General features: G+C 34.5%; 45 protein-coding genes (1 of these 45 running past the window's edge). 28 read left to right on the forward strand and 17 right to left on the reverse strand.

The window, feature by feature from the left end; all coding sequences use genetic code 11:
- The first annotated feature begins 533 nt into the window (after nt 1-533).
- The 12 genes from GKZ88_RS21550 to GKZ88_RS21605 all read left to right on the forward strand — a co-directional run bounded on the left by GKZ88_RS21550 (nt 534) and on the right by GKZ88_RS21605 (nt 13,086).
- Entirely contained in the window at nt 534-1,007 is a 474-nt protein-coding gene (locus tag GKZ88_RS21550; protein ID WP_155104369.1) for a DNA starvation/stationary phase protection protein, read from the forward strand.
- A 46-nt stretch (nt 1,008-1,053) separates the two neighbouring features.
- A complete protein-coding gene (locus GKZ88_RS21555; RefSeq protein ID WP_155104370.1) occupies nt 1,054-1,749 on the forward strand; it encodes a LytTR family DNA-binding domain-containing protein in 696 nt (231 codons plus the stop codon).
- A gap of 82 nt (nt 1,750-1,831) precedes the next feature.
- Nucleotides 1,832-4,039: an ATP-binding protein gene (locus GKZ88_RS21560; protein WP_155104371.1), complete on the forward strand. Its 2,208-nt coding sequence runs from the start codon at nt 1,832-1,834 to the stop codon at nt 4,037-4,039.
- Nucleotides 4,040-4,493: 454 nt separating this feature from the next.
- On the forward strand, nt 4,494-5,051 hold the full coding sequence (locus tag GKZ88_RS21565; RefSeq protein WP_155104372.1) for a hypothetical protein: 558 nt from the start codon (nt 4,494-4,496) through the stop codon (nt 5,049-5,051).
- Nucleotides 5,052-5,087: 36 nt separating this feature from the next.
- Complete coding sequence (locus tag GKZ88_RS21570; RefSeq protein WP_155104373.1) at nt 5,088-5,639, forward strand: antibiotic biosynthesis monooxygenase; 552 nt, start codon at nt 5,088-5,090, stop codon at nt 5,637-5,639.
- Between the two features lie 254 nt (nt 5,640-5,893).
- Nucleotides 5,894-6,940 (forward strand): cupin domain-containing protein, encoded by a 1,047-nt coding sequence (locus GKZ88_RS21575; RefSeq protein WP_155104374.1) that lies wholly within the window; start codon nt 5,894-5,896, stop codon nt 6,938-6,940.
- 5 nt (nt 6,941-6,945) lie between these two features.
- On the forward strand, nt 6,946-7,665 hold the full coding sequence (locus GKZ88_RS21580; protein ID WP_155104375.1) for a YoaK family protein: 720 nt from the start codon (nt 6,946-6,948) through the stop codon (nt 7,663-7,665).
- Nucleotides 7,649-8,101 (forward strand): redoxin domain-containing protein, encoded by a 453-nt coding sequence (locus tag GKZ88_RS21585; RefSeq protein WP_155104376.1) that lies wholly within the window; start codon nt 7,649-7,651, stop codon nt 8,099-8,101. Before GKZ88_RS21580 ends, GKZ88_RS21585 begins: the two co-directional genes overlap by 17 nt.
- A 12-nt stretch (nt 8,102-8,113) precedes the next feature.
- Nucleotides 8,114-8,629, forward strand: coding sequence for a DsbA family protein (locus GKZ88_RS21590; protein WP_155104377.1), 516 nt, complete (start codon nt 8,114-8,116; stop codon nt 8,627-8,629).
- 126 nt (nt 8,630-8,755) lie between these two features.
- Complete coding sequence (gene fdhD, locus GKZ88_RS21595; RefSeq protein WP_155104378.1) at nt 8,756-9,628, forward strand: formate dehydrogenase accessory sulfurtransferase FdhD; 873 nt, start codon at nt 8,756-8,758, stop codon at nt 9,626-9,628.
- Between the two features lie 50 nt (nt 9,629-9,678).
- Nucleotides 9,679-12,045 (forward strand): FdhF/YdeP family oxidoreductase, encoded by a 2,367-nt coding sequence (locus GKZ88_RS21600; protein ID WP_155104379.1) that lies wholly within the window; start codon nt 9,679-9,681, stop codon nt 12,043-12,045.
- A gap of 222 nt (nt 12,046-12,267) precedes the next feature.
- Entirely contained in the window at nt 12,268-13,086 is an 819-nt protein-coding gene (locus GKZ88_RS21605; protein ID WP_155104380.1) for an alpha/beta hydrolase, read from the forward strand.
- Between the two features lie 76 nt (nt 13,087-13,162).
- Here GKZ88_RS21605 and GKZ88_RS21610 read toward each other — a convergent pair whose 3' ends face one another.
- Nucleotides 13,163-13,540 carry a winged helix-turn-helix transcriptional regulator gene (locus tag GKZ88_RS21610; protein ID WP_155104381.1) on the reverse strand — a complete coding sequence of 126 codons (378 nt, stop codon included), beginning with the start codon at nt 13,538-13,540 and terminating at the stop codon, nt 13,163-13,165.
- Nucleotides 13,541-13,663: 123 nt separating this feature from the next.
- Here GKZ88_RS21610 and GKZ88_RS21615 point away from each other — a divergent pair, with 123 nt between their 5' ends.
- Nucleotides 13,664-14,458, forward strand: a complete 795-nt coding sequence (locus GKZ88_RS21615; RefSeq protein ID WP_155104382.1) for an SDR family oxidoreductase — start codon at nt 13,664-13,666, stop codon at nt 14,456-14,458.
- 30 nt (nt 14,459-14,488) lie between these two features.
- Entirely contained in the window at nt 14,489-14,809 is a 321-nt protein-coding gene (locus GKZ88_RS21620) for a nuclear transport factor 2 family protein (protein WP_155104383.1), read from the forward strand.
- Between the two features lie 121 nt (nt 14,810-14,930).
- Here the strand turns inward: GKZ88_RS21620 and GKZ88_RS21625 are convergent, their stop codons facing one another.
- From GKZ88_RS21625 to GKZ88_RS22565, 9 genes are all read right to left on the reverse strand, one after another.
- Nucleotides 14,931-15,935: a VOC family protein gene (locus GKZ88_RS21625; RefSeq protein WP_155104384.1), complete on the reverse strand. Its 1,005-nt coding sequence runs from the start codon at nt 15,933-15,935 to the stop codon at nt 14,931-14,933.
- A gap of 41 nt (nt 15,936-15,976) precedes the next feature.
- On the reverse strand, nt 15,977-16,834 hold the full coding sequence (locus tag GKZ88_RS21630; protein ID WP_155104385.1) for an SDR family oxidoreductase: 858 nt from the start codon (nt 16,832-16,834) through the stop codon (nt 15,977-15,979).
- Nucleotides 16,835-16,999: 165 nt separating this feature from the next.
- Nucleotides 17,000-17,578, reverse strand: a complete 579-nt coding sequence (locus GKZ88_RS21635; protein WP_155104386.1) for a Crp/Fnr family transcriptional regulator — start codon at nt 17,576-17,578, stop codon at nt 17,000-17,002.
- Nucleotides 17,579-17,760: 182 nt separating this feature from the next.
- Nucleotides 17,761-18,771: a bestrophin family ion channel gene (locus GKZ88_RS21640; protein ID WP_155104387.1), complete on the reverse strand. Its 1,011-nt coding sequence runs from the start codon at nt 18,769-18,771 to the stop codon at nt 17,761-17,763.
- A gap of 81 nt (nt 18,772-18,852) precedes the next feature.
- Entirely contained in the window at nt 18,853-19,209 is a 357-nt protein-coding gene (locus GKZ88_RS21645) for a YciI family protein (RefSeq protein ID WP_155104388.1), read from the reverse strand.
- A 38-nt stretch (nt 19,210-19,247) separates the two neighbouring features.
- Nucleotides 19,248-19,439, reverse strand: a complete 192-nt coding sequence (locus tag GKZ88_RS21650; RefSeq protein ID WP_155104389.1) for a hypothetical protein — start codon at nt 19,437-19,439, stop codon at nt 19,248-19,250.
- Between the two features lie 25 nt (nt 19,440-19,464).
- Nucleotides 19,465-20,346: a pirin-like C-terminal cupin domain-containing protein gene (locus GKZ88_RS21655; protein WP_155104390.1), complete on the reverse strand. Its 882-nt coding sequence runs from the start codon at nt 20,344-20,346 to the stop codon at nt 19,465-19,467.
- A 201-nt stretch (nt 20,347-20,547) separates the two neighbouring features.
- Nucleotides 20,548-21,303 carry an SDR family oxidoreductase gene (locus GKZ88_RS21660; protein ID WP_155104391.1) on the reverse strand — a complete coding sequence of 252 codons (756 nt, stop codon included), beginning with the start codon at nt 21,301-21,303 and terminating at the stop codon, nt 20,548-20,550.
- A gap of 277 nt (nt 21,304-21,580) precedes the next feature.
- Complete coding sequence (locus tag GKZ88_RS22565; RefSeq protein ID WP_230392574.1) at nt 21,581-24,241, reverse strand: sigma 54-interacting transcriptional regulator; 2,661 nt, start codon at nt 24,239-24,241, stop codon at nt 21,581-21,583.
- A 278-nt stretch (nt 24,242-24,519) separates the two neighbouring features.
- On the opposite strand from GKZ88_RS22565, the gene GKZ88_RS21670 reads away from it, so the two are divergent.
- The 3 genes from GKZ88_RS21670 (at nt 24,520) to GKZ88_RS21680 (ending at nt 30,078) form a co-directional block, all read left to right on the forward strand.
- The gene (locus GKZ88_RS21670; RefSeq protein WP_155104392.1) at nt 24,520-25,212 is read left to right on the forward strand and encodes a response regulator transcription factor; all 693 of its coding nucleotides are present in this window, start codon (nt 24,520-24,522) and stop codon (nt 25,210-25,212) included.
- Nucleotides 25,202-26,578 (forward strand): ATP-binding protein, encoded by a 1,377-nt coding sequence (locus GKZ88_RS21675; RefSeq protein WP_155104393.1) that lies wholly within the window; start codon nt 25,202-25,204, stop codon nt 26,576-26,578. Before GKZ88_RS21670 ends, GKZ88_RS21675 begins: the two co-directional genes overlap by 11 nt.
- A 284-nt stretch (nt 26,579-26,862) precedes the next feature.
- Nucleotides 26,863-30,078 (forward strand): TonB-dependent receptor, encoded by a 3,216-nt coding sequence (locus tag GKZ88_RS21680; RefSeq protein ID WP_155104394.1) that lies wholly within the window; start codon nt 26,863-26,865, stop codon nt 30,076-30,078.
- A gap of 130 nt (nt 30,079-30,208) precedes the next feature.
- Here GKZ88_RS21680 and GKZ88_RS21685 read toward each other — a convergent pair whose 3' ends face one another.
- From GKZ88_RS21685 to GKZ88_RS21695, 3 genes are all read right to left on the reverse strand, one after another.
- Nucleotides 30,209-32,413: a TonB-dependent receptor plug domain-containing protein gene (locus GKZ88_RS21685; RefSeq protein ID WP_155104395.1), complete on the reverse strand. Its 2,205-nt coding sequence runs from the start codon at nt 32,411-32,413 to the stop codon at nt 30,209-30,211.
- Nucleotides 32,414-32,574: 161 nt separating this feature from the next.
- Nucleotides 32,575-33,261 carry an SIMPL domain-containing protein gene (locus GKZ88_RS21690; protein WP_155104396.1) on the reverse strand — a complete coding sequence of 229 codons (687 nt, stop codon included), beginning with the start codon at nt 33,259-33,261 and terminating at the stop codon, nt 32,575-32,577.
- 52 nt (nt 33,262-33,313) lie between these two features.
- On the reverse strand, nt 33,314-33,952 hold the full coding sequence (locus tag GKZ88_RS21695) for a rhomboid family intramembrane serine protease (RefSeq protein WP_155104397.1): 639 nt from the start codon (nt 33,950-33,952) through the stop codon (nt 33,314-33,316).
- 111 nt (nt 33,953-34,063) lie between these two features.
- On the opposite strand from GKZ88_RS21695, the gene GKZ88_RS21700 reads away from it, so the two are divergent.
- Both GKZ88_RS21700 and GKZ88_RS21705 read left to right on the forward strand, forming a co-directional pair.
- Nucleotides 34,064-34,936 carry a lysophospholipid acyltransferase family protein gene (locus GKZ88_RS21700; protein WP_155104398.1) on the forward strand — a complete coding sequence of 291 codons (873 nt, stop codon included), beginning with the start codon at nt 34,064-34,066 and terminating at the stop codon, nt 34,934-34,936.
- Nucleotides 34,937-35,162: 226 nt separating this feature from the next.
- Complete coding sequence (locus GKZ88_RS21705; RefSeq protein WP_155104399.1) at nt 35,163-36,647, forward strand: glycosyl hydrolase; 1,485 nt, start codon at nt 35,163-35,165, stop codon at nt 36,645-36,647.
- A gap of 70 nt (nt 36,648-36,717) precedes the next feature.
- On the opposite strand, the gene glmM is transcribed toward GKZ88_RS21705, so the two are convergent.
- Nucleotides 36,718-38,106 (reverse strand): phosphoglucosamine mutase, encoded by a 1,389-nt coding sequence (gene glmM / locus GKZ88_RS21710; protein ID WP_155104400.1) that lies wholly within the window; start codon nt 38,104-38,106, stop codon nt 36,718-36,720.
- Between the two features lie 195 nt (nt 38,107-38,301).
- Here glmM and GKZ88_RS21715 point away from each other — a divergent pair, with 195 nt between their 5' ends.
- From GKZ88_RS21715 to GKZ88_RS21750, 8 genes are all read left to right on the forward strand, one after another.
- The gene (locus tag GKZ88_RS21715) at nt 38,302-38,886 is read left to right on the forward strand and encodes an acyl carrier protein phosphodiesterase (protein WP_155104401.1); all 585 of its coding nucleotides are present in this window, start codon (nt 38,302-38,304) and stop codon (nt 38,884-38,886) included.
- A gap of 29 nt (nt 38,887-38,915) precedes the next feature.
- Nucleotides 38,916-40,598 (forward strand): gamma-glutamyltransferase, encoded by a 1,683-nt coding sequence (ggt, locus tag GKZ88_RS21720; RefSeq protein ID WP_155104402.1) that lies wholly within the window; start codon nt 38,916-38,918, stop codon nt 40,596-40,598.
- 81 nt (nt 40,599-40,679) lie between these two features.
- Nucleotides 40,680-42,464, forward strand: coding sequence for a chloride channel protein (locus GKZ88_RS21725; RefSeq protein ID WP_155104403.1), 1,785 nt, complete (start codon nt 40,680-40,682; stop codon nt 42,462-42,464).
- A gap of 63 nt (nt 42,465-42,527) precedes the next feature.
- On the forward strand, nt 42,528-43,481 hold the full coding sequence (locus GKZ88_RS21730; protein WP_155104404.1) for a Fic family protein: 954 nt from the start codon (nt 42,528-42,530) through the stop codon (nt 43,479-43,481).
- Between the two features lie 101 nt (nt 43,482-43,582).
- Nucleotides 43,583-46,414, forward strand: a complete 2,832-nt coding sequence (gene uvrA / locus GKZ88_RS21735; RefSeq protein ID WP_155104405.1) for an excinuclease ABC subunit UvrA — start codon at nt 43,583-43,585, stop codon at nt 46,412-46,414.
- A gap of 417 nt (nt 46,415-46,831) precedes the next feature.
- Nucleotides 46,832-47,560, forward strand: coding sequence for a TIGR00730 family Rossman fold protein (locus GKZ88_RS21740; RefSeq protein WP_155104406.1), 729 nt, complete (start codon nt 46,832-46,834; stop codon nt 47,558-47,560).
- 303 nt (nt 47,561-47,863) lie between these two features.
- The gene (locus GKZ88_RS21745) at nt 47,864-50,614 is read left to right on the forward strand and encodes an aminopeptidase (RefSeq protein ID WP_155104436.1); all 2,751 of its coding nucleotides are present in this window, start codon (nt 47,864-47,866) and stop codon (nt 50,612-50,614) included.
- Between the two features lie 188 nt (nt 50,615-50,802).
- Nucleotides 50,803-53,214 carry an alpha-ketoacid dehydrogenase subunit alpha/beta gene (locus GKZ88_RS21750; RefSeq protein ID WP_155104407.1) on the forward strand — a complete coding sequence of 804 codons (2,412 nt, stop codon included), beginning with the start codon at nt 50,803-50,805 and terminating at the stop codon, nt 53,212-53,214.
- Nucleotides 53,215-53,414: 200 nt separating this feature from the next.
- Here GKZ88_RS21750 and kdsB read toward each other — a convergent pair whose 3' ends face one another.
- Nucleotides 53,415-54,149, reverse strand: a complete 735-nt coding sequence (kdsB, locus tag GKZ88_RS21755) for a 3-deoxy-manno-octulosonate cytidylyltransferase (RefSeq protein WP_155104408.1) — start codon at nt 54,147-54,149, stop codon at nt 53,415-53,417.
- 212 nt (nt 54,150-54,361) lie between these two features.
- Nucleotides 54,362-55,174 (reverse strand): class I SAM-dependent methyltransferase, encoded by an 813-nt coding sequence (locus GKZ88_RS21760; RefSeq protein ID WP_155104409.1) that lies wholly within the window; start codon nt 55,172-55,174, stop codon nt 54,362-54,364.
- 425 nt (nt 55,175-55,599) lie between these two features.
- Here GKZ88_RS21760 and GKZ88_RS21765 point away from each other — a divergent pair, with 425 nt between their 5' ends.
- The gene (locus GKZ88_RS21765) at nt 55,600-56,928 is read left to right on the forward strand and encodes a PQQ-binding-like beta-propeller repeat protein (protein WP_155104410.1); all 1,329 of its coding nucleotides are present in this window, start codon (nt 55,600-55,602) and stop codon (nt 56,926-56,928) included.
- A gap of 3 nt (nt 56,929-56,931) precedes the next feature.
- On the opposite strand, the gene ygiD is transcribed toward GKZ88_RS21765, so the two are convergent.
- Nucleotides 56,932-57,671: the 3' portion of a 4,5-DOPA dioxygenase extradiol gene (gene ygiD / locus GKZ88_RS21770; protein WP_155104411.1), read on the reverse strand. 91 nt of this gene lie beyond the right edge of the window; only the last 740 of its 831 coding nucleotides appear in the window; the start codon falls outside the window, past its right edge; it ends in the stop codon at nt 56,932-56,934.

Consider the following 57,671-nt stretch of genomic DNA (forward strand, 5'->3'; position numbering starts at 1 on the left):
CTCGATTCCATTACTCTTATTCTTTTGTTCTAACATCTCTGTTAAAACGGCTGTCAATTCAATATGTCTACGAACGTAATTTTTTGTCTTTCGCTTGTCTCTCAAAGCGGGTGCAAAAGTAGATAGTTTATCAGCATTTACAATACTTTTTATCGATTTTTTTTCAATTTTTTTCGCGTTTTTTTCTTAACTTTCTGATAACACAAAACTTAGCTCTTAAAATTTTCAACAACTATTTAAGGAATTTTCTTATATTACTAGTTTTTAAGTAAAAAAATAGGTTTATAGTATCTTCTATTTTACTAAGTTTTTAGAATATGCAGACAATTCTCCGAATTTCTGCTGTCTTTTTTCTTTTTCTTTGGCTAAAATCTGAACATTCAAATCAATATTTATTTTTCTCAAAGAGCCGCTAACTTATTTCAACGACTCATTTTGCCTGTTTACCTAAAATTAAATGCGCTGGAGAAGTTTTCTAATGACCTTTACATAAGAAAACAAGCAATACTGCTTATAACTTAAAACTCTAGATTATGAAAGCAACCATTGGTATTACAGAAAAAAACACAGATGCTGTTTCTAACGAATTGGCAAAACTATTGGCCGACGAGTTTATACTTTACACAAAAACCAGAAATGCACACTGGAATGTTACTGGCGATAATTTTCATGCGAATCACATTTTCTTTGAAAATCAGTACAAACAATTAGATGAAATCATTGACAGCGTTGCCGAACGTATGCGCAAAATTGGCCACTATGCACCCGCAACTTTGAAAACCTATCTTGAACTTACGCATCTTACAGAATACAGCGAGAGAACAAATGATGGTTTAGGTTTTATGAAAGATTTATTGCAGGACCATGAAAGCATTATCGAATTTATCCGTGGCAACATCACTCCTTTTGCTAATGATTACAAAGATTATGGTTCAAGTGATTTTATTACCGGATTAATCGAAATTCATGAAGAAATGGCTTGGATGATCCGTTCTTACTTTAGATAAACTAACATGGAATAAGTATATTTGTCTAAACCAAAAACCAAATACCATGAAAGCGTTAATCGTTGATGACAATGATATTGCAAGAACCACTTTGTCTCATTTGGCAAAACAAATTCCAAATCTTACTGTTGTAAATGAATATTCAAATGCCATGGAGGCGTATCATCATTTACAGGAAAATCATGTAGATTTAATCTTTCTGGATATTGAAATGCCGGAGATGACGGGAATCGAATTGACAAAAAATCTATCAGGCAAAGATGTCATCATCATTTTTACATCTTCTAAAAAGGAATATGCGCTGGAAGCATTTGAATTGAATATAGCAGATTACATCTTAAAACCGGTTACTCCTGCCCGATTTTTGCAAGCAGTAAGTAAAGCGCAGTATATAATTGAAAGCCGAAAAGAAAATGTACAATTTGGCAAAGAAGAATTTTTATTTGTTAGAGATTCTAATATCACAAGACGCTTAAAACTGGATGATATTTTTTATGCCGAAGCAATGGGCGACTATGTAAAGTTTTATACGAAAGAAAAAATGTTTGCCATACACGGTAAAATGAAAACTGCCGAAGAACGCCTGCCAAAAGATGATTTCATCAGAGTACATCGTTCCTATATTGTTTCAATTAGTAAAATTGATACTTTACAAGATGGCGGCATTATGATTAACAAAAAATTTATTCCTGTTGCCGATGCTTATCGAAAAGCGCTTAACACGAGAATGAATGTTTTTTAAATAACAACTTTTTTGCCTGCTGCGTAAACTAACATTCTGTCTTATTCAATTAAGATAATACAATTTCATTTACACTTATTTTATGATAAATACGTCTACCGTAATGGGCAACAAACGCTTTAGCTATTTTATAATAAGCAGTTTTATTTTGTGCAGCATTTTATTAATTGCTGTACAAATTAATTCGGCCAGAAATACTAAAGAGCTCATACGAAACAATAATACACTTTTAAACGAATTGCGTTCGAGCAATCATTTAAGAGAAATCGACCGCGATATTTTGGGAGTTGAAAGCAGAATCAGAGCTTCTATCGCAACCAATGACACGACCCATCTGGAAGGAATTGATCAAAAAATTAAGCAGATTAAAAATTTTCTGGATTCGCTGTCCATAGACAATGCCGATATTGAAGAAGAAAGCTTAATACAAAGACTAGGTGTTTTGGCACAGGATAAAATGGTGACGAAAGGAAAACTTTTGCATCGTTATGACTCTGTGGGAAATATGGATGATAATACTTCGATAGCCAATCCGCGCGCAAGAATGATTTCTAATGAAATTACTGATATTACTGCGAAAATTTACCACAAGCGTCAATTGCGTATGGTTGAACTCAGTAATTTAAGTCTGGAAATGGGCCGAAGAGCAAAACTGTATGACATTTCTTTATTAGTCTTATTAATTTTAAGCGGTGCCGTAATAGGGTATCATATCATGCGACAATTTAGAAGACAACATTTCTTGATTAAGGAATTGGATATTGCAGAAAAAAAAGCGTCGGTTGCGGCACAAACCAAAGAAAATTTCCTGGCCAATATGAGTCATGAAATCAGAACGCCTTTAAGTGGTATTTTAGGATTTACCAATTTATTACAAAAAAGACCTTTAGATGAAACTGCTGCAGAATTTGTAACTTCTATTCAGCGTTCTGGAGAAAATTTAATGACTATTATTAACGACATTCTTGATTTATCTAAAATCGAAGCAGGAATGATGCGTATAACACCCGGAATATTCAGTATCAACGGATTATTAAATTCGGTTGAAACGCTTTTTTCAGAACGGGTAAAAGAAAAAAAACTAACGATTTCCAGTAAAGTAGATCGTTCTATTCCGGATACTTTGATTGGTGATGCCACCCGACTGACTCAAATATTGGTAAATCTTATTGGCAATGCTATAAAATTTACGCATCAGGGAACAGTAAGTATTGAAGTTTATAACAAAGAGCAAAATGAAAATCAGGTTGTTCTGGGTTTCAATATTACAGATACCGGAATTGGAATTGATAAAGAAAAACTAAATGATGTTTTTGAAAGATTCAATCAGGGCGAAGACTCAATAACCAGAAATTATGGTGGAACAGGATTAGGATTATCTATTGTAAAAAAACTCATTTTACTGCAGGACGGTGACATCGAAGTGAGCAGTGAACTAGGAAAAGGAACTACTTTTAGCTTTTACATTCCATACGGAATTGCTAAAGAACAGCTTAATACAATCCCTGCAGCTAATATCGAGCACTTTAAAGACATATCGAATACAGCTTTAAGAGTTTTAGTTGTTGATGACAATGCAATCAACCAGAGTTTGATGAAGCATTTGCTCTCGCAATGGAATATTGATTTTGATTTGACATCTAATGGTTTAGAGGCTGTTGAATACCTAAGAAAAAAAGACTGTGATCTTGTCCTGATGGATTTACAAATGCCACAAATGGATGGATACACCGCGGTACAGCAAATTCGCGAAATCTTAAAACTGGATATTCCGATAATTGCCATGACAGCACACGCACTGCCAGGAGAAAGAGAAAAATGCCTGAGCAGCGGTATGAATGAATACATTGCAAAACCTATAAAAGAAGAGGATCTTTTTAAACTGATTGCTAATTTTGGATTGAAAGAATCAAAATCAGAAGAAGCAAAAGTTCCAGAATCTGATCTTGTTTTTCAATACATTGATCTTACTTACATGCAATCTGTAAGCGGCGGCAATAAAGCTTTTGAACAAACCGTGACCCATCAGTTTATTGAGAATATACCACCGCATTTGGAACAGCTTATCTCGGCATATCAAAATCAGGATTTTAAGACGGTAAAACTTAGAGCGCACGATTTACAATCAAGTGCTGCCATAATGGGTTTACTGCCTCTTTTACAAGAAAAACTAGAAATTCTTGAAATGGCAACAGAACAAAACACCACTTTACAGCAGATTTTAAACGATGTAGAAAATATTCTCAATTTATCACTTTTAGAAACTAAAGCATTTTTAGAATCGCTGTAAAATAAATAAGAGAACAATTCGTTTTAAGTTCAAGAAAAATCATCTTACTATATAAATATTATTCAATTGAAAGACTGTCCGTAAATGGCAGTCTTTTTTTATTTATCCTTTCCCTGTTTTCAAACATAGCCCGAGGTTTCAACCTCGGGAAACGTATTGAATGCACAATCCGATGATAATTGTACTTTAAATAATATAATGTGATCATCGTTGTGTCCCAGTGGTTGAAACCACTGGCTATACTTTCTCAGATTGAGATGATTCTCCATTCTTATTTTAAAACATAGCCCGAGGTTTCAACCTCGGGAAACCTATCGAATGCAAATTATGATAACAACAAACGATTAATTCTGCTTTTTAAACGAGTGGTTTTGCCCATTCGATGAATAGCCTGATGTAACCTGAACGCAAGAAGGTAAATTTACTTCAGTTAAACATTTAAAACCAAAGAATTATGGAAATCATTCAAACCAAAGAAAACGCATTATCACATTCAACTGTATCTGCAGTTATCAATGCTCCAATTGAGAAAGTAAATATCGCAGACTGGCTTTTAAATTTACCAGATGCAGAATACCAGCGCTGTTCTACACAGCATATTGGCGCGGGAATTACCAGCACGTATGATGGCCAGCCAATGTCTATTAATGTAGAAACAATAGGCGACGCTTTAATGGTACAGCATTATGTGGCAACAGTTCATCGTCCCGATTATTGCCGTATGTTGTCAATCTCAGATTCCATTACACAAAACGGACGTACCAAAGTTCAAGTTTTATGGGAACTTAAAGTGACGAAAATCGACGAGAATACCTGCCTTTACACCAACGAAATTCATGCAACTGCAACACCAGAGATGTTTGAATACCTAAAAGAACACGGAGTAAATCTAGCCGGTGCGGCGGCTTCAAGACAAGCTGCTTCTGACGCTCACAACCACGAAGAAACACCTAACTTTGCTAAAAGCATCGAAAACAAAGCCTTAACTGGCAAATACAATCAGCCGTTTTAATGACAAAATTTATTTTAACCAAAAACAAATAACAATATGGAAAATCAAGGCGCATCGGTTGTGATCACTCATCATATTTTGGACGGTAAAGAACAGGAATATGAAAAATGGTTGGATGAAATTGTCCCCATTACCAAACATTCACATGGTTTTATCGATTTACAAATTGTAAGGCCTATTCCACACTTAACATTTGTTTACACAGTTATTATCCGATTTGATACTATTGAAAACCTGAAAATTTGGATGGAATCTGAAGACCGAAAAATGCTGATCAAAAAAGCGAATCCGTTATTCAGAAAAAATGATAAATACCAAATAAAATCAGGTTTAGATTTTCTTTTTAATGCGGAAAATGAAGGAAACAAAGTTCCTGTACGCTGGAAACAATTTCTTGTAACCTGGTCTGCCATTTATCCATTATCGCTTTTAATTCCTTTATTGGCACTGCCCCTTTTGAGGCTTCTGAAAATTCCATCATATCATTATTTTGATGCTTTGGTAATTTCAGGTTTCATCGTCTTTTTGATGGTATTCGTTGTAATGCCAAATTATACCAAACTAATCAAAAAATGGCTGTATAAATAATGAAGCACTTCATTCATATAAGATAAAAAATCACTGTATTATGCAGTGATTTTTTTTTGATTTAATCCTGAAACCAAACATTTTACATTTAAAACTTCTCAAAAACCTTCAACTAATTTCTTAAAGTTTCTCTTACTAAATTCAACGACTCCTTTTGCCCATCTATCGAATTCAAAATATAATCGGCAAATATCTTCAATAGCTTTACAATAGAATTAAAAACCAATATAATTAATCATCAAAAAGCTATTATCATGAACACCGAATTATTAAGTTTTAAATACGAATTAGAAAAAAAAGAACCACGCACTAATGACGGCGGCACAACAAGAGGAGCTTCTGTAAAAGATTTTCCAGCTTCTATTGGGATTGCAGGAGTTTCAATGCGATTACAGCCGGGAAGTATGCGTGAACTGCATTGGCACGCAAATGCCGCCGAATGGGCTTATGTTATTTCAGGAACAGTACGTACGACCATTATTCACCCAAACGGTCATAGTTATACTGATAATTTTGAACCGGGAGATGTTTGGTATTTTCCAAAAGGATACGGACATTCCATCCAAGCAACAGGAACAGAAGAATGTCATTTTATTTTAATTTTTGATAATGGTAATTTTTCCGAAGATCATACTTTCAGCGTTACCGATTTTGTTTCGAGCATGCCGCCGGAAATTGTCGCTCAAAACTTGGGAATTACTTTAGAAGAAGTGGCCGCATTGCCTCAAAAAGAAGCCTATTTTGCCAGCGGAATTGTTCCTGACGAATTATCATTTACAGCAGCTTCCCGTTCTGAAGAATCTGATATTGAATTGACCAATTTGCACCGTTATCCATTGCATTCTCAACAACCAAGAATAATTCCGGGTGGTGGTTTGCAAAGATTGGTTACAAGCAAAGAATTCCCTATCAGTACTACAATGGCAGGGTCTATAATAGAATTACAGCCGGGCGCTTTGAGAGAAATGCATTGGCATCCAAACGCTGATGAATGGCAGTATTACATTTCTGGTCAAGCCGAAATGTCTGTGTTTTTAGCAGAAAGTACCGTGGTAACAGAACAATTCAACACAGGAGATGTTGGTTATGTACCAATGGGTGCTGGACATTATATTAAAAACACTGGAAATACAGTTTGCAAAATCTTAATCGGATTTAACAGCGGTACTTATCAATCTATTGATTTAAGCGAATGGCTTGCAGGAAATCCAAAAGATGTGGTGGTAACCAATTTTGGTTTGGCGACAGGTGAAATTGAAAAGTTCCCTAAAAGTAAACTGTTCATTCAACCAGAAAAATAATCATTTTGGTTCTTGAAACTGAAATCGCAGCATCGTCTGATCAAATCAGGATGCAGGAAAAACTGGCCATATTCCTCGCTTTTATTGCAGGCTATTTGGATGCCTTTGGACTACTTAAATGGAAAATTTATGTCTCTTTTATGAGCGGGAATACGACACAGTTAGGAGTTGCTTTTTCTGATGGTAAATTGGCTATAATTTGTACAACGTTTACTGTAATTGGCTGTTTTGTATTGGGAATTTATATAGGTACGTGTTTATCATTATGGAAAAATTGTAAAATTCAAACATTGCCTTTTTATATCGTTTCAGGAATATTGATAATCTATACAGCGGTATCGCTCTATCACAATATAAGCACAATACTTTCAATAGCCATAATTGGATTTTCAACAGGAGTTATGAATACGATTGTAACGTCAGTAGGAAACCAACAAATAAACACCGATTTCGTCACGGGAACATTAAATAGTCTGGCACGAAATACTGCAATGCTAAACATGAGCCACGACGAAACGAATAGAAAACAGTATAAACTAAACGCTATTCACTTACTACTGCTATGGACAGGCTTTTTGTCGGGAGCATTTACTGTGCCTTTTTTACTTCCTTCTTTAGGAAACTGGACACTTAGCCTGCCCGCAGTATTATTACTAATTTGTGCATTATTTATGCCAAGTACAGACTTTAATCTTAAAACTAAATCTTATGCTGCAGAAAAATGACGTTGCGCCAGATTTTACATTATTCGCAACACCCGACCAAAAAATAACTTTATCAGAGTTCAAAGGGAAAAACGTGATTTTAGCTTTTTATCCTGCCGACTGGAGTCCGGTTTGCAGTGACCAAATCGCCCTTTATAACGAAATGCTGAAATACTTCAAGAAATATGATGCTGAAATTTTCGGTATTTCTGTAGACAGCAAATGGTGTCACATGGCTTTTTCTCAATCTAGAAATCTGCACTTTCCTTTATTGGCTGATTTTGAAACTAAAGGAGAAATCTCAAAAAAATACGGCGTGTACAATAAAGAAGAAGGCGAATGTAATCGCGCCCTTTTTGTAATTGATAAAAATGGAATTATACAATGGAGTTATCTATCACCAATGGCTCTAAATCCAGGAGCTGATGGAATTATAGAAGCTCTGGAAAAACTTTAAAAACAATTAATTATGTCACTAAAACCAGCGGTCAGTAAAACTGATCATACACAAGGAAAAAAAGATGCTGATATAGTAATCGTAGAATATGGAGATTATCAATGTCCGTATTGCGGTACTGCATATCCAGTTCTTAAAAAAATGATGAAGAAATACGGAAAACGAATACAATTTGTTTTTAGAAACTTTCCGTTATCCGAAATGCACCAATACGCACGCCCCGCAGCAATTGTCGCAGAAGCAGCAGCATTACAGGGAAAATTCTGGGAAATGCATGATGCTATTTATGAAAATCAAGAATATTTGAGTGAAGCTTTTTTATTAGAATTAGCAGAGAAATTGGAGCTTGAACCTCAACAATTTAATACCGATATTAAAAAACCTGAAGTTGCAGCTAAAATAGATTCTGATTTTGAAAGCGGTATAATGAGCGGTGTAAATGGTACTCCTTCCCTATTTGTTAACGGCAGAAAATTCAACGGAGGCCCTGAAGATTTGCTGCAGTTAATGAGCGAAATTGTGAAATAGATTTTCCCGACAGCCAATGTTAAGATTAAGATAAATCTCAAGGAATAACTATTCAATTTATATGCAAATCATCTTTTGGGATTATATTTTTAATTAAATTTACGTAACAACCTTAATTACAATATCATGGAAATAAATTATTCGGAATTAGTTTCCATCAAACACGTAAGCGTCCAAAGAATAGAAAAAACTGAAACGACAGCGTTTTTAGATACCCTTTCCATCGAAGAACCACTTGAAATTAGACTTTCTTATGGTTCCAATGCCGAGAGAATACAAAAGAATATTTCGGTTACCATGCGGACTCCTGGGAACGATATTGATCTTGCGATTGGTTTTCTATTTACAGAAGGAATCATTACTTCTTTTGAAAATATTCAAGATGCTTATTGTGTAAAAATGAATTGCTTGTCTCAAAAACAAAACATTGTTCAGGTTGATCTTAAGGAGAATTTCATTCCAAATCTGATGCAGACTGATCGGAATTTCTACACTACTTCAAGTTGTGGCGTATGCGGGAAAAGTTCGATTCAATCTATAAAAACGGTAAGTTCTTTTGGGAATTTAGCGAGACCTAAAATTACGATAGATGCGTCTGTATTTTATCAGTTACCTGAAAAATTAAGAATTGCTCAAAGCGACTTTGACTCAACTGGAGGTCTGCATGCATCTGGACTTTTTACTATTCAAGGGGATTTGATTCTCTTAACTGAAGATGTTGGAAGACACAACGCATTAGACAAATTAATTGGCAGATCACTTAGAGACAATTCATTGCCATTAAATGAACATATATTACTTCTAAGCGGAAGAGCAAGTTTTGAGTTAATCCAAAAAGCGGCAATGGCCGGGATTTCAATTATTGCTGCTATTGGTGCTCCATCAAGTCTGGCTGTAGAGCTTGCAGCAGAATTCAATATCACACTTTTGGGATTTTTAAAAGAGAACAAATTTAATATATACAGTTCCTCTGATCGAACTGTGATCCTAACTGCCTGAAAATAATCTAATCCGATAGCATAACGCAATACCAATTAAACCAAAATGTAATGAAGGAAGATCAACAACAAAATACAGCTGATTTAGCCAATAAATTACCTGAAGCAGAAAATCCATATCAGCTTTCAAAACTCAAATTAACAACAGTAGAAAAATGGGCTGCGGGCGTTCCTGCTGTTCTCGCTGCTGTGAGTGATCTTATTGAAGATAAGGCACTGGTTCGCGGTGGAAAAGCTCTTTTTAAAATGAATCAAAAAGGAGGTTTTGACTGTTCCAGCTGTGCATGGCCAGATCCAGATGATGATCGGTCTCCTTTGGGCGAATATTGCGAAAATGGCGCGAAAGCTTTAGCAGAAGAAGCCACAACCAAAAAAGTTACGGCAGCGTTCTTTAAAGAAAATTCTGTTTACAGTCTTTCACAATTAGACGATTACCAAATTGGAAAAATGGGACGATTAACCGAGCCTGTGTATTTACCCGTTGGCGGTACACATTATCAGCCAATCAGTTGGGATGAGGCTTTTGCCAAAATTGCTTCACATTTAAATGCACTTAAATCTCCTAATGAAGCCGCTTTTTATACTTCGGGAAGAACCAGTAATGAGGCTTCTTTTCTTTATCAACTTTTTGCGAAAGAATTCGGAACCAACAATATGCCGGATTGTTCTAATATGTGCCACGAAACTTCCGGAACGGCTTTGAAGTCCACAATCGGCATCGGAAAAGGAACAGTTACTTTAGAAGATTTTTATGATACGGATGTCATTGTGATAATCGGACAAAACCCAGGTACTAATGCACCTCGAATGCTGAGTGCTTTAGAAAAAGGCAAAAAAAACGGAGCAAAAATTATTGCCGTTAATCCATTGCCCGAAGCAGGTTTAATGGGATTTCATAATCCGCAGGCAATAAAAGGAATAATAGGTTCAGGCGGAAAACTTACGGATCTTTTTCTTCCAATAAAAATAAATGGCGATATGGCACTTTTAAAAGCCATTGAACTTTTATTAATTGAATTGGAAAAGAAAAATCCCGGCGAAGTTTTTGATCATGAATTCATTAAAGATAAAACAACTGGTTTTGAAAATTTTGAGAAACAGTTTGAACATTTAGATTTAGATCATCTTGCTTTTCTTTCCGGTGTTCCTAAAAATTTAATTATTGAAACTGCAGAAATACTGGCCTTTAAAAAAAGAATTATTGTTTGCTGGGGAATGGGGCTTACACAGCAGCCAAATGGCGTTGACATGATCAGAGAGATTGTCAATATTTTATTGATCAAAGGAAGCATCGGGAAACCCGGTGCTGGAGTTTGCCCAGTCCGCGGACACAGCAATGTTCAGGGAAACCGAACGATGCTTATTGATGAAAAACCAACAAATGAGCAATTGGATCGTCTGCAAAATTATTTTGGTTTTAATCCTCCAAGAAATCATGGTTATGATGTCGTTGGAACTATAAAAGCAATTCACGAAGAGAAAGTAAAATTCATGTTTTGTATGGGCGGTAATTTTCTATCGGCTGCGCCAGATACTGCTTTCACCGCAGAAGCCTTTAGAAAACTGAAATTGCTGGTGTGTGTGTCTACAAAACTCAACAGAGGTCATTTAGTACACGGAAAAGAATCTCTTATACTTCCTACGCTTTCCCGAAGTGATATGGATGTAGTAAACAACGAAGTCCAGATTATCAGTACCGAAAATTCTATGGGCGTTGTACAATCTTCAAAAGGGGTACTTAAACCTATCTCAGATCAAATGATAAACGAAACACAAATTGTCTGCCGTATGGCAATGGCAACGCTCGGAAACAAATCAGTTATTGATTGGAAACGTTATCACGACAGTTATGATGCTGTGAGAGAAGCTATCGAAAATTGTATTCCGGGTTTTGAAAATTACAATAACAGAGTTCGGGAAAAAGGCGGTTTTTATCTGCCAAATGCGCCTCGTCATGGCGAATTTAAAGCTGCAGCATCAGCTGATCGTGCTGCCTTTACTTTGACCGATATTCCGGATAATGAATTGGAACCAGATGAATACATGATGGCAACAACACGTACGCACGACCAATTTAATACCACAATTTATGGTCTGGACGATAGATATCGAGGTATAAAAAATGAACGCCGCGTTATTTTCATGAATCAAAATGACATTGATAAAGCGGGATTCAAAGCGGGAGATAAAGTAGATTTATTTAATTACAATGATGGCATCGAAAGAATCGCGCCTTTATTCCTTATCGTTTCTTATCAAATTCCAGAGCGAAATACTGTCACTTATTTTCCGGAAACAAATGTTTTAGTTTCTGTAAATAATGTGGTGAAAGAAAGTAATATGCCGGCATCTAAATACGTGAAAATAAAAGTAAAAAAACACGATCCCGCCATTTACGAAAAGATCAAAAGAATGTAATGCTTTCAATACGAAATATTTAACGGAAGACTTTTAGCGCATTTCTCTTAGATTAAAAAAATAAAATTCATTACTTAATCTAGGTTAATCGGCTGCTCTGCACTTCCCATATAAATTTGTCAAAGAAATCTAAGTCAAATAAAAACAGTTAAAAACTTAGAATTTAATGACAATACCAAAATTAGGATATTCCTACATTTATTAATCTTAAAACCAAATAAAATGAGTACAATTACAGTAAAAGACGGAACAGAAATTTATTATAAAGATTGGGGAACAGGACAGCCAATTGTTTTTCACCACGGATGGCCTTTATCTGGTGATGACTGGGATGCCCAAATGATGTTTTTCCTAAAACAAGGATATAGAGTAATTGCTCATGACAGACGCGGACATGGCCGTTCTGGTCAAAGTTCAGAAGGAAACAACATGGAAACTTACGCAGCAGACGTAGCAGAATTGACCGCTGCTCTTGACTTAAAAGATGCCATTCACATTGGTCACTCAACTGGTGGCGGTGAAGTAATTCGTTACGCGTCAAAATACGGAAAAGGCCGTGTTGCAAAAGCGATTATCATTAGTGCGGTTACGCCAATCATGATAAAAAATGAAGCAAATCCTGACGGTGTTCCATTGTCTGTTTTTGACGAAATCAGAGAAGGAACCGGATTTAGCAGAGCACAATATTTTTATGATTTCCCTATTCCGTTTTACGGATGGAATCGTGAAGGAAAAACAGTTCAAGAAGGTATCAAACACAACTGGTGGCGTCAGGGAATGATGGGTTCTGTATTGGCTCATTACGAAGGAATAAAAGCTTTCTCAGAATCCGATTTTACAGAAGATCTTAAAAGTTTAGATATTCCTGTTTTGGTGCTTCACGGAGAAGATGATCAGATCGTTCCTTACAATCAGGCACCTAAAGCGGCTGCACTTTTGAAAAACGGAAAATTAATTTCGTATCCAGGTTTTCCTCATGGTATGCCAACAACAGAAGCAGCAACTATTAACAAAGATATTTTAGAATTTATTAAAGCTTAAGAACTTAAATCTTTTAATACATACAAGCCTCTTATTTTAAAATAAGGGGCTTTTTTTATTTAATAACATTTCTCTATTAATCTTCTATATCTGTTGTTCCAGAGAATTTTTTACGAATTAAATTCCGTAATCGATCCTGATTTTCATCGCCCCAGCGTCCTAAAGTGCCAATTACAGGAATCAGACTTTCGCCAAATTCAGTAAGACTGTATTCAACCTTTGGCGGTACTACAGGATATATTTTCTTCACCACAAGCTCATGGTCTTCCAATTCTTTTAACTGAATATTCAAAACTCTTCTTGAAGCATCAGGTATTTTACGCTGCAGTTCACTCGGCCTTTTATGACCTTCATTAATAAACCAAAGCAAACGTATTTTCCATTTTCCATATAGAACTTCACCTATCAGGTCAAGTCCGCAATTTAGGTTCGGGATTATTTTTCTCTCATACATATAACAAAAGTAAACCTATGTTCCGATTTGTACAATAGGGGAAAAATTTATCCCTATCTGAATCGTAATTCCGTACTTGTGAGAAAGTTGCATACTTCTGAAATTTGTACAAAAGAAATCAACATGGAACAAAAATTAGATTATCAGAACGAACTATCAGGCAAAATTGCTTTGGTTACCGGAGGAACAAAAGGAGCTGGAAAAGCCATTGCAGAACGTTTAAAAAATGCAGGTGCAAAAGTGATTATCATTGCAAGAAATGCACCCGAAATACCTGACGAAGATTTATATTTTATTTCGGCAGACTTAAGTAAAGCCGAGGATGTCAAAAATACTGCTCGTGAAGTATTTGAGAAATTCGGCAAAATAGACATCCTTGTAAACAATCTAGGAGGCTCTGAAACTCCCGGAGGAGGTTTTGCAGCATTGTCTAATACCGATTGGGAAGAAACAATACAAACCAATTTATTAGCACCAGTACGATTAGACAAAGCTTTTCTTCCTCAAATGCTTGAAAATAAAAGCGGTGTCATTATTCATATTGCATCCATTCAGGGAAAATTGCCTTTACATGATTCTACGCTTCCTTATGCTGCTGCAAAAGCAGGATTGATTAATTACAGCAAAGGTTTATCAAAAGAAGTATCTCCAAAGGGCGTTCGCGTGCTGACGGTTTCACCGGGATGGATTATGACCGAAGCATCAAAAAGAATGATGGAACGCATTTCAGAAAGCAATAAAATTTCTGTCAAAGAGGCTGAAAAAAGTGTAATGGATGCTTTGGGCGGAATACCTTTTGGAAGAGCTGCAATGCCAGAAGAAGTGGCTGAGCTTATTGGTTTTCTTGTTTCACCTAGAGCCAGTTATTTGACGGGAACAGAATATGTAATCGATGGCGGCACAATTCCAACGGTTTAAAAAAATTATAAACAATAAAACAGATAAATTATGAACTTACCACAAGTAATAAAAGATTTAGTAAATGCACAGAACGATTTTGACAGTACCGACTTTGCAAACTGTTTTTCTGAAACAGCAAATGTATTTGATGAAGGTAAAACACACATTGGCAAAACAGAAATAAAAGATTGGATCGAAAAAGCAACAGAGGAATATAATTCAACAATGGAACCTTTGATCTTTGAAGGAGATTCTGAAAAAGGCTTTTTAAAAGCTAAAGTTTCCGGCACTTTTCCTGGCAGTCCTATAACGCTTACTTATAATTTTGAATTTCAGGATGAAAAGATACAATCATTAAAAATTAATTAATGTTTTAAGAAGTAAAAATGTAACGATTTAAAAGAAAATACACTGTCGCAATCCAGATATAGATTACGACAGCGTATTTTTGTTTATTCTAATTTTTTAAAGCAATTATTACCTCTGAAATTTATTCTTTCCCATCAACAAATACATACAATTTCTGTATTTTGCCATTTTCAATCACAAACAAATCCATTCCGGAAACCACTGCTGGTTTTTCTTTTGAGCCAAACTGCCAATACAAACGCACTATATTATGATTCGTTTCAACTGATTTATCAGTGAATCTGAAATCAGGATTTTTTGTCTGAAGTTCAACAATAAATTTACTAATTTCATCTTTTCCTATTGCAATGAAATGACGGTCTACCATCTCAACATCAGAGGCATAAAATTGATTTAGTAAAGCTGTTCTTTTCGTTTCATCTTTTTCATTCCAGATTTTAAGGTGATTTTTGACTATTTCAATATTCTTTTTAGCATCTAAATCATCCGCAGTTACACTTTTGACAGAAGCATTTTTTGGCGACCATAAAACTGTTTTGGGATTAGATTTTTCATATCCTTTTCCGTTTGGATATGAAACCAGTTCCATTTTAGATCCCCACGGTGTTTCAAAATACACCCATGATTCGCCAGCCGTATCTCCGGATGGAGTCAAAAATGGTTCTCCTAAAATCTTTACCCCTTTACTTTTTAGATATTTTACAGATTCGTTTATATCTGATGTATAAAAAGCAATATGCGAAGCCCCGATATCATCAGAATTAGGATGAACTTTACTGCCTTTATTATCAGCATAACTAAATACTTCAATACTGGCACCAGTTCCGGCATTTATCATTTTGATGGTTACAGCTCCAGTTGCCGGATTAATATGATTGGCTTCTTTCCAACCTGCATCCAGCGGTATTGGCCCAAGCTGTGTTACGGGTTTGAAACCCAGTACATCACTAAAAAATGTTACTCCTTGATCTAAATCAGGCACATTGATTCCAACGTGATCGATTCCTATAATTCCTGCATTATTTTGAGCCTCCGCTTGTTCTGAAGCTGAAAAGAAAAAAACCAGATTTAATAAAGCGACTGCTGAAGTTTGTATTTTTTGATTTGATTTATAATGTGTCTTCATGACTTACTATTTTGATAAATTTAAATATTATTTGATATGAATTAATTACTGTAAGCAGCTAACCATTTTGCTTTAATAGCCGCGCGCGCTTCTATAAACTCTTTATCAGTTCCTTGTGCAATGGCATCAAGCGGGAAACGAAGCGGTCTCTCTCCTTTTTTCATTGTAACCAATTCCAGAATTCCATCAGCAATAGTCTGTGGATTCATATCAAACTGAGCCATTTTTCCAAACAAAGCAGTCCCTAAAGCATTGAATTTATCTGTTGCTGCAGTACCGTATTGATCTACAATGTCTTGTTTATCTGCGTTGATGCCAGATTTTGAACCGTTGTTCATTTCAGTAGGATAAACACCTGGCTGAATGCTCACATTTTCGATTCCGTAATCGGCAAGTTCATCTTGCAGACCTTCGGTGAAACTTTCTACTACTAATTTTGAAGCAATATATGGAATCATAAAAGGTAACGTATGTCCGCTTGCTCCAGTAGTAATATTTATAATAAGTCCGTTTTTTTCTTTTCTCATAGAAGGAAGAACAGCTTGATACGTGCGAAGAACGCTGTAAACGTTTACATCAAACATTTTCTGCATCTGATCAATTGAATAACCTTCAAGTAAACCAAATCCGCTTATTGCTGCATTATTGATAAGTACATCAATTTTTCCGTATTTGATAAGAACTTTTTCAAAAGCTTGATTTACAGAAATATCATTTGTAATATCAATATCTACTACTTCAATATTTGAAAGCGCTGCAAGTTCTTTTGCTGCTGCAGCATTTTTATCTTTTGTATTACGCATTCCTGCGATTACTGAATGACCGGCATTTGCCAATGTTATAGCGGTAAGTTTACCAAATCCTGAACTTGTACCTGTAATGAAAATTGTTTTTGACATGATTTCTAATTTTAAAATGTTTATAAAATTTGTTCCTTTTGAACATTACAAAGTTGCGTCGAATGCAAAACCTGTACATTGATTAGAAATAAGTAAAAACTTGATTTAGATCAAGTGTTTTGAACAAGGCATAAAAAAAGGAGCCTAAAAGCTCCTTGATCGTAATTATTTTTTTGCCGTCTGTTTCCGTATACGGCTTAATGTTTCAGGTGTCATACCAAGATAAGAGGCGATCATGGTTTGTGGAATTCGCGAAGCAAATCCCGGATATTTGGTTACAAAATTTAAATACTTTTCTTCTGCCGTAAAACTAAGTGATGCCTGAATTCGGTTTTGAGCCGCTATAAAACTTTTTTGCAGTATGGCATTTACCATATTATTAAAAGCAGGAATTTCACGGCACAGCATTTCAAAATTCTCATGTGTAAACAATATAAGTTCGCTGTCTTCAATAGCATCTATATTAAAACGAGACGGCTGCTGAAACATCAAACTTTCCCTGTCACCTGTCCACCAATTCTCAATACTGAAACTATTTACATGCTCACTCCCTTTTTCATCAACAGAATAAGTCCGTAGACAACCTTTTGTTATAAAAGCGTCATATTTCCAAATATCTCCTTCTTGAAGCAAGTATTGTCGTTTACGAAGTTTTTTAATTATAGCGAATGATTGTATATAATCAGATTCTGACGGTGTCAGCGTTACTTTATCATCTAGATATTTTTGGAATATTTCATACATAGATTGTAAAATTATATAAAAGTTTCTAAAGAAGAGAATTAAAATTGAATAGGAAAAAAGATTAAACCCTACAACTATTTATAGATTACTCAATATTATAAAAAGGACCACTTTTAAGTTATTTGCAAAAGAATTAAAAATTATGTTCCAGCATCAGCACCGAAGTTATGGAATTGAAATACTTATAAAATAATATCATGTCGTGGCTGAAGAAATTCGGGCAGATTATTTTCGCCTAAAATTTCTCTAAGATCAATCTCTATAATTTTACAGATTCTAGAAATAGGAATGTCATTGGCGTTGCCTTCAAAAGGATTTTCTGTACTCTCTCCAACTTGCCCTAGCGAGGTATACATCCATGAAATAATGACACTAAACGGAATGACAAACCAAACCATATTGCCGTGCATAATACCGCTGACGCTTTCATTTAATTTATCAAATTCTTTTAATAACCCAAAAGGCAATAGGAGACAAAACAATTGAACCAATAAGGTATTGATAATGGCGTATTGTCTGGGATATGGCGAATCTTTCAATTGTTCGCTTCTACTTTGTTGTGTAAAGAAATCTTTAATTGTTCTTTGAAAATCAACAAACTGAAGTACAACAATTTCTTGATTATCATATAGTTCTTTTAGCGTTTTACTTTGTAAAGCCATAACTTGTGTGGCTTTGTTTTTAGCTTTTAGAATTTTTTCTAATTCTGCAGGAGAAAGAAATTTAGACAATTCATCTTTGAGACTAATCTCATTTTCAGGAATGATATAATAATATTGCTGATATTCTGTATTATGTTTTTTTCTGCTTGTTTCCCAAACCCGGTACGATCGCATTTCATAACGCAATGCTGTAAGCCATGCTATATGGCGGTAAATAAGCAATTTTGTTGTTTCAGGATTAGCTAAAAAATCACGGCTCATAATGCCCCACGAACGGCTTGTGCTTAAAATTTGTGTCCATACTTGTTGTCCTTCCAGAGTTCTATTGTAGGTTTGCGTGTTTTTAAACCCCACTATAAATGCTGTAGCGGTTCCTAATAAAGCAACGACTGTCCAAGAAATCCCTAACCATTTTAATTCAAAAAATTCATATAAAACAGTTGGTATTATACTCATTAAGACTAATAAATAAATGCTTTTTCTTGTCCAGATTATAAATTCTAAAAGCTTATATGATTTACCTGTATACATTTTATTGTTCTTTAAAGCTGATTTACAAATAGATTTAATTGAAAATAAGCATATCTATATTAAGACATGCTTATTCAGGCTTTAAGCTACGGGAACTGACATACGAACTTCTACAATCGCTCCATATTGGATAATTGGACAAGCTTCTGCGATTTTTACCGCTTCATCATAATCATTTGATCTAATAAGAAACAAACCTCCTATAGATTCTTTTCCGTGACCATAAGGACCAGAAGTAATATGATTTCCCATTTTGGTATGTTTAATCACTCTTCCGTCTAAATCCCAACGTTTTGGCGGCGCAACTAATTTATCCTGTGCTGCAATTCCTGCGATCCACTCCTGATACGGTTTGATCGCTTCTTTCATTTGTTCTGGAGTTGGTACTGGGTTCTCGCTTGTTAGGTCTCTGTGGACCACTACTAAAAACTCTTGCATAATAATTGTATTTAAAGGTTTGTAAAATTGTTTATTGTTTAAAATATCGAAGTATAATCTTCGTCTTCATTTTCTTCAAAAGGCTGTTCTTTCATATGAAGTGTTTCGTCCAGCAATTCACTTCCGTCAGTTGAATCATGGTGATGCTCTTCCGTCTCACTTCCCGGTTCAATAATGTAACTTGTTGATTTTGACAAGCCCATTAATCTAAAAAAATTGATAATTTTCATGGCTCATTTTTTAATTGTTAATTGTTTACAAAACAGGTTTAACTATTTTTCTGGTTTCCCCTTCCATTTCTATAAAACCCATTTTTCCATTTTTATAATTTTCGGCAGCATTTAGCAAAGCTTCTTCAGAATCCATTACCATGGCGCCTTTAGAGAATAATTGTTCGTGTAACGGTTTGCCCGAAATAAGGAGTAGTTGACAATTTGTAATGGCGATAAATTTTAAAGGTTCCTCAAAATCAGATTCGGCCATAGAAATTACCATTCCTTCTTCGAGTTCTATTGTGGTTTGATTGGTCATAAAATCGAAATAGCCTTCAATTGCAAAGACAGTTCCCGACCATTGCGCCGGAAGCTGGTGCGAAAATTCTTTTCCCGCTTCTAAATAAATGTGCAACATTGTGAGTTCTTCCGGTGTTTCCACTTTATTTACTACAGATCCTGTTTCACCGCACACTATTCTTACGCGCAATCCTTCCTGATTTATTTCCGGAATCTGAGCTTTGTCGATAAAAATACTTTTTGGATCTTCTTGTTTTTTATGCGCCGGAATATTTACGAACAATTGTAAGCCTTCAACAGTTTCGCCGTCGGGAACGGGAAATTCAGCATGTACAACACCTTTTCCAGCGTAGGTCCAAAGCAGACTTCCTGGTGTAATTACAATATTATTTCCACGGGAATCAACACTATGATAAGGAGCTGAATTTTCAAAAACATAACTGATAGCCGACATTCCGGCGTGAGGATGGGGCCCGAAAATATCATGTTTTAATTCAAAATGATCAAATCCAATGATGGGATCCATAAGTCCGTCAAAATCTTTTGCTCTGGCTTTTCTGGCAAAAAATTGCTCATCTCCCTGCACGTCGGGCGTGATTACTGTTGATAATACTAACTTGTTCATACTATTTCATTTAAAGGTTTAAAATTGCAGCGCTGCCCATTGAGTTGTCGTGTTGTTGATCAGATTTTCGCAATTATTGCGCTGACGTAGGATTTTAATGTGCACGAACGGGTGGAAAGTGCACTCCCATTACAACCGCCTCGACAAACTGCCTACCCGTCATCTTCGTTTCAACGGGCATCGAAGCCATTTATATTTTGATTATGCTCTTTGAGGACGGTTAGGAAACCATTCTTCAAAAGTGATCGTTCCTAGTTTTGCAGTATCTGCAGGAACAAGTGTAAGTTCTTTAAGAGGCGCTCCAAAGTATAAAGCACTTTCATCTGAAATCACTTTAAGAGGATCGTTTGTTTTTGTCAAATACGTTTGCAGCAATTCTGAAAGTTTAAAACGTTCCGGCCCTCCAATTTCAACAATTCCGTTTGATGGATTTCCTAATGCAAGTTCTACAACCATTGATGCCACATCTTCAGAAGCAATGGGTTGAATTTTTGCCGGAGAAATAGTTACGCTTCCGCCTTCGTGTGCAGAGGCTACAATGCCGCCAAGAAATTCCATAAATTGTGTAGAATGAATAATGGTAAAAGGAACTCCTGCTTTTCTAATTAGATTTTCCTGAGCCTGTTTAGCTCTGAAATAACCGCTTTCCTGCAAACGATCTGTTCCAACTACAGAAAGTGCGATATGATGTTTTACACCTGCATTAATTTCTGCAGCTAATAAATTTCTGCCTGAAGTTTCAAAAAACTCTAAAACTTCTTTGTCTGCAAATGATGGAGAATTTGCTAAATCAATTACGATATCGGTATTGGTTACTGCTTCTGCAAGTCCTTCGCCTGTAATAGTGTTAATACCTGTAGAGGGTGCAGCCGAAATTACGTTGTGTCCCTGATCACGTAATTTGTTTACTACTTTTGTTCCAATTAATCCTGTTCCGCCAATTACTAAAATTTTCATGATGTTTGTTTTTAAATGTTATAAATGATTTCGTTGTCATTTTCATTTAGTAATAGCCAATTTGCGTGCCATTCAATCAAAACACTGTAAATCAATTAGTTACACTTGTAAGTGTATTTAAATTTTCCTCTTATAAAGGGAAATCATTTTGACTTTCACTTTATATAGTGAAAACTGTAGATTTGATGTAGACTTTATTTTTAAGGAAGAATAGAAAACAAAAATGCCCACTACTTTTTTACAAGTAATAGGCATTTATATTTTAAGAAATAAGAATTTAAAAATATTCTGACTTCGTTATAGCAAGTTTTTTCATTTTAGAATGAAGTGTATTCCCCGGAATATCAAGAACCTCAGCAGCACCGCCAACGCCTGAAATTTTTCCGTTGCATCTTTTTAAGGCACTGATAATAAAAAGACGTTCCATTTCTTCTAATGATTTACTAAAAATGTTTTCTTCAGCATCATTTTTATCTGTTTTCTTGGGAAGATAAACTTCTCGCAAAACATTATCTGTAGTCATAAGAACACTTCGTTCAATAAGATGTTCTAACTCGCGTACATTTCCTGGCCACAAATAGCTGTGTAATTGTTGCAGCGCTTTTGGTGCAATACGGCTTATATTTTTGCCATTATTTTTATTGTATTTAGCAAGAAAGAAATTAGAAAGCGCTTCCACATCCTCCATTCGCTCTCTAAGAGCAGGCAAATAAATCGGGAAAACATTTAATCTGTAAAAAAGATCCGATCGGAATTTTCCAGCTTCCACTTCTTCTTCCAGATTACGATTCGTCGCTGCAATTATTCTCACATCCACTTTTATAGTATCCTTTCCTCCAACACGTTCGAGTTCCCGTTCCTGAATAACACGTAATAATTTAACTTGTGCTTCGAGTGGCATCTCTCCTATTTCATCGAGAAATAAAGTACCGTTATTGGCTAATTCGAATTTTCCAATCCTTCTTTCTGTAGCTCCGGTAAAAGCACCTTTTTCATGTCCGAATAATTCACTTTCGATCAAGTTTGCCGGCATTGCTGCACAGTTTACCTTGATCATTAATTTATCTTTTCGATGCGACGCATTATGAATAGCCCTCGCAATCAACTCTTTACCCGTTCCTGTTTCACCAAGAATCAAAACCGTCGAATTAGATTCGGCGACCAATGACATTAAGTGATATACTTTCTGCATTTGTTTTCCGCTTCCTATAATTTCGGTAAAATTGTAAATATTTTTAATTTGTTCTTTCAAATACACATTTTCATGTTCAAGCCTTTGCTTATACAACAGAAGCTTTTCATTTGCCTGAATATTTGCTATTGCAACTGAAATCTGTGAACAGATTCCTTTTAGAATAGATGGATCTAATTTGTCTGCCAATAGCCACATTGTAGCTATATTAGAATTTCCAACTTTTAATAAGGCTCCATAAGCATTTTCAAAACCAACTTTTTTCCAAAGTTTTGCAAAACCAGAATTACTAAGTCGTAATTCTTCTTCTACATTAAAAATAACAGCAGTGTCGCTTTTTATAACCTGCGCCGTGTAAGGCTCGTGAATATCGAGTTTTACGGCTGCCATTTTATCAAAATCTATTTCAGCTTTTGCAAATAGGCTTTTATCAAACATATAAGGACTTAAGCCTATTCCATCATCATCAAAAATATTAAGCATTGCCAGCTTAGTATCCAGAAGATCGCGAAGCACCTTTATTATGGCATTTTGTAAATCTTCTTTAGTTCGTACTCCTGCTATTTCATTGCTAAATTGTAGCAAAACTGCTTGCTCTTTATTTTTGCTTTCTAATAACTCGTTAGCAATAATATTTGACATTGCCGTAGAAATTTGCGAACAAATACCCTGCAACAGCGAAATATTAATTTCTTCGATAGCAAGCCATAAAATTCCCAGTGTAACTTCTCCGTTTCGAAGTGCAATACCAACCATTCTTGTAAAGCCCATTTCCTTCCAAAAAAAAAGATATTGTGACTTTATTCCTCTCTCAATTTCAATATCAGTATGAAACAGCAAAGGAATGTAACTCTCAAGAACTCTATTTTGAAGCCCGTCATTTATAGGGAATTTTGATTGAAGTATTTCGTTTAAGACAGGATAATCGGCTGTCGTAATGTCTTCATCATAAATATAAGGACTGAGTGAAATGCCGTCATCATTTAATTTTCTAATTACATAACCACGAAGCGGATTTATTTTTTTTAAAGCTGTACGAACAGCAATGGCCAGTTCTTCTTTATTTCTAACTTCTGAAATATCATTACTTAAGTCAAGCAAAAATGATTTTTCTTCTTCCTTCTTTTTCAGTTCTTCATTTTTAATAATATTCGAAACTGAAACAGAAAGCTGAGGAGAAATTCCTTTTAAAATACTTCGAAAATCTTTTGTAAAACTGTCTGTCCTATCAGAATAGGTATGTAAAAAACCTAAAGGTTTATCTTCAAGCCATAAAGTAGTCATAAGTATTTCCCTGATACCTCCATCATAACTAACTTGTAAATACGTTGGACTTTGGGGTTCATCTTTAACATCTTCTAATAAAAAGGAAATTGGACCATCTGAAGCCAGAACTGCTTTTATAAAAGGCTCATGTAATGTAAAATGTGTTTTTTGTAATTTTGCATAAGCTGTCGGTTCCAGGATATTGTCTGTGGCTTTGTCCAATAAGAAACCCATGTAAGTCTCATCCTTTTCGTCAATCAATGTAACGACTGTATGTGTAAAATAATAAAGGCTTTTTAACCTTTTAGACAGCAAAAAAATCAGATCTTTTTTTTCTCTTACTTTAGTAATGTCTTTCCCTAATTGAAGCAAAATATTTCTTTCAAGTTCAAGAAAATCCTTCTCTGATTTTATAGCAGAATTTTTTAAGTGATCAGACACTGGATCATCAATTGAACTTTCAATATTTTTCTTTTTCATTTATTATCTGCTTTAAAAAAATCCAAGCCTTTAAATTTCTTTTTATTCCAATCAAATCCCTTGAATGCTATAAATATACTCAATATTTAAAAATTGATTCACTTTTCAGACAAGAAATAGTATCTAATTTGAGTATCTTTTTTGGTGAAGATGATGCTTTAAAATTATAATCTCACACTAATTTTTCCTCCGTTTTTTTCGAAGAAAACTATAACTTTTAATTACTTTTATCACCTATTGTATTTTTATGAGATTCCATTCAGCAATGTTATTTGACAATGAATAAAGTATTATTAGTAGAAGATGATCCAAGAGTTGCCTCCTTTATTTTAAGAGGTCTTGAAGAAAACCATTATCAGGTAAAAACAGTTTCAAAAGGACATGAAGCGGTCAAGGAAGCCACGGAAAATAGTTTTGATATTATCATTCTTGATATTATGCTGCCCGATATAACTGGTTTTGAAGTCTGCGAAATTTTGCGAAATAGAAAAATAACTGTTCCAATACTTATTCTGAGTGCACTAGACACACCGCAGGAAAAAGTAAAAGGACTTCAATCTGGAGCCGATGATTATCTTGCTAAACCCTTTTTATTTGAAGAACTTTTAGCCCGAATTAATGCACAGCTTAGACGTGCAGAATTCAGCAACGGAATTCTGGATTTTCAATCGTATGCCGGAATCGAAATTAACATGAAAGAGCAAAGTGCAACCAGAGACGGAAAAGAACTTAATCTTTCTTCACGAGAACTGAAGCTATTAATCTTTTTTATGAAAAACAGAGAAAAAGCTTTATCACGTACTTCAATTGCGCAAGCAGTCTGGAATATTGATTTTGACACCACATCAAACACCGTAGATGTTTACATCAACTATTTGAGAAACAAAATAGATAAAAACTTTCCTGTTCCGCTAATTCACACTGTGAAAGGAACTGGATATATGCTCAAACAAAAGAGTCATGAATCTTAAAAATAAGCTGTCGGTCAACTCTACCCTGCTTTTTGCTTTTACGGTAGGACTTCTTATGGCAGGGTCTTTCCTCCTTTTTAGGAGTCATATGAAAGATCTTTATTTTGATAATCTTGAAGATCATGCCATGACAACGGCACTTTTTTATTTTGAAAAAGACGAGATAAAAGAAATCAACAGCGAACGTTATCGTCAAATTGAAGTTCAGTACAATAAAATCAGTAACGAATCGATACGCGTTTACGATGCCAAAACAAAAAAACTTTATCTTCATGATAATACGGGCGTAAAACTTAGCGAACAGCATTTAAACGCTATCGTAAAAAACAAAATACTTCCTTTTACAATAAATGACAGGCAATTTGTTGGATTATTTTATAAAGATAATCAAGGCGACTTTATAATAGTAGTTTCTGGAATTGACCGTGCTGGTAATCGTCAGTTGGAAGCATTGGGACTAATGTTTCTTCTTTTTTATCTGATTGGCATTCCTTTAAATTACTTTCTAGGCACTTTTTTATCCAAACAAACTTTTCGCCCATTTGAAGAAGTTATTGCAAAAGTTAACACCATAACAACCGAAAATCTTCATTCGAGATTAGAAATTCCGCAAACGAGCGGCAAAGATGAAATAAAAGAATTGGCAACTACTTTTAATTATCTTTTGGAAAGACTTGAAAATGGCGTCATGATTCAGAATAATTTCTTGAAGAATGCTTCACATGAATTAAAAACGCCTCTTACAATTATTATTGGCGACATCGAAGTATCATTGCAGCAACCGAGAACAACTGAACAATATGAAGAAATTTTAAAAACTTTAAAAAAAGACACTTTACATCTAAAAGCTACTCTAGACGGACTTTTAGTTTTATCCGGACTTGAACTTTCTGAACCGCAGCAAATGGAAATTGTAAGGCTGGATGAAATTTTATGGAACGTTCTGGAAAAAAAAGCTATTGAATATCCAGAATCTAAAGTATCTGTAAACCTTGACGCAATTGCCGAAGAGGAAGATTTACTTTCGGTTTATGCTAACAAACATATGTTATTTATTGCTTTATACAATATTCTTGACAATGCAATAAAATTTTCAACACCTGCACAAGTTGACATTTTTGCTTTTTCAAATAAAGGAAAACTCGAAATCAAAATTTCAGATCAAGGACCTGGAATTTCTGACAAAGACAAAGAATCTATTTTTGATCTGTTTTTCAGAAGCGACACTACACGCCATATTCAGGGGCAAGGTCTTGGGCTTTTTATAACGATTCAGATACTTAAACTTCATAACATCAATATAAAAGTAGATTCTGAAGTCAAAAAAGGGACTTCATTTATTTTGACATTTCCTCAAAAAAATTAAAGTTTCCAGCTAAAAAACAATTTGCTAGTTTACTGATTCTTATCATTCGTAACATTGAATTAACACTCTAATCTTTTTCTAATCTACTTTAAATACAACTCTAATGTACTAATTTTTAGAATTTTACACAAATCATTGATTTTAAAGCGCTAAAATGATTTTGATAAAACAACACGTTCTTGATCTTATGTTTCTGATGAAAATTTTTATGATTTTATGTTAACAAAAGCGTTAAATCGGATCGAAACAAACTGAGTTTCTTTGTCAAATAAAAACTAAAAAACATGACAAAACTAAAACTCTTTTTTTCGGCTTTAATGCTCCTGCTAGCAGGAAACATTTTTGCCCAAATTACAACCTCATCCTTATCTGCAAAAGTTAATGATGGAACAAATCCGTTAATAAATGCGGAAGTCACTTTAACACACTTACCAACGAATTCCGTTTATAAAGCGGTTACCGACAAACAAGGTAGATTTAGTTTCGAAAATTTAAATGCCGGCGGACCTTATGAGCTTGAAATCAAAAGTCCAGATACAAAAGATTATTCTGATGCAAACATAAATTTAGCTCTTGGAGAAAATGATTTACCTGCAATTATAGTAGGAAAAGCAGATAACAACGTTTTAGAAGAAGTAGTGATTACAAGTTCTAAACCTTCAGCTAAAAGCAATGGAACTAATATTAATGAAAAACAAGTAAACGGACTTCCATTAATCAACAGAGGAATTCAAGATGTTACAAAACTTGTTCCTCAAAGTTCTAACAACTCTTTTGCCGGAACCAATTTTAGATACAACAACGTTACAATTGACGGTTCTATAAATAATGACGCTATTGGTTTTAGTCCATCTTTAGGAGGGCAATCTGGAACTTCAGGCATGCCTGGAAGCAGTACACGATCTAACTCTATAAGTCTAGATGCGATTCAGGATATTCAGGTTTATATTGCTCCTTATGATATTAAATTAGGTAACTTTTTAGGAGGAAGTGTAAATGCTGTTACCCGCAGCGGTACAAATACCGTAAGCGGATCTATTTACAGCTACGGAAGAAGCGCTGCAATTACTGGTCCAAATAATGCTGGTGATGGTTCTAAAATGCCAAGTGCTTTTGGTGATTATCAAGTTGGTTTTAGAGTTGGACTTCCAATTATAAAAGACAAATTATTCTTTTTTACCAACATGGAATATGCTGAAAGAACAGATCCTTTGTTTTATAACGCAGGACAAACTGATGCAAACGGAAAAGCAACATCTTTAATTGACAACGCAACAGCTGAACAAATCTCAAGTTTTGTTAAAACAAACTACGGATTTGATCCAGGAACTTATGGCGCATACAACAACTTTGCAAAAAGCCAGAAATTTTTCAATAAATTAGATTGGAAAATTAATAACAAACACTCTCTTTCGTTAAGAAACAATACGGTTATCTCTCAAGCTACGAATTTAGAGCGTGATGCAGCGAATTTCAGATTCTCTAGCATGGATTTCACTCAAAAAAACCAAGCAATTAGTACTGTTTTAGAATTAAAAAGTCATTTCAATTCACAGTGGTCAAACTCGTTCATAGCAAGTTATTCGGCTATTAAAGATTATCGTGATCCAAAATCAAGCAATATCATGTTCCCCCAAACAGAAATTGGTTATAATGGTGGAACAATTTTCTTAGGAAATGATCGTGAAGCGACAGTTTTCAATATGAAGCAAAACACAACTGAAATTACTGATAACCTGACTTATAAAACAGGAAATCACACTTTGTTGTTTGGTACACATAACGAATTCTACGACATTAACTATGGTTTTGTAAATGCTCTTAACGGAAGAGTTTCTTATAAATCACTTGCTGATTTCTACAGTAAATTGCCTACTCGTGTTCGTGGAACTTATCCTTTTGACGGTTCTACTAGAGATCAAATCTTTAATAATCCTTATGCGCAATTCAAAGTAAATCTTTATAGTTTTTATGCTCAGGATGAAATTAGAATTGGCAGTAAATTAAAAGTTACTCCGGGAGTTCGTGTTGATTATACTGATTTGCCAACTAAACCGAATTTAAGCCAGCAAGTTCAAAACTCTCCAGCTGATCCAAATTACGGAACAACATACACATACACTCCTTTAAGCCAAATTAAAAACAACTTCTTTAGTACAGCACTAGTTTCGCCAAGAGTTGGTTTTACTTATAATGTAGACGAAGATAAAACGCTTGTTTTAAGAGGCGGTTCTGGAGTATTTACAGGCAGAATTCCGTTTGCATGGTTAGGATATGCGTATTATAATGATGGTGTAGGTTACGGAAGTTATGATAAAAACAACCTTACTCCTGCTCAAGTTGCTGCTGCTGGTGATCCTTTGGCACAAAATGGATTAAACGGATATCATGACGCAACGCCAAAAGTACAAGCCGATTTAGTTGACAATAAATTTAAAATGCCTGCAGTTTTAAGAAATTCACTTGCTATTGACAAAATCATCGACGGTTATAAATTTACTACTGAAGGTATGTATACTAAAGTGATTCGCGATCTTGAGTTTCAACAAGTAAATAAAACAGATAATCCAACTTATTTCTCTTACGATACTAAACATGAAATGCCAATTTATGCTGCTAATATAAATGCTGCGTTTTCAAATGCATATTTATTATCAAACACTAATAAAGGATACCGTTACAGCATTACAGAAATGGTTACAAAAACGTATGATTTTGGTTTAAATTTTATGGTTGCTTATACTTACGGAGATTCTAAAGACGTTACAAACGGAATTCGTAACTCTATGGAAAGTAACTTTCAAATGAATCAGTCGTTGACTCCAAATGATCCTCAATTGGCAACTTCAAATTTCAATATCAAACACAGAATTGTTTCGAATGTTGGATATGCAATGAAATTAGCTGATAATAATATTTTCTCTGCAAACGTGTATTTCAATGCACAATCAGGAAATCCATTCTCTTGGGGATTTGTAAACTCAACAATTGCAGGAACAGGACAAGCGGCAGGATTAGCTTATATCTTTAAAGATGCAGCCGAAGCAGCGAAATATATTGGAGTAAGTAATGCTGGAGTTCCATCAGCTACAGCAGCACAACAAGTGGCAGATTACGAAGCTTTCATTAATGGAAATGATTATTTGAAAAGCAGAAGAGGAACATTCACGCAAAGAAATGGCGATACAACACCATGGAACATTCAGGCAGATTTGAAATTAATGGATGAAATCAAAGTGGATAAAGTAGGTACTTTCCAAATTTCTTTCAGTGTAGCTAACATTGGTAATCTTATCAATAAAGATTGGGGAAGAAGTTATTTTGTTCCAAATACATACAATTCAACAGCTAATTTAGGATTGACAAAATCAGGAAATTTAGGTGGCGTTGCTACTGGCGATCCAACATATACTTTCCAAAAACCTACTTCAGCACCTTATACTATAGATCAATTAGCCTCAAGATTCCAAGGACAATTTGGAGTTAGGTATTCGTTCTAAAGATTGTGTTTTATATTTATTTTTTTTTATTGTTCCCGAGTTTTATGCGATAAAACTCGGGAACTTTGTTTTTATTTCTAATAGAGAAAAGCAGAATAGAACTTCTTTGCCAGAAATATTTTCTCAAAAACTACCAGCTGTATTTCAAAATCAATCTTGCATTAAACGGAGTTCCTGCTGTAAAATGAATTTCTTCAACTGGATCAGTTTCGTTGGCTAATCTAGATTCGGTCAGGAATTGGGTTTCTTTCCATTTTGTATTAAAAATGTTATCAATGTTTACTCCTATTGATACTTTTTTAATCTGATAATTTACTGAAAAATCTGTGATGCAATATCCTTTAGCCACAACCGAATTATCTTCATTCGCCGGACGATCGCCTAAAAATCGTGTTCTCAAACTTCCTGAAAACCCTTTTAAATCTTTTACCGAAAATCCGTTCATTAAAGTATGTATTGGAGCTAATGGCAAATAATCATTTCCTTTTGGTTCATCTAGTGATCTTGCGTGTGTGTAAGTGTAATCGGTATTCCAGAATAGCCAATTGGTCAATTGGTATCTAAAACCAAAATCAAAACCTTTTCTTTCGGTTTTTCCGCTTGGTTCAACGACAGCTTCGTCTCCAACATATACAAACTCCTGCGCCAGATATAAATACCAAATAGCCGAATTAACGATCATTCTTGGAAAAGGTTTCCAGTTTATTCCTAAATCTGCACCATACGTTTCAGGAAGAATCTTTTCTCCTTTTTGAGCCACTACAACGCGCGTGTCGTTGCTGTGAAAACCTTTTCCTAATTTTAGAAAATACTGCAATTCATCATTCTGTGTATATAAAAAATTCAGTTTCGGACTTACAATTGCTTTTGTCTGCGTTTGATTTGTGTAAGTTGATGCCAATTGATCTTCATATCCAAATTTGAAATAATCCAAACGCACACCTGAATTCACAAGCCATTTTCCAGACGTAAAATCAAAGCTGGTATAAGCAAAAAGATTCGTCTGATTGACGTTCCCTAAACTTAAATAATCTAGAACCGTTTTTCTATTTAAAGTATGCGACAATTCTACATCTTTATTGTTATCATTTCGTAATCCCGCACCTAATTTAAAAAACCATTTTTCGTTTAGTTTTTGATCAAATTCAGACTGAAAACCTACAATAGTTCTATTTTCTTTCTGTTTAATCTGATCGCCGTTAATTGGATCATTTAGAAAAAAAGTAAAATTAGAATACAGTTCAAAATCATATTTGCTTAAATAAGCTGTGTTTTTAATCTTCGTATTTTCATCAATTTTCGCATCGTACTGCAAATTAAAATTGGTTCTTCCTGTATTTCCGCCTTCGTTTGGATCAATTGCGCCATAATGAGAAATTGTTCCGTCGTTTACAGCACGATCCGGAATCTGTCCGCTTGCATCCCACTGACTCTTAAAATGAGAAACCGACAAACCTAAATGATCTCCATTATTCATTTTAGCAGTATATTTCCCGAACAAATTAAATCGGTTAAAATTTTGAGGCGCATCAAAATAACCATCGGTCATCATATATTCTCCCGCAAAATAAGCCGACTGATTTTCTTTATTCAATAAATTAAATAGAGCAACGGTACGAAAGGTATCAAACTGTCCGCCTTCAAAAGAAATTGTACTGTTCTGCAGTGCGTTTTTAGTATTAAAACCTACATATCCAGCCGTTGTAAAATCGCCTTTATCAGCAAAATACGATCCTTTGTCAAAATCAATATTGTCAACTGTTTCTGGAATTACAAAATGAAGATCAGCATAACCTTGTCCGTGGGCATGCGATACCATATTTACAGGCATTCCGTCAACCGAAACGTTAATATCGGTTCCGTGATCGCAGTCAAAACCTCTTAGAAAAATTTGTTCTGCTTTTCCACCGCCCGCATGTTGTCCAATAAACAATCCCGGAACTTTTCGAAGTAAATCTTGAGAATTTGAAATAGGCTGAATTTCAAAATCTATTTTAGAAATTGTATTTAAGTATTTTAAATTATTCGTAATTGTAACTTCTTCCAACAAAAAAGGCTTTTCTTCAAGGTGAATCGAAACTAAATCAACTGACGATAATTTTATTTTCTGTGTAATAAATCCTTGTTTAGAAACTTGAAGACTATCGCCGATTTTGGTTTCTTCTAAAGTAAATTTCCCATTTATATCAGTATGAGCGTGGGTTTTTGAAACCAAATTCCGAATTAAAACATCTGATAAAGATTTTTCATCGGCATCTTTTACGATTCCATTTATAGACTGTGCTTCGGCATAAAAAGAAGAAATAAAAACTCCCAGGAAAACTAATAATCGCATATAAAACATTTAAAAGCTGCGAAAATAACCAATTCATAAAGAAATATAAACCTTAAATTACATTAAGTATCAGGAAAAGTATAGAAACAAAAAAAATCCAAATCCCAATTTTAAAGTTGGAATTTGGATTTTGAAATATTCGGATTTGGATTTTAAAAATTTTAGTCCAAAATAAAACTTACACTAACATTCGCTGTAATTTCGATTTCGCCAATTGCTAAAGTTTCGTTTGAAGCTCCTGCGCTATCCATAGCCATAGATTTCATAGCATACATTGGTTGCGGGTGGTAAACTTGTGAGTTATCAGAAATAACAAAAGCTTTTCCAACTTTTTGCCCCAAAACTGAAACATAATCCTCAGCTTTTGATTTAGCATCTTTCATTGCTAATTTTCTAGCTTCAATCTGTAATTGCGCTTCTTTTGAAGATTCAAAAGTTACTCGGTCAATTCGGTTTATTCCCTGTTGTACCAAACCTTCCATTAGTTCATCGTATTTTGATAAATCTTTTACGATAATTTCAACTGTTTGTGTCGCATTATAACTCGTTTTTTTCTTTTCGTAATCATACTGCGGATTCAAAGCCACTTGTTTTGTTTTAAAATCAACTGCTGGAATATTCATTTTTTTAATGAATTTTAAAACAGCGTCCATTTTCTCGTCATTTTGCTTTTTGACGTCTTTAGCATTATTCCCTTTTGTTTCAACCGTAGCCGAAATACAAACCTGATCAGGTGCTACTTTTACTTTTCCTTCCCCGTTAACATTGATTAGAGGTATTTGTTTGGTTTCCTGGCCGTAAGACATAGTCATAAACATGATTGTTAAAAATAATACTGCTTTTTTCATTTTTGTTATATTTTAAATTATTGATAAGGGCATTTCAAAAGTTATGCCAGCCTTACAACTTTCCTAATTTAGCCATTCCAAAAAGTATAATAATTGGCACCAAAAGCAACACAACAATGAAAGTATGATCACTAATTAATGAAGGCTGTTTGATCAAAGTGATCAAATACCCGCCTATGGCACCTCCAAAGTGTGCTGTGTGGCCAATATTATCATTTTTAGCTTTCATTCCATAAATAGAATATAATAAATACAAAATTCCGAAAATATAACCTTGAATTGGTATGACACCATATATCAGCAGCTCATTATTTGGTTCTAATAAAATTGAAGAATACAAAACGCCCATTACTGCTCCCGAAGCTCCAACGGCACGATAACTGTAATCGTTTTTATGGAACATCATCGTAAGAAGATTTCCAAAAACCAAACTTCCAAAATAAATAAGAATAAACGAAAAAGCATGAAGGTTGTCTATAACAGTTGGCGCAAAAAAGTAAAGCGTCAGCATATTAAATATTAAATGCATCATATCGACATGCAAAAAACCAGAAGAAAACATTCTTATTTGTTCTCCTGAACGAATACTTCCTACATGAAATTCGTATTTTCTAAAAAAAGAAAGATCATTAAAACCTTTGTAACTAACAACAACGTTCGCAACTATAATCCCTGCTAAAATAATATTCATAAAACTTATTTATTTTGAATTGTAAATATAGTTATTCTTAAACATATGTTAGGGTCAAAGCAAAATATCGTACGTTACCCATTTTTGATTTATATTTGTAAAAAAAAATAAATGCAGTTTCTTGTCTATATTTTAGCCTATCCATTTCTTTGGCTTATTTCTATTCTTCCTTTTCGAATATTTTACTGGCTTTCAGATTGTGTTTTCTTTCTGGTTTATTATGTTATTGGCTACCGCAGAAAAGTGGTTCGAGAGAATTTAGCACTTACTCTACCGCATTTAAGTGATGCCGAACGAAAAAATATCGAAAAGAAATTTTATCAGCATATGTGCGATATGTTTTTAGAGATGATCAAAACCATGAGTATTTCTCCTGAAGAAATGGAAAGAAGATTTGTCATTACAAACATGGATCTTTTTCATGAATATGAAAAAAAAGGAAAAAGTGTGGTTCTGGTAGCTTCGCATTATGCAAGCTGGGAATGGCTTTTAACGCTTAATAAAAGAATGCTTTTTAATGGTGTTGGCGTTTATAAAAAAATTGCCAATCCTTATTTTGATAAACTGGTTCGAAAAATCAGAGGAAAATATGATGCACAGCTGGTTGAAACCAAAAAAGCAATTCCACTCATGGCTCAAAACCAACGTGAAGGAATTTTAAGTCTTTACGGACTCGCAAGCGATCAGTCGCCAAAATTAGATCGAATTTTTCATTCGATGAAATTCATGGGAATTGAAGTTCCTGTACATACAGGTGCTGAAATGCTAGCTAAAAAATATGACTTAAGCGTTATTTTTATTAAAGTAATGAAAGTAGGCAGAGGATATTATGAAGCGACAATTGTACCGATTGCTGATAATCCGAAAGAATATGAAAATTTTGAAATTACTGAAATCTATTTAAGAGAAGTTGAGAAACAAATTCTCGAAGCACCAGAATATTATTTATGGACACATAAAAGATGGAAACATCGCGTTCAATAGCAATTTCATAAAAATAATCAGAGTCCAAAAGTTTTTGCTTTTTGGACTTTTTTATTTTATGAAAATAGGACAAAACTGGAAAACTCAGTTTTAAAATACTTAGAACACTTTTTTGATGTGTTTTTGTAATGGTTTTTTTTTGCATTGGAACAAATACTAATTTACACAAACAGTATACATTTGAAGGCACCAAAAATCTTCCAAAAACCAAAACAAATTAGTACTCATGATCAAAAAATTACTTTTCACTTTTTTAATAATCAGTTTTTCAAAACCTATTTTTGCGCAAAGTCCGAAGCGAGGTATCGCCTACGGTAATAATTCAATAGCCGATTTACAAGCTCTAAAACCAGGAATTTCATGGTGGTACAATTGGGGAAGAACTCCTGAAAATGACGTTAATGCCAATTACGCTTCTTTGGGCGTTGAATATGTTCCAATGGCTTGGGGAAAATTGAATGATAACGAAGTACAAACTTTTATCAACAACATAAAACCCGGAGCAAAATACCTGCTAGCGTTCAACGAGCCAAATTTTAATGACGGCGCCCGCTTATCACCTCAAGAAGCCGTAAATGCCTGGGCAAATGTTCAAAAAATTGCTGCTGCAAAAAACTTAGAAATCGTCAGCGCATCGCCTGCATACAATGGTCCAAATAATTATGGAGGATACAGCGATCCGACGAAATGGCACAATGAGTTTTTTCTATTATGTCCAAATTGCAAAGTGGATTACATTGCTTTTCATACTTATGACAATACCGCCGGTTCTGTTGTTGGAGTTACGGGAAATTTGAAAACATTTAACCGTCCAATCTGGGTAACTGAATTTGCAAACCGAGTTATTCAAAGCGAAGCCGATAAAATCAGTTTTATGAAAGCGGTTGTAAGCAGTTTTGAAAATGATCCAGATATTTATAGATATTCTTGGTTCACAGGCCGTGTTCCAGCAGATTGGACTGATATGCTTGAAGGACAATTATTAAGTCCGACAAGCGGGGTTTTAAAACCAATTGGGAAAGCATACATTGATGAAAGTTACACTTCTAAAAAAATGAACGTTCCTGGGAAAGTACCCGCAAATAAACATTATCGAAGAAGAGGAACGGGATTGCAAAACTCACAGGACACAGGCGGTGGAGAACACGTATCTTCTATACAAGTTGGTGACTGGAATGAATTTTTATTAAACGTTGCCGATGCAGGAACATACAACATAACATTTAGAGTTGCAGCGCCAGTTAATAATGGAAAATTTGATATTCTTGTAAACGAAGTTGTGGTAAAAACAGATGAAACTTTTCCAGTCACGGGAGATTGGCAGATTTTTACCAATAAAGATGTGAATGGCGTTTATTTGCCAAAAGGAGAAGTTTACATGAAAATTAAATTCAAATCTGACGGAATGAATTTTAATTTTATGAATTTTACTTTAGCAAATCTGGGAATTAATGATCCTATTGTCGAAAAAGATTCATTTACCATTTATCCGAATCCTGTAAAAAATCAGTCAACACTTCATATTAAATCGGCAAGCACTGAGCCTTTGACAATAACAGTTATTGATATGAAAGGAATTGTATGTTACAAATCAAAAGAGCATTTTACTAATGAAGATATTAAAATTGGAGACAAACTTGCATCGGGAGTTTATATAGTGAATGCTACTTACGGAAAAACTCAAAAAACAATCAAGATTATTAAAATCTAAATCGCACCAAAAAATGAAAAGCCTCTTCTGAATTTTCAAAAGAGGCTTTTTTTGTATTTAAATCGAACGATTATAATCCTGCGATTACTTTTATTTCGTCAATAATTCTTAATGCTAATTTATCAGCAGATTCCTGTGTTGCAGATTCGGTATAAATACGAATAATTGGTTCTGTATTTGATTTTCTTAAATGAACCCATTCTTCAGCAAAATCAATCTTCACACCGTCAATTGTCGAAATATCTTCTTTTTTATATTTGTCAGTCATAGCAGCTAAAATCGCATCAACATCAATCTGAGGTGTTAATTCGATTTTGTTTTTGCTCATATAATATTCTGGATAAGAAGCTCTCAAAGCAGAAACCGACATTTTTTTATTTGCTAAATGTGTCAAAAACAAAGCTACACCTACCAAACTGTCTCTTCCGTAATGCAATTCAGGATAAATGATACCGCCGTTTCCTTCTCCGCCAATAACAGCATTATTTTTTTTCATCAATTCTACTACATTCACCTCTCCTACTGCGCTTGCTTCATAATTTCCATTATGTCCATTTGTTACATCGCGCAACGCACGTGATGATGACATATTCGAAACTGTATTTCCTGGCGTTTTGCTTAAAACATAATCGGCGCAGGCAACTAGTGTATATTCTTCACCAAACATTTCACCGTCTTCGCTGATGAAAGCCAAACGATCAACATCTGGATCAACTACAACTCCTAAATGTGCTTTTTCTTTCACTACTAATTCAGAAATATCCGTTAGATGTTCTTTTAAAGGCTCAGGATTATGAGGAAAATGTCCGTTTGGTTCGCAGTATAGTTTCACTACTTCAACACCCATTTGTTCTAAAAGTTTCGGAATAATTATTCCTCCAGACGAATTTACTCCATCAACTACAACTTTAAATTTAGCCGCTTTTACCGCTTCGATATCAACTAAAGGCAAATTTAAAACTTCGTCAATATGAATATCCATATAAGCGTCGTTTAGTGTGATTTCACCCAAACTGTCAACATCAGAAAAATCAAAAGCTTCAGCTTCAGCAATTTCAAGAATTTTGGCACCATCAGCACCGCTTAAAAATTCCCCTTTTTCATTTAATAATTTTAACGCATTCCATTGTTTCGGATTATGAGAAGCCGTAAGGATAATTCCTCCATCGGCTTTTTCTAAAGGAACAGCAACTTCAACCGTTGGTGTTGTTGAAAGTCCAAGATCAATAACATCAATCCCTAAACCAATTAAAGTGTTCACAACCAAATTGTGAATCATTGGCCCAGAAATTCTGGCATCGCGTCCAATTACAACCGTCAATTTTTCTTTTGAAGTATTATTTTTTAGAAAGGTTCCGTATGCCGAGGCAAATTTTACTGCATCAACGGGAGTCAGGTTATCACCTACTTTCCCGCCAATTGTTCCGCGAATTCCGGATATTGATTTTATTAAAGTCATTTTAATGAGTTAAGGTTATTTTTATTACAAATATAGAAAGTTCCTAAGGTTCTAAGTTGCTAAGACACTAAGATTTTTAAATTATCGTTAAACTTCGGACCTAGAAAGCTTAATTTTATAACAAAACCAATTAAAAAAGTTTTTATACATTTACTAAATTACTTAGCAGCTTAGAACCTTAGCATCTTTAAAAAAATGAATTTTCTTGCCCACATATATCTTTCAGGTGATAATGATTTAATCAAGATTGGCAATTTTATGGCCGATGGCATTCGCGGAAAACAATTTGAACATTTTCCAGAAGATGTTCAAAAAGGAATTCTTTTGCACAGATTTATAGATACTTATACTGATTCGCACGATATTTTTAGACAAAGCACCAAGCGCCTGCATGAAAAATATCATCATTACGCCGGTGTAATTGTTGATATTGTGTATGATCATTTTTTAGCCAAAAACTGGACAAAATATTCCGATGAAAATCTGGAAAATTTCATAGACCGATTTTATAAATCATTAGACGAAAATTATTCCATTCTAACGGAGAAAACACAAGGATTAATGCCGTATATGATTGAAAGAAACTGGCTTTTAAGCTATAGAACCGTTGAAGGAATTCATCAGATTCTGACCCAAATGGACCGAAGATCCAGAAACCTTTCTAAAATGCAGTTTGCAAGCGAAGAATTAAAAGAATTTTATGCCGAATTTGAGCAGGAATTCACTGTTTTTTTCGAAGATCTCAGACTTCACGCCAACCAAAAACTACTATCATTATAAAATCAAACCGCTTTAAAATATATCACTTTATGAAAAAAATTTCGCTTTTATTCCTTCTTGTTTCTATTTACGGTTTTAGTCAGCAAGCTGTGCGTCCAACGGGTTTTACGGCTTCAAAAGCAATGGTTGTTTCAGCTCGGGAAGAAGCTTCCAAAATTGGTGTTGAAATAATGAAGAAAGGCGGTAACGCATTTGACGCAATGGTTGCTACCGAACTGGCTTTGGCAGTCGCTTATCCGTATGCAGGAAATCTTGGCGGAGGCGGATTTATGGTTTACCGAAAAGCAAATGGTGAAGTTGGAAGTCTTGATTACAGAGAAAAAGCACCACTGGCTGCAACAAAAAATATGTTTTTGGATAAAGACGGAAATGTCATAAAAGGAAAAAGTACTGAAACGGCTCTGGCAATTGGAGTTCCAGGAACCATTGCCGGTGTTTTTGCCGTTCATAAAAAATTAGGTTCATTGCCAATGTCTGAAATTTTAAAACCTGTAATTGCACTTGCTGAAAAAGGTGTTATTGTAACTTTAAAACAACAGAAACAATTGGAATCCTATCACGATGCCATCGTAAAAGTGAATGGGCCAAATACGCTTATGGCTAAAAACTTTAAAGAAAGAGATACTATAAAATATCCGGCGCTTGCCAATACTTTGAAGCGAATTTTAAAAAATGGAAAAGACGAGTTTTATAAAGGCAAAACGGCGCAAATTCTAGTTGATTATTTAAAGAAAAAAGGAAGCATTATTACACTGAAAGATTTGGCGCTTTATGAAGCAAAATGGAGAAAACCGCTCCAGTTTGATTACAAAGATTTAAAAATCACATCGATGGCGCCTCCAAGCAGCGGCGGAATTTGTCTGGCTCAGATTATGAAAATGATTTCTCCATTTTATCTTTCAAAAATGGGACATAATTCAGAACAATCAATACAAGTTATTGTGGAAGCAGAAAGAAGAGCTTATGCCGACAGAAGCCAGTTTCTGGGAGATCCAGATTTTGTAAAAATTCCAATTAACGGACTTTTGGCTGACGATTATCTAAAAGAGCGAATGTCAAATTTTGATTCAGAAAAAGCGACTTTATCATCAGATATTAAAGAAGGAAAAGTGACTTATAATGAAAGTACAGAAACAACCCATTATTCTATTGTAGATCAATTTGGGAATGCTGTTTCGGCTACAACGACTATCAATGACGGATTTGGATCAAAATATTATTGTGATGAACTGGGCTTTTTCTTAAACAATGAAATGGATGATTTTAGTGCAAAACCGGGATCTCCAAATATGTTTGGACTTGTAGGAAATGAAGCCAACAGTATTGTACCACAAAAAAGAATGCTGAGTTCTATGACGCCAACAATTGTAGAAAAAAACGGGAAACTTTTTATGGTTGTTGGTTCACCAGGTGGATCAACCATTATTACCTCTGTACTGCAGACAATTTTAAACGTTTACGAATATAATTTAAGCATGCAGGAAGCCGTAAATGCGCCACGTTTTCATCATCAATGGCTGCCTGATTTAATTACTTTCGAACCTAAAACTTTCAGTGATAAAACATTAGAAAACTTAAGAGCAAAAGGTTATTTAATTAATGAAAAAACAACGCCGGTAATTGGCAAAGTGGATGCTATTTTGGTTCTGCCGGATAATACGCTTGAAGGCGGTGCTGATTTCCGTGGTGACGACAAGGCAGCGGGATTTTAAAAAAGATTTGCATCAAAAAAAGATGCAAAATTGGATGTTTAGGCCTAAATTTGCATTTCTCCTGAACTTTGTAAAAAAATTATGATAAAACGACTTTTTCGAAAATTAGAAACGATTATTGCCTTAGCTCAATCATTATTGACGCCAAAGCAGTTTATTTTTTTATCGAGCATATTAGTCGGTATTTCATGCGCATTTGCGGTAATTATTTTAAAAACTTTTGCGCACAGCGTTTTTTCTTTTGCAACTTATATCAGCGGGATTTTAAAGCTAGGCTTCATTAATAGTATTTTGCCAATAATAGGGATTTTATTGACTGTCTTTGTTGTCAAAAAGGTTTTAAACGGAACGATCCAAAAAGGAACTTCACAAATTTTATATGCCGTTGCAAAAAAAGCAAGTATAATTCCGAAAAAACAAATGTATGCGCAAATTGTAACAAGCTCTTTAACTGTAGGTTTAGGAGGTTCTGCCGGATTAGAAAGTCCGATTGTTGTTACCGGAGCTGCTTTTGGTTCTAATTATGCTCAAAATTATAAGTTAGCTTATAAAGACCGAACTTTACTAATTGGATGCGGTGTTGCAGCCGGAATTGCAGCTGCTTTTAATGCCCCAATCGCGGGAGTTCTTTTTGCTATCGAAGTTTTACTGGTTGATGTAAGTATTTCTGCTTTTACACCCATTATGATTTCTGCCGCAACGGGCGCATTGGTTTCAGCAATTGTTTTAGACGAAAGCATTCTTTTGTCTTTTAAAAAACAAGAAACATTCAATTATCACAACATTCCTTTTTATGTCGTTTTGGGAGTTTTGACAGGCTTTATGGCGATTTATTACTCGCGTAACTTTCAGCGTGTCGAACATTATTTTGGCAAAATGGAAATTGGACCCTACAAAAAAGCTTTGATAGGTTCGTCGCTTTTGGCATTATTGATTTTTATTTTTCCAACTTTATTTGGTGAAGGATATGAAAGTATTAAAACTTTATCTGAAAGTGACCCTGGACAATTATTAGACAACACATTGTTCACCAGCTTTAGAAATAACCAATGGATTTTACTCTTATTTGTTGGATGTACAATGATGGTAAAAGTTTTTGCCTCTGGACTTACAATTGGCAGCGGAGGTAACGGAGGAAATTTTGCTCCATCTCTATTTTTAGGTTCTTATTTAGGCTATTTTTTCTCCAAATTTATAAGTTTAACCGGTTTATCAAATTTGCCAATCAGCAATTTTACAATGGTAGGAATGGCCGGAATTTTGAGCGGATTGTTTCATGCTCCTCTAACGGCAATTTTCTTAATAGCAGAAATTACAGGAGGTTACGGCTTAATGATTCCGTTGATGATTGTTTCTTCTATCAGTTTTGCTATTTCAAAACGATTTGAAAAATATTCGCTTGACGTAAAAAATCTGGCAAAAAAAGGTCATGCATTTACAAGCAACAAAGATTCAAATATCCTATCAACCTTAGATATTGATACTATTATTCAATGCGATTATTTAACTGTTCATCCCGATGAAAATTTGAGCAAATTGGTTGATCTAATTTCGCATTCTAACCAAGTTGTTTTTGCCGTTGTCAATAACGAAAAAGAACTGGTTGGTGTTGTGCATTTTAACGATATTCGGGAAATTATTTTTAATGCCTATCGCGTAAAATACACCCAAATAAAAGATGTTATGAAAACTCCAGCTGCAACCATTTCATCTTATGACAGCATGGAAATTGTAATGAAAAAATTCGAACTTTCTAAATCAGCATTTCTTCCTGTTTTGCGAAATGACAAATATTATGGCTTCATTTCGAAATCTATTGCACTTGAAGCTTATCGAATGAAACTTCGTTCGATGACAATTGAATAGTTTTAATATCGGATAAGTTAAAAATTTGTTTTATCCGATATTAAGAAATACTTTTGTAGGAATATGTGGAATATAAACCTAACATACAGAGAAGAATTTCAATCAACTTTTGACCGATTGTACCAAAAAAGGCTTGATCTGCAAAACAGCAGACCATTGCCTAATATCGCTTTGCATAAAATTCGCGAAAGCTTATCTTTAGAATGGACTTATAATTCTAACAGTATTGAAGGAAATACAATGAGTCTTCGCGAAACTCAAATGGTTATTCAGGAAGGAATTACCATAAAAGGAAAATCACTTCGGGAACATTTTGAAACGCACAATCACGATAAAGCTATTGATTACTTATATTCGATCGTTGATGATAATTATAAACTTCGAAGCATTGATATTCTTTCGCTTCATGGTTTGGTTTTACGTTCTATAGAAGATGATTTTGCAGGTCGTTTACGAAACGGAGGTGTTCGAATTTCAGGAGCTAATTTTATGCCTCCAAATGCCAATAAAGTTTCAGATTACCTAGATGAATTGATAGAATTTATCAATACAAATCCGTTAGGGTTAAATGATATTGAATTGGCCACTATTTACCATCATAAACTTGTTTGGATACATCCTTTTTTTGATGGAAATGGCCGAACAGTTCGTTTAAGCATGAATTTATTATTGATGCGTTGTGCTTTTCCACCTGCTATTATTTTAAAAAATGATCGCAAAAAATATTATGAAGCGCTTAATCAGGCTAATAATGGCAATTATCAAAAACTAACACTTTTGATATGCCAGGCTTTAGAACGCACTCTTAATATTTATTTGAGTGCAATGCCGGGAAGTACTTATGATTATCAATCGATACAAAACATTGTAAGTGAACCTGATAGTCCTTACGGTCAAGAATACGTAAGTTTACTGGCCAGAACAGGAAAAATTGATGCTTATAAAGAAGGCCGAAATTGGTACACAACCAAAGAAGCCATCGAAGAATATATGGCAACCAGAAAACGAAAACGCTAACTTGAGTTAGCGTTTTTTTGTTACTAATTGTAACATAAACTTTTGCTATCGAGCACAAAAAGAACAAATCAAAGTGGTAACTTTGCGTTTTGCTCAAAATTATGTTAGAAAAAGACAATACTATTGAAGTTCTTGGTGCAAGAGTTCATAATCTTAAAAATATAGACATTTCTATTCCGCGTGAAAAACTTGTTGTGATAACAGGTCTTTCAGGTTCGGGAAAATCTTCTTTGGCTTTTGATACTATTTATGCCGAAGGTCAGCGTCGTTATGTTGAAACTTTCTCTGCTTATGCCAGACAATTTCTAGGCGGTTTAGAGCGTCCTGATGTTGATAAAATTGACGGGCTTTCTCCTGTAATTGCAATTGAACAAAAAACAACCAGTAAAAGTCCACGCTCAACTGTTGGAACTATTACTGAGATATACGATTTCCTTAGACTTTTATACGCCCGTGGCGCCGATGCATACAGTTACAACACAGGCGAAAAAATGGTTTCGTACTCCGATGAGCAAATTAAAGATTTGATTATTCAGGATTATAATGGCAAACGAATCAATATTCTAGCGCCTGTTATTAAAGCCAGAAAAGGACATTATGCCGAATTATTCCAGCAAATTACCAAACAAGGATTCTTAAAAGTCCGAGTAAATGGTGAAGTTCAGGATTTGGTTTCAGGAATGAAATTAGATCGTTACAAAACGCATGATATTGAAATTGTAGTTGACCGAATGCAGATTGAAGATACACCAGACAATCAGAAAAGATTGGCTGAAAGTATTAATACTGCTATGCATCATGGAGAAAATGTTCTGATGATTTTAGATCAGGATTCAAATGAAGTACGTTATTTCAGTAGAAATTTGATGTGTCCGACAACTGGAATTTCGTACCAAAATCCGGAACCGAATTTATTTTCATTCAACTCGCCAAAAGGTGCTTGTCCGCATTGTAACGGACTTGGAACTGTTCATGAAATCAATGTTAAAAAGATAATTCCAAATCCGAAATTATCAATAAAAGCAGGTGGTTTTGTGCCGCTTGGCGAATATAAGTCTTCTTGGATTTTTAAGCAGTTGGAAACAATTGGAGAAAAATTCGGATTTAAACTTACGGATCCAATTGAGAAAATTCCGGAAGAAGCCATGACCATGATTTTGCATGGCGGAAAAGATAAATTTACAGTAAGTTCGAAAGATCTTGGCGTAACAAGAGATTATAAAATTGATTTCGAGGGAATTTCTAATTTTATCAAAAATCAATACGACGAAAGTGCGACAACAAGCATAAAACGTTGGGCAAAAGATTTCATGGATGAAATTAACTGTCCGGTTTGCGAAGGTTCTCGCCTTAAAAAAGAAGCACAGTTTTTTAGAGTAAATGAAAAAAATATCACCGAATTGTGTGATATGGATATTTCTGATTTAACAGCTTGGTTTCAGGATTTAAATAATCATTTGACTGACAAACAGCTTTTAATTGCTTCTGAAGTTGTAAAAGAAATCAAAGATCGTTTGAACTTTCTGATGAATGTAGGTTTGAATTATTTGGCTTTAAGCCGAAGTTCAAAATCACTTTCTGGAGGAGAAGCACAACGTATTCGTCTGGCAACACAAATCGGTTCGCAATTGGTTGGTGTTTTGTATATTTTGGATGAGCCAAGTATTGGTTTGCACCAAAGAGACAATGAAAAACTGATTCATTCCTTAGAACAATTACGTGATATTGGGAACTCCGTTATTGTTGTAGAACACGACAAAGACATGATCGAAAAAGCCGATTATGTAATTGATATTGGCCCAAAAGCTGGAAAATATGGCGGTGAAATTATCAGTATTGGGACTCCTGCACAAACCCTAAAATCGAACACTATTACCGCTCAATATTTGAATGGTAAAATGAAATTAGAGATTCCGAAAAAGCGTCGTGAAGGAAACGGAAAATTTTTAAAACTAACTGGGGCAACAGGAAATAATCTTAAAAATGTTTCAATCGAAATTCCGTTAGGGCAATTAACTTGTGTAACCGGAGTTTCTGGAAGCGGAAAATCGACATTGATAAATGAGACGCTCTACCCTATTTTGAACGCTTATTATTTTAATGGCGTAAAAAAACCACAGCCTTATAAAAAGATCGAAGGGTTAGAACATATTGACAAAGTAATTGATATTGACCAAAGTCCGATTGGACGAACACCTCGTTCGAATCCAGCGACTTATACAGAAGTTTTTACTGAAATTAGAAACTTGTTTACCATGACTTCTGAAAGCATGATTCGTGGCTACAAAGCAGGGCGTTTTAGTTTCAACGTAAAAGGTGGACGCTGTGAAACCTGCGAAGGTTCTGGCGTGAGAACAATCGAAATGAACTTTTTACCTGATGTTTATGTTGAATGTGAGACTTGTCAAGGAAAACGTTTTAACAGAGAAACTTTAGAAATTCGATACAAAGGAAAATCAATTTCGGATGTATTGAACATGACAGTCGATGAAGCGGTTCCATTTTTTGAAAATATTCCGAAGATTTACAGAAAAGTAAAAACGATTCAAGATGTTGGTTTAGGATATATTACACTTGGTCAGCAAAGCACAACGCTTTCGGGCGGTGAAGCACAACGTATAAAATTGGCAGGAGAATTATCTAAAAAAGATACCGGAAATACGTTTTATATTCTGGACGAACCTACAACAGGTTTGCACTTTGAAGACATTAGAGTTTTAATGGAAGTGATTAATAAACTGGTTGACAAAGGAAATACGATTCTGGTAATCGAACATAATATGGACGTTATCAAACTTGCCGATTATATTATTGATATTGGTCCTGAAGGTGGAAAAGGCGGTGGACAATTGATTGCTAAAGGAACTCCTGAAGAAGTGGCGAAAAATAAAAAAAGTTATACAGCTAAGTTTTTGAAAAAAGAGTTAGAGTAAAAAACATCTTTGTCAAAGTTTAAAACTTTGACAAAGTTCTTCAAACCCGCATTAATTCGAAACCTATTTAATTTCGAAAAAATTTTGACACAATCAATTGATAATGAAATCAAACCCTAAACTTCATTATTACCTAAACATTACTTTTAGATTATAACCTTCCCTTTTTGTAACAATTCTAATAAAAAGTGTTAATTTAGCATCCGCCTTTTTTCAAAATTTTAGACTTTGAATTAAGATGTTTCAATTAGACCAATTGTCTATTTGAAACCGACTGCCCTAGCCCTGATGGGAGCGGCATCCTTTTGTGCCGGGGTTCGGCGCAAAAGATATAGCGGACAGCAGGAATAGCTCCTTATTCTGACTATAATTAAAATGACAGCTTAAATAAAAATATAAATAATTAAAATACCTAAAATGAGATTAGAAGATTTTGATAATGATGAAGATAAAGTAATCCAGGACAGTCTAAAACAGAAAACTTGGAATGAAATTAGAACCAATGACAGCTGGGCGATTTTTAAAATCATGTCGGAGTTTGTGAATGGTTATGAAAGCATGGGACGTATTGGACCTTGTGTTTCGATTTTTGGATCGGCGAGAACAAAACCAGATGATAAATACTATTTACTGGCTGAAAAAATTGCTTTCAAAATTAGTAAAGCTGGTTATGGTGTAATTACAGGCGGAGGGCCAGGAATTATGGAAGCCGGAAATAAAGGAGCACATTTAGGAGGCGGAACATCTGTTGGTTTGAATATTGAACTGCCTTTTGAACAGCATTTCAACCCTTATATTGATCACGATAAAAACTTGAATTTCGATTATTTCTTTGTGAGAAAAGTAATGTTCGTTAAATATTCACAAGGTTTTGTGGTTATGCCGGGAGGTTTTGGAACTCTGGACGAAATGTTTGAAGCGATTACTTTGATTCAAACTAAGAAAATTGGAAAATTTCCAATTATATTAGTTGGAATTGAATTTTGGTCAGGATTGATCGAATGGGTAAAAACAGTTTTGGTTGAAAAAATGAAAACGGTAAGCCCTGAAGATTTAAACTTATTCAAAATCGTTGATACCGAAGATGAAGTGGTTGACGTTCTAGACAAATTCTACAAGAAATACGATTTAAGTCCGAATTTCTAAAATATTTTTTTAAACCATATAAGTGATATAAGTTCATTAAAAAGGATTGCTTAGAGCTTTAATTAAATAAACTTATATCACTTATATGGTTAAATTTTACTGCAAGTACGCAAAAATTGAGAGCTGTTTTTTAAAACAGCTTTTTTTATGCTATTTTTACAAAAAACCGAAACAATTTTAAGTACGTATCTTAAGGTATATCCATAATTTTTAAGCCATTTTTTGAAATCACTTTTTAAAATTATTATCCTTCTTTTTGTTTTACTGATTTCTGTAAAACAATATGCACAACATCAATCTAAGATGGAAGTGGCGGTTAATCTCGAACTTAAAACACTAAACGTAAGACAGGATATTACGTTTTACAATACTTCAAACGATTCGTTGATTTCGATTGTTTTGAATGACTGGAACAATGCTTTTTCGGACAAAAACACACCTTTGGCAAAACGTTTTTCAGACGAATTCTACAGAGGTTTTCATGTTGCCAAACCCGAAGAAAGAGGAAATACAACCATTTTAAACCTTACCGACTCTGAGAATACAGCGCTGGAATGGGAAAGAACAGATAAAAATCCTGATTTTATTGTTGTAAAATTAAACCGAAAACTGCGTCCAGGCGAAAAGATAGATTTACACCTTACTTATATTTCTAAAATTCCAAGTGCAAAATTTACACATTATGGTTTTGACCAAAACGGCGGAATGAACTTAAAAAACTGGTTTTTAAGCCCTGCCCGATTTGAAAATCATCGTTTTGTAAAAAACAACAATTTCAATCTCGACGATATTGCCAATGCCTCTGTTGATTATCAGCTTGAAATAAAACTTCCTGCGAATTATTCGATCAGTACTGATTTGAATTCGGTTTCAAAAGACGACTCCAATCCTGCTTTCAGTACTTACGTTTTTTCTGGAAATAACAGAACTGATTTTAATTTGTTTATTGAAAAACAAAATAGTTTCAGAAGCTATACAAATGGTTATTTGGAAGTGGTTTCAGATTTAAAAACAAAAAAACTGAACGAAATTCAGAGAGCGATAGTCATTAACAGAGTGGCCTCTTTTGCAAATGAGTTTATTGGAAAATATCCACATTCAAAAATCACAGTTTCTCAGGCAGATTATGACCGAAATCCGTTTTATGGACTCAATCAATTGCCATCGTTTATCAGTCCGTTTTCAGATGAATTTATATTCGAAATTACGTTTCTGAAAACGTATTTGAACAATTATCTAAAAAACAGTCTTCGTGTCGATCCAAGAAAAGATAACTGGATTTATGATGGAATTCAGATTTATACCATGATGAAATACATGGAAGAAAACCATTTAGATCAAAAAATGCTTGGCAGACTTTCAGACATGAAACTTTTTAAAAGTTATAACATCACCAACCTGACTTTTAATGAGCAATACAGCTATTATTATATGCTGATGGCTCGAAAAAATTTAGATCAGCCGCTTGGTGATCCAAAAAATACATTGATCAAATTCAACGAACAAATTGCGAGTAAATATCGTGCTGGTTTAAGTTTGAGTTATTTGGACGATTATTTAAATCATAATATTGTTCCAGAAAGTGTTCAAGAATTTTATGCCTTGAATAAAACAGAACAAACGAATCGATATGATTTTGAAAAAATACTAACCAAAAACAGCACAAAAAATATTGATTGGTTTTTTAGAACTATCATCGAATCGCGCGACATTATCGATTATAGATTTACAGATGTCTCAAGAACCAAAGACAGCGTTCAGTTTTCAATAAAAAACATAACAGGAGTATATGCACCAATTCCGGTTTATGGAATGAAAAAAAATGAAGTTGTTTTTAAAGAATGGATTGAACCGAAAAACAACGATTCGATTTATCAGTTTACTCGAAAAAATGCCGATAAATTAGTCTTGAATTATGACAATGAAGTTCCAGAATACAATCAACGAAACAATTGGAAATCTTTAAAATCAATTGCGATAACAAATCGTCCTATCAAATTTAATTTTGCAAAAGACTTAGAAGATCCTTATTACAATCAGATTTTATACATTCCGACTTTAACTTATAATTATTACGATGGTATTACGCCGGGAATTCGTTTTCATAATAAAACGATACTAGACAAACCGTTTACATTTGATATTAATCCGGCTTATTCAATAAAAGCGCAAACAATTTCTGGTTCTTCGGCATTTTCTTGGAATCAATATTATCGAAACAGTACTTTATTTAACGTGCGATATTCGATCAGTCAGAATTATTTTCATTATGCGCCAGATGCCACTTATTTGAGATTAAATCCAATGGTGCAGCTTCGTATACGTGAAGAAAACTTCAGGGATAACAGAAAACAGCTTATTATGTTTCGCCAAGTAATTGTCAATCGTGAAGCAAGCGCTTACATTACTGATAATTCCAAACCAAATTACTCGATTTTTAACGCACGTTATTCTAATACAAAAACAGAATTGGTTGATCATTTTAGTTATATGAATGACATTCAGTTTTCAGGAGATTTTGGAAAACTTTCTGGAGAAGTAGAATATAGACGTTTATTTGAAAATAATCATAAATTAAATTTGCGATTATACGCAGGAACATTCCTTTATAACACAACAAATTCAGATTATTTCAGTTTTGGTTTAGACAGACCGACTGATTATTTATTTGATTACAATCTTTTTGGAAGATCTGAATCTACAGGATTTTTCAGTCAGCAATATGTCATTGCCGAAGGCGGTTTTAAATCACAGCTGCAGCCCGCATACGCAAATCAGTGGATGACCACTTTAAATGCGAGTTATGCGATTTGGAACTGGGTTGAAGTTTATGGCGATGTTGGATTTTTGAAAAATAAACATCAAACTGCGTTTTTTGCTTATGACAGCGGGATTCGTTTAAATCTAGTTCCAGATTATTTTGAGCTCTATTTTCCAGTTTATTCTAATAACGGATGGGAAATTTCTCAAAGTAATTACAACGAAAAAATACGATTTGTGATTACTTTATCTCCAAAAACATTAGTCAATCTTTTTACTAGAAAATGGCTTTAATCAAATAAATTTTAAACAAAAAGTTACATTATTATCACAAAAACATAATTTTAATTAAAAATCACATAAATAAAATACGTAGTTTTTTGATTTTAAATACAAATAATTAAATTATATTTATTTTAAAGAATTATGATTATTGATTGTTTTTAAGTAATTTCGCAGTCTAAACATGACCACTAAAGATTATGATAAAAGAAAAAAGCAATACTACATTAACATTTGAAGATTTCAAAACTGAGGTATTGAACGACTACAGAATTGCAGTAACTAGCCGTGAATGTAGTCTTTTAGGTCGTAAAGAAGTATTAACAGGAAAAGCCAAATTTGGAATATTTGGAGACGGAAAAGAAGTACCGCAGCTTGCTATGGCAAAAGCTTTTAAAAACGGTGACTTTCGTTCTGGCTACTATCGCGATCAGACTTTTATGATGGCAATTGGCGAGCTGACCCCAAAACAATTTTTTGCTGGTTTATACGGCCACACCGATTTGGATTTTGATCCAATGTCTGCCGGAAGACAAATGGGCGGACACTTTGTAACGCACAGTTTAAACGAAGACGGATCGTGGAAAGACTTAACAAAACAAAAAAATTCAAGTTCAGATATATCACCTACAGCCGGTCAAATGCCAAGATTATTGGGATTAGCACAGGCATCAAAAATTTACAGAAATGTTGACGGAATTACCATCAAAGATAAATTTACTGTAAACGGAAATGAAGTTGCCTGGGGAACTATAGGAAATGCAAGTACATCTGAAGGTTTGTTTTTTGAAACTATAAATGCCGCGGGAGTTTTACAGGTTCCAATGGTAATGAGTGTTTGGGATGATGAATACGGAATTTCAGTTCACGCCAGACATCAAACTACAAAAGAAAACATCTCTGAAATCCTAAAGGGATATCAGCGTGATGAAGATTCTAAAGGTTATGATATTTTTAGAGTAAAAGGCTGGGATTATGCTGAACTGGTTTCAACATATGAAAGAGCTGGACAAATCGCGCGCGAAGAACATATTCCGGTTTTAATTCACGTAAATGAATTGACACAGCCTCAAGGTCATTCTACTTCTGGTTCGCACGAACGTTACAAAAACGGAGAAAGACTGGCTTGGGAAAGAGATTTTGACTGTATTCGCCAAATGCGTTTATGGATGATTGCGATTAATATTGCATCTCCAGAAGAACTTGAGGCAATTGATTTTCAATTGAAAAAAGAAGTTCTTGAAGCAAAAAAAGAGGCTTGGAATTCCTTCATTAATCCTATTATTGATGAACAAAAAAATCTTCTAGCTTTATTGGAACAAATTGCTGAAGCAAGCATTAACCACAAAGACAGAATCAGAAAATATATTTCGGAATTAAACGCGATTAAGGCACCGCTTAAAAAAGAATTACTGGTTTACGCTAGAAAGATTCTTCGTTTTATCGAAGTTCCAAACAGCAAAGTGATTTTAAGAGAATGGATTATTAGTTTTTTAAATGAAACTCAGGAAAAATTCAGCAGTAATTTGCATTCTGATTCAGATAAAAATGTTTTCTCAGTACAGAAAGTACTTCCTGAATATGGCGAAAATGCTAAAGCGGATATTGACGGAAGAATGCTTTTGCGTGACAACTTTGATGCTTTATTTGCTAAATATCCAGAAACTTTAATCTTTGGTGAAGATGTTGGAAACATTGGAGATGTAAACCAAGGTTTAGAAGGCATGCAGGAAAAATACGGTGAACTTCGTGTTGCCGATGTCGGGATTCGTGAAGCTACAATTATTGGGCAAGGAATTGGAATGGCTCTAAGAGGGTTGCGTCCAATTGCTGAAATTCAGTACTTAGATTATTTATTATATGCGATCCAAATCATGAGTGATGATTTGGCTACTTTACAATATAGAACTGTTGGAAAACAAAAAGCGCCGTTAATCATCAGAACACGCGGACACCGTTTAGAAGGCATCTGGCATTCTGGTTCTCCAATGGGAATGATTATCAATGCGATTCGCGGGATTCATGTTTTGGTTCCGAGAGACATGACGCAGGCGGCAGGTTTTTACAACACGCTTTTAGAATGTGATGAGCCTGCTTTAGTAATTGAATGTCTAAACGGTTACCGTTTAAAAGAAAAAGCACCATTGAATTTTGGTGAATTTAAAACGCCTATTGGAGTAATTGAAACCATGAAAGAAGGTTCAGATATTACTTTAGTTTCTTATGGATCAACTTTGAGACTGGTGCAGCAGGCGGCAAATGAATTATTAGATTTAGGAATTGACTGTGAAGTTATCGATATTCAATCTTTACTTCCATTTGATGTAAATAAAGATATTGTAAAAAGTATTGCAAAAACGAATCGTCTTTTAGTAATCGACGAAGATGTTCCAGGCGGTGCTTCTGCTTTCATTTTACAGCAGATTTTAGAAGAACAAGATGCTTATAAATATCTTGACAGCAAACCACAGACTCTTGCTGCCAAAGCACACAGACCAGCATATGGAACTGATGGTGACTATTTCTCAAAACCTTCTGCAGAAGATATTTTTGAGAAAGTATACAGCATGATGAATGAAGTTAATCCTTCTAAATTTCCAAGTTTATACTAAGATTTTAGAAAGTTTTAGATAAAAGAAAAAGCTCCAATATTTTTGGAGCTTTTCTTTTTTTTGTCATCCTGAGCGAAGTCGAAGGCGCTCCAATTGGAACGCGGGCTTCGACTTCGCTCAGCCTGACAGATGTAAAAAATCCGTCTAAATCAGCGCTTTCGCGATAGCGAATCCGTTTTATCCGCGTTCAATTTAACAGACTAGATATCCTTCAGCATCATTCTCGCCTTCTCTAAATCCTCAGCAGTATCAATCCCAATTCCAACATGCGTTGTTTCCACCATTTTAATACGTTTTCCGAACTCCAAATAACGAAGTTGTTCTAACTTCTCAGAAGCTTCTAAAGATTTCATTGGAAGACTGTAAAAATCTAATAAAGCCTGTTTTCTAAAAGCATAAATTCCGATGTGCTGAAAATAACGAACGCCAACGTCCTTATCTCTCGGATATGGAATTACAGATCTTGAAAAATACAACGCAAATTGTGATTGATCCACCACAACTTTTACATTATTTGGATTATTGATTTCGTCTTCATCTGTGATTTCACGCATTAATGAAGCCAAATCAATTTTCTTTTCTGCATCATTTTTAAAAACAGACAAAACCTGCTCTAAAGGTCTGGCTTCTGTAAAAGGTTCGTCGCCTTGTACATTTACCACAATATCAACATCAAGATTAGCAACAGCTTCTGCGATTCGGTCGCTTCCTGATTCATGTTCTTTGATACTCATAATTGCTTTTCCCCCATTGGAAACAATTTCATCAAAAATCAAATCTGAATCGGTTACAACAAAAACATCGTCAAATAAATTTGTTGCTACTGAAGCTTCGTACGTTCTTAAAATTACTGTTTTGCCTCCCAAATCCTGCATTAGTTTTGCTGGAAAACGTGTTGAAGCATATCTGGCTGGAATTACTGCTATTATTTTCATTCTTATATTTTACTGAGTTTAAAAAACTCAAAATTTAGTAATTTAATTTTCACTGGTTTTAAGTGTTTGCAAATATGCAAAAATTACTTTTAAATTTTCTGTTTTCTATTTCTGTAAAGGATGAAAATCATGTTCAAGAATTTTCTGTCTACTAGCAAACAATACATTGATTATTATGAACAACTTTCAGGTTTTATTATTAAGACAAAAAATTAAACCAAAACGGTAACACGAAGATAAGTTGCGGGAATTGATGTAGAATTTTCGTCATTACTTTTGTTTTGGCTATTAACTAATCCTTCAAGTTTAGCATACAAATCCGAAGTTTTCCCATTTTGTTCAGCAGCTTCAAAAGCATTCATAGTTGGACCATAGTAATTTTTTAATCGATTTAGCCACTCCGAAGGTGGGAATGCTGCTTTAAATGTAAAGGTATCTCTCTCAAAAGAAATATTTTCTTTAGAAACACCCGCATTTGTGAATCTTTCGATTACGTTATCCTCAATACCCCAAAGCATTGGGCTTACAAAACCTTCAGGAGGCGGTGGTGTAAATTCAGCACTAACTTTCAAGATTTGTGCAATCAACGTTGGATCTCCCGGTATCCAATTGCCCATAATAATTTTGCCTCCAGGTCGTGTGACACGAACCATTTCTTTAGCAACATCAAAAGGTTTTGGAGCAAACATTGCTCCAAAAATGCTCATCGTAACATCGTAAGATTGATTTTTCAATTCATTCAAATCGGTTGCGTCACCTTCTTTAAATACAATATTATCCAATCCTTCCTTTTTTGCTCGAAGATTGCCGGCTTCCACTAAATTTCTTGCTATATCAACACCTAAAACATTGGCTCCTAATTTTGCTGAAGGTATTGCGGTAGTACCATCGCCACAGCCGAGATCTAAAACGTTGCTATTTTCTTTAATTCCAATTTTGGCAACCAATTCCGCTCCACTTTCTCTCATAGATTCTGCAACGCGCGTAAAATCGCCTTTTTCCCATAATGCTTTGTTTGGATTCATCTTAGTTTTATCAGTGATTATAGTGCTGATGCCGCACTCTTACTTAATTTGTAAACATCTTCTATCATTTTTTAAATTATCACCAGTTAATCACAAAAGGCATTTAAAAAACTAATTAAAAAGAACACATAAACCAAATAACCAACTGATAAACAATTACTTATACAAAATAAACAAATTTACATGAAACATTTTACTATCACACCAAATTTATTTTTTAAACAAATTGTGTAGATTATAACTCGTAGACCATTATCACATAAACGGAAAACGATTGGAAAACTTTGACGAGTTCTTTCCCTATTTCCATATAAAAACAAATACACTATTCATAAAGAGCCGTCTAAAATATTTTTATAACATTTTCATTAAAGCATTGCTATTTACTTTCTTAGAATCTTTTTACTTTTATGTAAAAAAAAAAAATGAAAAGAACTTTTACTTCTATCCTGCTCTATTTCTTTTTAATTTTTACTTCCAATACTTTTTCTCAGAATAAAACCATCAACGCATTTACAAATCGAATTTTTGATGGAAAAGGTTATCAACCATTAGCTGAATTAAAATGGAAATTTAAAACTGAAGGAAAAATCTTTTCCTCGCCAATTATTAAAAACGGAGCAATTTATATCGGAAGTGAGGACGGTTTTTTATACTGCATCAATGAAAAATCAGGAAACATCAACTGGAAATTTAAAACCAATGGCGCAGTTCACAGTTCGGCCAGTTTAGATAATAATATTGTTTATTTTGGAAGTTTCGACGGGTATTATTATGCCGTAAATGCAACAACCGGAAAAGAAATCTGGAAGTTTAAAACCAAAGGTGAGCATTGGTACAGAGAAATCGGAATGTGGGGAATGAAACCAAACGACATGCTGATGAACGATTTATGGGATTTTTATTTGTCATCGCCTGTTATTTACAAAGATAAAAATAATGCTTTAGTAATTTTTGGAAGCAGTGATGGAAACATGTATGCTGTCGACTCAAAAAATGGTACTTTAAAATGGAATTTCAAAACCAATGAACCAATTCACAGTACTCCTGTTATCGAAAAAGAGAATTTGTATTTTGGAGGTTGGGATGGAAATTTCTATGCTTTAGATTGCAAAACAGGAAAAGAGAAATGGCACTTTTCAACTGAAGTAAAAACTGGATTTAAAGGTATTCAGGCTTCTGCTGTTGTTGCAGATGGGTTAGTTTATTTTGGGGCCAGAGATCCTTTTTTATTTGCGCTTAACGCAGAAACCGGAAAATTAGTATGGAAATACAATGCCGAGAATTCCTGGATTTTGAGTTCGGCTGTTGTTCAAAACAATACGCTTTACGTTGGAACTTCTGACACTTATGCTTTATTAGCACTTGATTCAAAAACCGGACAGGAAAAGTACCGATTTAAAGGAAACGGATATATTTATTCTTCGCCTGCAATATCAGGAAACACGGCTTATTTTGGTGATTTTAGCGGTAATTTTTTTGCTTTAAACTTGCTTTCAAACGGAAAAGAATCAGATTTTGTTAGTACTGAAAACAGAAAAAAATATGCTCCTGAAATTCTCAATAACAATCTTCTTGATTTTGGATACGCTTCCAAACAAGCCGATTTATCTGTTTATGCCGAAAACCAAAAAATAATGGATGCGTTTTACAAATTAGGTCCAATTGTTTCATCGCCATTCATAAACAACAATACCATTTATTTTGGAAGTGCAGATGGTTATTTATATGCCTATAACTTAAAAAGACAATAAAACTTACATTATTTTAACCGAAGTCATACTCAAAGAACCTGCTAATAATTTGTCATTAAATAAGCTTAATTCTTCTGACTTTTCTTTTAAACCTAAAGTATATAATAATGGTAAATAATGATCCGGAGTTGGGATTGCAATTTGAACTGCCTTGTTCATTTTTTCGAAATCAATTAAAGGCTGAAAATTTCCGTCTAACAAATAATTATTTACAGTTTCTCTGGCTTCAATTGCCCAGTCGAAACCGTAATTGTCTTTGTCAAAATTTCTAAAATCAACCAAACGAAGATTATGCACAATATTCCCGCTTCCGACAATTAAAACGCCTTTATGTCGCAATGATTGAAGTTTCTGAGCCAATTCAAAATGATATTGACCTGATTTTGTATAATCAATACTTAACTGAATTACCGGAACATCAGCATTTGGATATAAATGCTTGATTACACTCCATGCGCCATGATCCAAACCCCAATGTTCGTCTAATTCGACCATAACAGGATCTAAAATTTTCTGGGTTTCAACTGCTAATTCAGGGCTTCCTTTTGCAGGATACTGCACATCAAAAAGTGCCTGCGGAAAACCTCCGAAATCATGAATCGTTCTTGGCATTTCCATCGAAGTTACTTTTGTTCCTTTGGTAAACCAGTGCGCCGAAATACACAAAATAGCATTTGGCTGTGGCAACGTTTTAGCCAATTCACGAAAACCAGCTACAAACTGATTTTCTTCAATAGCATTCA

Origin of the sequence: Flavobacterium sp. LC2016-01 (assembly GCF_009711135.1) — a bacterium.
In the GTDB taxonomy this organism is placed as follows: domain Bacteria; phylum Bacteroidota; class Bacteroidia; order Flavobacteriales; family Flavobacteriaceae; genus Flavobacterium.

Bases quoted from the DNA above. Each gene is read 5' to 3' on its own strand.
- GKZ88_RS21550 (WP_155104369.1), top strand. From the start codon at position 534: ATGAAAGCAACCATTGGTATTACAGAAAAAAACACAGATGCTGTTTCT.
- GKZ88_RS21555 (WP_155104370.1), top strand. From the start codon at position 1,054: ATGAAAGCGTTAATCGTTGATGACAATGATATTGCAAGAACCACTTTG.
- GKZ88_RS21560 (WP_155104371.1), top strand. From the start codon at position 1,832: ATGATAAATACGTCTACCGTAATGGGCAACAAACGCTTTAGCTATTTT.
- GKZ88_RS21565 (WP_155104372.1), top strand. From the start codon at position 4,494: ATGGAAATCATTCAAACCAAAGAAAACGCATTATCACATTCAACTGTA.
- GKZ88_RS21570 (WP_155104373.1), top strand. From the start codon at position 5,088: ATGGAAAATCAAGGCGCATCGGTTGTGATCACTCATCATATTTTGGAC.
- GKZ88_RS21575 (WP_155104374.1), top strand. From the start codon at position 5,894: ATGAACACCGAATTATTAAGTTTTAAATACGAATTAGAAAAAAAAGAA.
- GKZ88_RS21585 (WP_155104376.1), top strand. From the start codon at position 7,649: ATGCTGCAGAAAAATGACGTTGCGCCAGATTTTACATTATTCGCAACA.
- GKZ88_RS21590 (WP_155104377.1), top strand. From the start codon at position 8,114: ATGTCACTAAAACCAGCGGTCAGTAAAACTGATCATACACAAGGAAAA.
- fdhD (WP_155104378.1), top strand. From the start codon at position 8,756: ATGGAAATAAATTATTCGGAATTAGTTTCCATCAAACACGTAAGCGTC.
- GKZ88_RS21600 (WP_155104379.1), top strand. From the start codon at position 9,679: ATGAAGGAAGATCAACAACAAAATACAGCTGATTTAGCCAATAAATTA.
- GKZ88_RS21605 (WP_155104380.1), top strand. From the start codon at position 12,268: ATGAGTACAATTACAGTAAAAGACGGAACAGAAATTTATTATAAAGAT.
- GKZ88_RS21610 (WP_155104381.1), bottom strand. From the start codon at position 13,540: ATGTATGAGAGAAAAATAATCCCGAACCTAAATTGCGGACTTGACCTG.
- GKZ88_RS21615 (WP_155104382.1), top strand. From the start codon at position 13,664: ATGGAACAAAAATTAGATTATCAGAACGAACTATCAGGCAAAATTGCT.
- GKZ88_RS21620 (WP_155104383.1), top strand. From the start codon at position 14,489: ATGAACTTACCACAAGTAATAAAAGATTTAGTAAATGCACAGAACGAT.
- GKZ88_RS21625 (WP_155104384.1), bottom strand. From the start codon at position 15,935: ATGAAGACACATTATAAATCAAATCAAAAAATACAAACTTCAGCAGTC.
- GKZ88_RS21630 (WP_155104385.1), bottom strand. From the start codon at position 16,834: ATGTCAAAAACAATTTTCATTACAGGTACAAGTTCAGGATTTGGTAAA.
- GKZ88_RS21635 (WP_155104386.1), bottom strand. From the start codon at position 17,578: ATGTATGAAATATTCCAAAAATATCTAGATGATAAAGTAACGCTGACA.
- GKZ88_RS21640 (WP_155104387.1), bottom strand. From the start codon at position 18,771: ATGTATACAGGTAAATCATATAAGCTTTTAGAATTTATAATCTGGACA.
- GKZ88_RS21645 (WP_155104388.1), bottom strand. From the start codon at position 19,209: ATGCAAGAGTTTTTAGTAGTGGTCCACAGAGACCTAACAAGCGAGAAC.
- GKZ88_RS21650 (WP_155104389.1), bottom strand. From the start codon at position 19,439: ATGAAAATTATCAATTTTTTTAGATTAATGGGCTTGTCAAAATCAACA.
- GKZ88_RS21655 (WP_155104390.1), bottom strand. From the start codon at position 20,346: ATGAACAAGTTAGTATTATCAACAGTAATCACGCCCGACGTGCAGGGA.
- GKZ88_RS21660 (WP_155104391.1), bottom strand. From the start codon at position 21,303: ATGAAAATTTTAGTAATTGGCGGAACAGGATTAATTGGAACAAAAGTA.
- GKZ88_RS22565 (WP_230392574.1), bottom strand. From the start codon at position 24,241: ATGAAAAAGAAAAATATTGAAAGTTCAATTGATGATCCAGTGTCTGAT.
- GKZ88_RS21670 (WP_155104392.1), top strand. From the start codon at position 24,520: ATGAATAAAGTATTATTAGTAGAAGATGATCCAAGAGTTGCCTCCTTT.
- GKZ88_RS21675 (WP_155104393.1), top strand. From the start codon at position 25,202: ATGAATCTTAAAAATAAGCTGTCGGTCAACTCTACCCTGCTTTTTGCT.
- GKZ88_RS21680 (WP_155104394.1), top strand. From the start codon at position 26,863: ATGACAAAACTAAAACTCTTTTTTTCGGCTTTAATGCTCCTGCTAGCA.
- GKZ88_RS21685 (WP_155104395.1), bottom strand. From the start codon at position 32,413: ATGCGATTATTAGTTTTCCTGGGAGTTTTTATTTCTTCTTTTTATGCC.
- GKZ88_RS21690 (WP_155104396.1), bottom strand. From the start codon at position 33,261: ATGAAAAAAGCAGTATTATTTTTAACAATCATGTTTATGACTATGTCT.
- GKZ88_RS21695 (WP_155104397.1), bottom strand. From the start codon at position 33,952: ATGAATATTATTTTAGCAGGGATTATAGTTGCGAACGTTGTTGTTAGT.
- GKZ88_RS21700 (WP_155104398.1), top strand. From the start codon at position 34,064: ATGCAGTTTCTTGTCTATATTTTAGCCTATCCATTTCTTTGGCTTATT.
- GKZ88_RS21705 (WP_155104399.1), top strand. From the start codon at position 35,163: ATGATCAAAAAATTACTTTTCACTTTTTTAATAATCAGTTTTTCAAAA.
- glmM (WP_155104400.1), bottom strand. From the start codon at position 38,106: ATGACTTTAATAAAATCAATATCCGGAATTCGCGGAACAATTGGCGGG.
- GKZ88_RS21715 (WP_155104401.1), top strand. From the start codon at position 38,302: ATGAATTTTCTTGCCCACATATATCTTTCAGGTGATAATGATTTAATC.
- ggt (WP_155104402.1), top strand. From the start codon at position 38,916: ATGAAAAAAATTTCGCTTTTATTCCTTCTTGTTTCTATTTACGGTTTT.
- GKZ88_RS21725 (WP_155104403.1), top strand. From the start codon at position 40,680: ATGATAAAACGACTTTTTCGAAAATTAGAAACGATTATTGCCTTAGCT.
- GKZ88_RS21730 (WP_155104404.1), top strand. From the start codon at position 42,528: ATGTGGAATATAAACCTAACATACAGAGAAGAATTTCAATCAACTTTT.
- uvrA (WP_155104405.1), top strand. From the start codon at position 43,583: ATGTTAGAAAAAGACAATACTATTGAAGTTCTTGGTGCAAGAGTTCAT.
- GKZ88_RS21740 (WP_155104406.1), top strand. From the start codon at position 46,832: ATGAGATTAGAAGATTTTGATAATGATGAAGATAAAGTAATCCAGGAC.
- GKZ88_RS21745 (WP_155104436.1), top strand. From the start codon at position 47,864: ATGGAAGTGGCGGTTAATCTCGAACTTAAAACACTAAACGTAAGACAG.
- GKZ88_RS21750 (WP_155104407.1), top strand. From the start codon at position 50,803: ATGATAAAAGAAAAAAGCAATACTACATTAACATTTGAAGATTTCAAA.
- kdsB (WP_155104408.1), bottom strand. From the start codon at position 54,149: ATGAAAATAATAGCAGTAATTCCAGCCAGATATGCTTCAACACGTTTT.
- GKZ88_RS21760 (WP_155104409.1), bottom strand. From the start codon at position 55,174: ATGAATCCAAACAAAGCATTATGGGAAAAAGGCGATTTTACGCGCGTT.
- GKZ88_RS21765 (WP_155104410.1), top strand. From the start codon at position 55,600: ATGAAAAGAACTTTTACTTCTATCCTGCTCTATTTCTTTTTAATTTTT.